General features: G+C 71.2%; 54 protein-coding genes (2 of these 54 only partly in view). 14 read left to right on the top strand and 40 right to left on the bottom strand.

The annotated features are described in order from the left end of the window. The 6 genes from IE145_RS11260 to IE145_RS11235 all read right to left on the bottom strand — a co-directional run. On the bottom strand, positions 1-746 hold the start of the coding sequence (locus IE145_RS11260) for an APC family permease (protein ID WP_189520776.1). The gene continues 841 nt to the left of window position 1, outside the view; only the first 746 of its 1,587 coding nucleotides appear in the window; its start codon is at positions 744-746; its stop codon lies off the left edge, out of view. A gap of 259 nt (positions 747-1,005) precedes the next feature. Then, positions 1,006-2,472, bottom strand: a complete 1,467-nt coding sequence (locus IE145_RS11255) for an aldehyde dehydrogenase family protein (protein ID WP_189520775.1) — start codon at positions 2,470-2,472, stop codon at positions 1,006-1,008. Further along, on the bottom strand, positions 2,469-4,217 hold the full coding sequence (locus tag IE145_RS11250) for an N-acyl-D-amino-acid deacylase family protein (protein WP_189520774.1): 1,749 nt from the start codon (positions 4,215-4,217) through the stop codon (positions 2,469-2,471). The genes IE145_RS11255 and IE145_RS11250 overlap by 4 nt, the downstream gene beginning before the upstream one ends. A 232-nt stretch (positions 4,218-4,449) precedes the next feature. Further along, positions 4,450-5,574: an LLM class flavin-dependent oxidoreductase gene (locus IE145_RS11245; RefSeq protein WP_189520773.1), complete on the bottom strand. Its 1,125-nt coding sequence runs from the start codon at positions 5,572-5,574 to the stop codon at positions 4,450-4,452. Positions 5,575-5,719: 145 nt separating this feature from the next. Then, positions 5,720-6,505, bottom strand: a complete 786-nt coding sequence (locus IE145_RS11240) for an SDR family NAD(P)-dependent oxidoreductase (RefSeq protein ID WP_189520772.1) — start codon at positions 6,503-6,505, stop codon at positions 5,720-5,722. Between the two features lie 11 nt (positions 6,506-6,516). Beyond that, positions 6,517-7,488: a TIGR03619 family F420-dependent LLM class oxidoreductase gene (locus IE145_RS11235; protein WP_373296584.1), complete on the bottom strand. Its 972-nt coding sequence runs from the start codon at positions 7,486-7,488 to the stop codon at positions 6,517-6,519. 409 nt (positions 7,489-7,897) lie between these two features. Between IE145_RS11235 and IE145_RS11230 the strand changes: the two genes are divergently transcribed. Beyond that, the gene (locus IE145_RS11230; RefSeq protein WP_189520771.1) at positions 7,898-9,445 is read left to right on the top strand and encodes a pectate lyase family protein; all 1,548 of its coding nucleotides are present in this window, start codon (positions 7,898-7,900) and stop codon (positions 9,443-9,445) included. Between the two features lie 143 nt (positions 9,446-9,588). On the opposite strand, the gene IE145_RS11225 is transcribed toward IE145_RS11230, so the two are convergent. The 12 genes from IE145_RS11225 to IE145_RS11170 all read right to left on the bottom strand — a co-directional run bounded on the left by IE145_RS11225 (position 9,589) and on the right by IE145_RS11170 (position 23,831). After that, positions 9,589-10,695 (bottom strand): pectinesterase family protein, encoded by a 1,107-nt coding sequence (locus tag IE145_RS11225; protein WP_189520770.1) that lies wholly within the window; start codon positions 10,693-10,695, stop codon positions 9,589-9,591. 147 nt (positions 10,696-10,842) lie between these two features. Continuing rightward, a complete protein-coding gene (locus IE145_RS11220; RefSeq protein WP_189520769.1) occupies positions 10,843-12,186 on the bottom strand; it encodes a pectate lyase family protein in 1,344 nt (447 codons plus the stop codon). A gap of 134 nt (positions 12,187-12,320) precedes the next feature. After that, the gene (locus tag IE145_RS11215; protein ID WP_189520768.1) at positions 12,321-13,223 is read right to left on the bottom strand and encodes a rhamnogalacturonan acetylesterase; all 903 of its coding nucleotides are present in this window, start codon (positions 13,221-13,223) and stop codon (positions 12,321-12,323) included. Positions 13,224-13,352: 129 nt separating this feature from the next. Further along, positions 13,353-14,687 (bottom strand): ABC transporter substrate-binding protein, encoded by a 1,335-nt coding sequence (locus tag IE145_RS11210; protein ID WP_189520767.1) that lies wholly within the window; start codon positions 14,685-14,687, stop codon positions 13,353-13,355. An 80-nt stretch (positions 14,688-14,767) separates the two neighbouring features. Continuing rightward, positions 14,768-16,342 (bottom strand): glycoside hydrolase family 43 protein, encoded by a 1,575-nt coding sequence (locus IE145_RS11205; protein ID WP_189520766.1) that lies wholly within the window; start codon positions 16,340-16,342, stop codon positions 14,768-14,770. Beyond that, positions 16,339-17,238 carry a DUF6807 domain-containing protein gene (locus tag IE145_RS11200; RefSeq protein ID WP_229825500.1) on the bottom strand — a complete coding sequence of 300 codons (900 nt, stop codon included), beginning with the start codon at positions 17,236-17,238 and terminating at the stop codon, positions 16,339-16,341. The genes IE145_RS11205 and IE145_RS11200 overlap by 4 nt, the downstream gene beginning before the upstream one ends. Next, entirely contained in the window at positions 17,235-18,437 is a 1,203-nt protein-coding gene (locus IE145_RS11195) for a Gfo/Idh/MocA family protein (RefSeq protein ID WP_189520765.1), read from the bottom strand. Before IE145_RS11195 ends, IE145_RS11200 begins: the two co-directional genes overlap by 4 nt. Further along, positions 18,434-19,345, bottom strand: a complete 912-nt coding sequence (locus IE145_RS11190) for a carbohydrate ABC transporter permease (protein ID WP_189520764.1) — start codon at positions 19,343-19,345, stop codon at positions 18,434-18,436. Before IE145_RS11190 ends, IE145_RS11195 begins: the two co-directional genes overlap by 4 nt. Continuing rightward, a complete protein-coding gene (locus tag IE145_RS11185; RefSeq protein WP_189520763.1) occupies positions 19,342-20,274 on the bottom strand; it encodes a carbohydrate ABC transporter permease in 933 nt (310 codons plus the stop codon). Before IE145_RS11185 ends, IE145_RS11190 begins: the two co-directional genes overlap by 4 nt. A 178-nt stretch (positions 20,275-20,452) precedes the next feature. Then, positions 20,453-22,222 (bottom strand): L-arabinonate dehydratase, encoded by a 1,770-nt coding sequence (gene araD, locus IE145_RS11180; protein WP_189520875.1) that lies wholly within the window; start codon positions 22,220-22,222, stop codon positions 20,453-20,455. Beyond that, entirely contained in the window at positions 22,219-23,121 is a 903-nt protein-coding gene (locus tag IE145_RS11175) for a dihydrodipicolinate synthase family protein (RefSeq protein WP_189520762.1), read from the bottom strand. Before IE145_RS11175 ends, araD begins: the two co-directional genes overlap by 4 nt. A gap of 53 nt (positions 23,122-23,174) precedes the next feature. Then, positions 23,175-23,831: a GntR family transcriptional regulator gene (locus tag IE145_RS11170; RefSeq protein WP_006125376.1), complete on the bottom strand. Its 657-nt coding sequence runs from the start codon at positions 23,829-23,831 to the stop codon at positions 23,175-23,177. A 323-nt stretch (positions 23,832-24,154) separates the two neighbouring features. Here IE145_RS11170 and IE145_RS11165 point away from each other — a divergent pair, with 323 nt between their 5' ends. The 5 genes from IE145_RS11165 to IE145_RS11145 all read left to right on the top strand — a co-directional run bounded on the left by IE145_RS11165 (position 24,155) and on the right by IE145_RS11145 (position 26,843). After that, complete coding sequence (locus IE145_RS11165; RefSeq protein ID WP_189520761.1) at positions 24,155-24,964, top strand: NAD-dependent epimerase/dehydratase family protein; 810 nt, start codon at positions 24,155-24,157, stop codon at positions 24,962-24,964. A gap of 159 nt (positions 24,965-25,123) precedes the next feature. Continuing rightward, a complete protein-coding gene (locus IE145_RS11160; protein ID WP_189520760.1) occupies positions 25,124-25,513 on the top strand; it encodes a VOC family protein in 390 nt (129 codons plus the stop codon). Positions 25,514-25,581: 68 nt separating this feature from the next. Beyond that, positions 25,582-26,133, top strand: a complete 552-nt coding sequence (locus tag IE145_RS11155; protein ID WP_189520759.1) for an aldo/keto reductase — start codon at positions 25,582-25,584, stop codon at positions 26,131-26,133. A 78-nt stretch (positions 26,134-26,211) separates the two neighbouring features. Further along, positions 26,212-26,439, top strand: a complete 228-nt coding sequence (locus IE145_RS11150; protein ID WP_189520758.1) for a type II toxin-antitoxin system VapB family antitoxin — start codon at positions 26,212-26,214, stop codon at positions 26,437-26,439. Further along, on the top strand, positions 26,436-26,843 hold the full coding sequence (locus IE145_RS11145) for a PIN domain nuclease (RefSeq protein WP_189520757.1): 408 nt from the start codon (positions 26,436-26,438) through the stop codon (positions 26,841-26,843). Before IE145_RS11150 ends, IE145_RS11145 begins: the two co-directional genes overlap by 4 nt. Positions 26,844-26,933: 90 nt before the next feature. On the opposite strand, the gene IE145_RS33365 is transcribed toward IE145_RS11145, so the two are convergent. Then, positions 26,934-27,176 (bottom strand): hypothetical protein, encoded by a 243-nt coding sequence (locus tag IE145_RS33365; protein WP_229825499.1) that lies wholly within the window; start codon positions 27,174-27,176, stop codon positions 26,934-26,936. A 234-nt stretch (positions 27,177-27,410) separates the two neighbouring features. Beyond that, positions 27,411-27,665 carry a DUF6332 family protein gene (locus IE145_RS11135; RefSeq protein WP_189520756.1) on the bottom strand — a complete coding sequence of 85 codons (255 nt, stop codon included), beginning with the start codon at positions 27,663-27,665 and terminating at the stop codon, positions 27,411-27,413. A gap of 155 nt (positions 27,666-27,820) precedes the next feature. On the opposite strand from IE145_RS11135, the gene IE145_RS11130 reads away from it, so the two are divergent. Further along, positions 27,821-28,945, top strand: coding sequence for a glycoside hydrolase family 43 protein (locus IE145_RS11130; protein WP_189520755.1), 1,125 nt, complete (start codon positions 27,821-27,823; stop codon positions 28,943-28,945). Positions 28,946-28,979: 34 nt separating this feature from the next. Here IE145_RS11130 and IE145_RS11125 read toward each other — a convergent pair whose 3' ends face one another. Together IE145_RS11125 and IE145_RS11120 are read right to left on the bottom strand one after the other, a co-directional pair. After that, positions 28,980-29,849 (bottom strand): MOSC domain-containing protein, encoded by an 870-nt coding sequence (locus IE145_RS11125; RefSeq protein WP_189520754.1) that lies wholly within the window; start codon positions 29,847-29,849, stop codon positions 28,980-28,982. A 175-nt stretch (positions 29,850-30,024) separates the two neighbouring features. Next, the gene (locus IE145_RS11120) at positions 30,025-30,861 is read right to left on the bottom strand and encodes a M23 family metallopeptidase (protein WP_189520753.1); all 837 of its coding nucleotides are present in this window, start codon (positions 30,859-30,861) and stop codon (positions 30,025-30,027) included. 334 nt (positions 30,862-31,195) lie between these two features. Here IE145_RS11120 and IE145_RS11115 point away from each other — a divergent pair, with 334 nt between their 5' ends. Further along, positions 31,196-31,804, top strand: coding sequence for a hypothetical protein (locus IE145_RS11115; RefSeq protein ID WP_189520752.1), 609 nt, complete (start codon positions 31,196-31,198; stop codon positions 31,802-31,804). 186 nt (positions 31,805-31,990) lie between these two features. Here the strand turns inward: IE145_RS11115 and IE145_RS11110 are convergent, their stop codons facing one another. Further along, the gene (locus IE145_RS11110) at positions 31,991-33,913 is read right to left on the bottom strand and encodes an AMP-dependent synthetase/ligase (protein WP_189520751.1); all 1,923 of its coding nucleotides are present in this window, start codon (positions 33,911-33,913) and stop codon (positions 31,991-31,993) included. A gap of 80 nt (positions 33,914-33,993) precedes the next feature. After that, positions 33,994-35,289, bottom strand: a complete 1,296-nt coding sequence (locus IE145_RS11105; protein WP_189520750.1) for an acetyl-CoA C-acetyltransferase — start codon at positions 35,287-35,289, stop codon at positions 33,994-33,996. Between the two features lie 100 nt (positions 35,290-35,389). On the opposite strand from IE145_RS11105, the gene IE145_RS11100 reads away from it, so the two are divergent. Then, positions 35,390-36,712, top strand: coding sequence for a 3-oxoacyl-ACP reductase (locus tag IE145_RS11100; RefSeq protein WP_189520874.1), 1,323 nt, complete (start codon positions 35,390-35,392; stop codon positions 36,710-36,712). A gap of 5 nt (positions 36,713-36,717) precedes the next feature. Beyond that, positions 36,718-37,560, top strand: coding sequence for a MaoC family dehydratase (locus tag IE145_RS11095; RefSeq protein ID WP_189520749.1), 843 nt, complete (start codon positions 36,718-36,720; stop codon positions 37,558-37,560). 230 nt (positions 37,561-37,790) lie between these two features. Here IE145_RS11095 and IE145_RS11090 read toward each other — a convergent pair whose 3' ends face one another. The 4 genes from IE145_RS11090 to IE145_RS11075 form a co-directional block, all read right to left on the bottom strand. Next, on the bottom strand, positions 37,791-38,915 hold the full coding sequence (locus IE145_RS11090; RefSeq protein WP_189520748.1) for an HBL/NHE enterotoxin family protein: 1,125 nt from the start codon (positions 38,913-38,915) through the stop codon (positions 37,791-37,793). A 30-nt stretch (positions 38,916-38,945) separates the two neighbouring features. After that, positions 38,946-40,043 carry a hypothetical protein gene (locus IE145_RS11085; RefSeq protein ID WP_189520747.1) on the bottom strand — a complete coding sequence of 366 codons (1,098 nt, stop codon included), beginning with the start codon at positions 40,041-40,043 and terminating at the stop codon, positions 38,946-38,948. 115 nt (positions 40,044-40,158) lie between these two features. Then, the gene (locus IE145_RS11080) at positions 40,159-40,374 is read right to left on the bottom strand and encodes a hypothetical protein (RefSeq protein ID WP_229825498.1); all 216 of its coding nucleotides are present in this window, start codon (positions 40,372-40,374) and stop codon (positions 40,159-40,161) included. A 356-nt stretch (positions 40,375-40,730) separates the two neighbouring features. Further along, complete coding sequence (locus IE145_RS11075; RefSeq protein WP_107412025.1) at positions 40,731-41,375, bottom strand: TetR/AcrR family transcriptional regulator; 645 nt, start codon at positions 41,373-41,375, stop codon at positions 40,731-40,733. 403 nt (positions 41,376-41,778) lie between these two features. Here IE145_RS11075 and IE145_RS11070 point away from each other — a divergent pair, with 403 nt between their 5' ends. Beyond that, entirely contained in the window at positions 41,779-42,936 is a 1,158-nt protein-coding gene (locus IE145_RS11070) for an alpha/beta hydrolase family protein (protein WP_444545676.1), read from the top strand. Positions 42,937-43,019: 83 nt separating this feature from the next. Here IE145_RS11070 and IE145_RS11065 read toward each other — a convergent pair whose 3' ends face one another. From IE145_RS11065 to IE145_RS11045, 5 genes are all read right to left on the bottom strand, one after another. Further along, positions 43,020-44,408 carry a dicarboxylate/amino acid:cation symporter gene (locus IE145_RS11065; RefSeq protein ID WP_189520745.1) on the bottom strand — a complete coding sequence of 463 codons (1,389 nt, stop codon included), beginning with the start codon at positions 44,406-44,408 and terminating at the stop codon, positions 43,020-43,022. Between the two features lie 403 nt (positions 44,409-44,811). Continuing rightward, the gene (locus IE145_RS11060; protein WP_010071144.1) at positions 44,812-45,105 is read right to left on the bottom strand and encodes a DUF4229 domain-containing protein; all 294 of its coding nucleotides are present in this window, start codon (positions 45,103-45,105) and stop codon (positions 44,812-44,814) included. 75 nt (positions 45,106-45,180) lie between these two features. Further along, positions 45,181-45,720 carry a GNAT family N-acetyltransferase gene (locus tag IE145_RS11055; protein WP_189520744.1) on the bottom strand — a complete coding sequence of 180 codons (540 nt, stop codon included), beginning with the start codon at positions 45,718-45,720 and terminating at the stop codon, positions 45,181-45,183. A gap of 131 nt (positions 45,721-45,851) precedes the next feature. After that, entirely contained in the window at positions 45,852-47,015 is a 1,164-nt protein-coding gene (gene mqnE, locus IE145_RS11050; protein ID WP_010063934.1) for an aminofutalosine synthase MqnE, read from the bottom strand. Positions 47,016-47,064: 49 nt separating this feature from the next. Continuing rightward, entirely contained in the window at positions 47,065-47,520 is a 456-nt protein-coding gene (locus tag IE145_RS11045; protein ID WP_030803885.1) for an Lrp/AsnC family transcriptional regulator, read from the bottom strand. Between the two features lie 121 nt (positions 47,521-47,641). On the opposite strand from IE145_RS11045, the gene IE145_RS11040 reads away from it, so the two are divergent. Further along, positions 47,642-47,788, top strand: a complete 147-nt coding sequence (locus tag IE145_RS11040; RefSeq protein WP_164873450.1) for a hypothetical protein — start codon at positions 47,642-47,644, stop codon at positions 47,786-47,788. 10 nt (positions 47,789-47,798) lie between these two features. On the opposite strand, the gene IE145_RS11035 is transcribed toward IE145_RS11040, so the two are convergent. Next, positions 47,799-48,482, bottom strand: coding sequence for a UbiX family flavin prenyltransferase (locus IE145_RS11035; protein ID WP_024263619.1), 684 nt, complete (start codon positions 48,480-48,482; stop codon positions 47,799-47,801). Between the two features lie 121 nt (positions 48,483-48,603). Between IE145_RS11035 and IE145_RS11030 the strand changes: the two genes are divergently transcribed. Then, positions 48,604-49,236: a rhomboid family intramembrane serine protease gene (locus IE145_RS11030; protein ID WP_189520743.1), complete on the top strand. Its 633-nt coding sequence runs from the start codon at positions 48,604-48,606 to the stop codon at positions 49,234-49,236. Positions 49,237-49,261: 25 nt separating this feature from the next. Here the strand turns inward: IE145_RS11030 and mqnP are convergent, their stop codons facing one another. Continuing rightward, entirely contained in the window at positions 49,262-50,182 is a 921-nt protein-coding gene (gene mqnP, locus IE145_RS11025) for a menaquinone biosynthesis prenyltransferase MqnP (protein WP_189520742.1), read from the bottom strand. Next, complete coding sequence (locus tag IE145_RS11020; protein WP_189520741.1) at positions 50,179-51,636, bottom strand: menaquinone biosynthesis decarboxylase; 1,458 nt, start codon at positions 51,634-51,636, stop codon at positions 50,179-50,181. Before IE145_RS11020 ends, mqnP begins: the two co-directional genes overlap by 4 nt. Before the next feature lie 154 nt (positions 51,637-51,790). Between IE145_RS11020 and IE145_RS11015 the strand changes: the two genes are divergently transcribed. After that, entirely contained in the window at positions 51,791-52,159 is a 369-nt protein-coding gene (locus IE145_RS11015) for a PLD nuclease N-terminal domain-containing protein (RefSeq protein WP_189520872.1), read from the top strand. Positions 52,160-52,240: 81 nt separating this feature from the next. Here IE145_RS11015 and ccsB read toward each other — a convergent pair whose 3' ends face one another. The 4 genes in view from ccsB to IE145_RS10995 are tightly spaced (at most 5 nt apart) and all read right to left on the bottom strand, a layout consistent with a single transcriptional unit that may run on beyond the window. After that, positions 52,241-53,320: a c-type cytochrome biogenesis protein CcsB gene (gene ccsB, locus IE145_RS11010; protein ID WP_189520740.1), complete on the bottom strand. Its 1,080-nt coding sequence runs from the start codon at positions 53,318-53,320 to the stop codon at positions 52,241-52,243. After that, the gene (gene resB, locus IE145_RS11005) at positions 53,317-55,086 is read right to left on the bottom strand and encodes a cytochrome c biogenesis protein ResB (protein ID WP_189520739.1); all 1,770 of its coding nucleotides are present in this window, start codon (positions 55,084-55,086) and stop codon (positions 53,317-53,319) included. Before resB ends, ccsB begins: the two co-directional genes overlap by 4 nt. A gap of 5 nt (positions 55,087-55,091) precedes the next feature. Next, positions 55,092-55,874, bottom strand: coding sequence for a cytochrome c biogenesis CcdA family protein (locus IE145_RS11000; protein ID WP_189520738.1), 783 nt, complete (start codon positions 55,872-55,874; stop codon positions 55,092-55,094). A 4-nt stretch (positions 55,875-55,878) separates the two neighbouring features. Further along, positions 55,879-56,105, bottom strand: partial view of a TlpA family protein disulfide reductase gene (locus IE145_RS10995; protein ID WP_189520737.1) — the end only. It continues 376 nt past the right edge of the window; the window shows 227 of its 603 coding nt (coding positions 377-603); its start codon lies off the right edge, out of view; the stop codon is at positions 55,879-55,881.

The following is a 56,105-nucleotide window of genomic DNA, read 5'->3' as shown; positions in this document are numbered from 1 at the left end:
AGGGAGAGGCCCGCCGTGAAGGCGGCGAAGGACTGGACGGCGAAGGGGTTCAGCCAGGACCAGGAGAAGTCGAGCGAGGACGCGAAGTCCGGGCCGCCGCTGCCGGCCTTGCCGAGCGCCATCGTCACGAACAGGGCGAGGACGACCAGTTGGAGCCCGACCAGGGCGTACTGAATGCCCTTGGTGGCGGTCATGCCCCGGTAGCTGATCGCGGTGGCGACGGCGACGAGGGCGAGGCAGGTGATGATGTGGACGGGCTTGCTGTCGTCCAGGGCGGCCACCGAAGCGCTGCCGGTGATCTCGCCCGCCAGCAGCCAGAAGTACGAGGTGGCGACGCCCGCCAGGTTGGACAGCACGATGATCGTCGCGATGACGAGGCCCCAGCCGCACATCCAGCCGACGCGCGGGCCGAACGCCTTCACCGTCCAGGTGAAGGAGGTGCCGCAGTCCGGCATCGCCTTGTTCAGCTCGCGGTAGGCGAAGGCCACGAGCAGCATCGGCAGGAACCCGGCCAGGAAGACGGCGGGCATCTGCACGCCGACCTCTCCGGCGGTGGAGCCGAGGGTGGACGTCAGGCAGTAGACGGGCGCGACGGTGGAGACGCCGATGACCGCGCTGCCCATGAGGCCGACGGAGTTCCCGCCGAGCCCTTTGCCGCGCACGCCGCCGCTGTCACTGCCACCGTCGGCCGGGGCGCTTCCCCGTACCGTGTCTCCGGCCCGTGGCCGCGCGTCCAGCTGAGTCATGAGAAGGACGCTATGCGCTGCGATATCCACATCCGGAGCGTGAGACTCCAACGTCTCACCCTTGGATGCAGCAGCCAACTCCCCCGAAACACCTCCTTAATGCAAGGTTACATGTGCGTGAAACCTTGCAATGCATGCCACTCGGCCGCGAGTGACGACGTACGGTAACCGTAGCCCTGTCCGTTTTGGGTGGGTTCAAAATTTTCCCGCACCCTCTCCGTGCCCTCTCCGCGCCCTCTCCGCGCCCGCGCCTGTGGGCTCAGCCCGGCCAGACGATCGCCTGGGTCTCGCTGTAGGCGTGCAGGGCGTACGAGCCCACGTCCCGCCCCACCCCGCTCTTCTTGAACCCGCCGAACGGGGCCTCCATGTTCCGCCCGACCGTGTTGACGCCGACCCCGCCCGCCCGCAGCCGCCGGGCGACGCGGAAGGCGCGGGCGACATCGCCGGACCAGACGTAGTCGATGAGGCCGTAGTCGCTGTCGTTGGCCAGCGCGATGCCTTCCTCCTCGTCGTCGAAGGGGACGACCACCACGACCGGTCCGAAGATCTCCTCGCGGACGACCCGCATGCCCGGGGTGCAGTCGGTGAGGAGGGTGGGGGCCACGTAGAAGCCCCGGTCCAGGTGGGCGGGCCGGGCACCGCCCGTGACGACCCGCGCGCCCTCCTTCCGGCCCAGCTCCGCGTACGCCTCCACCCGGTCGCGGTGGGCGGCGGAGATGACGGGGCCGACGACCGTGGCCCGGTCGGCGGGGTCGCCGACGGTGAGCGCGTTCGCGTACGCGGCGAGCCGGCCGGTCAGCTCGTCGTGCCGGGACCGGTGGACCAGGACGCGGGTCGGAGCCGTACAGATCTGTCCGCTGTAGAAGGAGAAGGTGGTCCCGATGCCCGCGACCGCCAAGTCCAGATCCGCGTCGTCGAGGACGACCGCCGCCCCCTTCCCGCCCAGCTCCATGAGCTGTCGCTTCATCCCGCGCCCGCACACCTCCGCGATGCGCTGCCCGACGGCGGTGGAGCCGGTGAAGCTGACCATGTCCACGTCCGGGGAGTCGACGGCGGCTTCACCGGCCTGTGCGCCCGAGCCGGTGACCACGTTCACCACGCCCGGCGGAACACCCGCCTCCGCGAGAACCGCGGCCATCCGGAGGACGGAGAGCGGGTCCTGCGGGGCGGGCTTCACGACGACCGTGTTGCCCATCGCGAGGGCCGGTGCGATCTTGCCCGCCGGATTGGCCCACGGGTTGTTGTACGAGGTGACGCAGGTGACCACACCGACCGGCTGACGGACGGCCAGCGCCCCGAAGACCCCGGCCCGCCCCATCGGCCCGGCCTCGTTGATCTGGGGTGCGACGGCCTCCTCGACCGGCTCCAGCGCGCCGCGCGCGTACCGCCGGAAGCGGGCGATGCCCACCCCCACCTGCATCCCCCGGGCGGTGGAGGCGGTGGCTCCGCTCTCCCGCCGGGCGAGCTCGGCATGGGCGGGGAAGTCGCGCTGGATGATGTCCGCCGCCCGGTCCAGGATCGCGGCGCGCTCCTCGGGCCGGGTCCGCGACCAGGCCGGGAAGGCCGCCTTCGCCGCCGCTGCCGCCTCGTACACCTGGGCGCGGCTCGCCTCGGGGGCGAGGCCGACGACCTCCTCGGTGGCGGGGTCGACGATCTCGTAGTGCCCGTCGGCGGGTTCGGCCCACTCCCCGCCGATGAAGAGCTTCCCGGGGCTGTGGTCGCTCACGCCGTACTCACCGTGCTCACCGTCCGGGTGTCGCGGCCCGAGCGCAGCACCGTCCCCGGCACGGCCCCCGTCACCTTGTCCTCGCGCAGGGTCTCGACGCCGTTGACGCGTACGGAGACGATCCCGATCGCCTTGGCGTCCAGGCGCGGGCTGTCCCCCGGCAGGTCGTGGACGAGGGTGGCGGGTCCGGCGTCGATCCGCTCGGGGTCGAAGAGGACCAGGTCGGCGTGGAAGCCCTCCGCGATCCGGCCGCGCTCGCGCAGTCCGAAGAGCCGCGCGGGATCGTCGGTGAGCATGCGGACGGCGGTGGTCAGCGGGAGGAGCTTGCGCCCGCGCAGACAGTCGCCGAGGAAGCGCGTGGTGTACGGGGCGCCGCACATCCGGTCCAGGTGCGCGCCCGCGTCGGAGCCGCCGAGCATGACGTCCTCGTGCTCCCAGGTGCGCTGCCGCAGCGCCCAGGAGCCGGGGTCGTTGTCGGTGGGCATCGGCCACAGGACCGTACGAAGGCCGTCGGCGGCGCAGATCTCGACCAGGCAGTGGAACGGGTCCTGGCCGCGTTCGGCGGCGATGTCCTCGACGACGCGCCCGCTGAGGCCCTCGTTGGCCGCGCTGTACGTGTCCCCGATGACGTACCGGCCGAAGTTCGCGAGCCGCCGGAAGACCCCGGCCTCCTTGCTGTCGGCGCGGCGCAGCATCGCGGCGCGGGTGGCGGGGTCCCGCAGGCGTTCGATGCGCTCGGGAACGGGGAGGGCGAGGATCTCGCCCCAGCCGGGGATGAGGTTGAGGGCGCAGAAGGTGCCCAGCGACATGTTCATGGGCGTGAGGATCGGCATGGTGAGCGCGACGATCCGGCCGCCGGCGCGGCGGGCCCGCTCGCTGGGGACCAGCTGGCGCGGTACGCGTTCGGGGACGGCGGCGTCGATGGTGAGGACGTTCCAGTTGAGCGGGCGTCCGGCGGCGGCGGTCATGTCGACGAGGAGGTCGATCTCCTCGTCGGAGAACTGGTCCAGGCACCCCGCGACGATCGCTTCGAGCTGGGTGCCCTCGTGCTCGCCGACCGCGCGGGAGAGCGCGAGGAGTTCCTCGGGGCGGGCGTGCCGGGAGGCGACGGGTGCACCGTCGCCGTCGGAGTGGGTGGACGACTGCGTGGTGGAGAGCCCCCAGGCCCCGGCGTCCATCGCGTCGTGGAAGAGCGCGAGCATGGCGTCCAGTTGGGCGGGGGTCGGCCGGCCTCCGACGGCGTCGGGGCCCATGACGTGCCGCCGCAGGGCGCAGTGCCCGACCATGAACCCGGCGTTGACGGCGATGCGCCCTTCGAGGGCGTCGAGGTACTCGCGGAAGGTGGACCAGGTCCAGTCGACGCCCTCCTCCAGGGCGGCGAGGGCCATCCCCTCCACCCGCGACATCATCCGCCGGGTGTAGTCGGCGTCCTCGGGCCGGTCGGGGTGCAGGGGCGCGAGGGTGAACCCGCAGTTGCCGCCCGCGACGGTGGTGACGCCGTGGTTCATGGAGGGGGTGGCGTAGGGGTCCCAGAAGAGCTGGGCGTCGTAGTGGGTGTGCGGGTCGACGAACCCGGGGGCGAGGACGAGCCCGGCGGCGTCCTCACTGGTGACGGCCTCCTCGGTGACGGTGCCGGGCCCGGCGATGACGGCGATGCGGCCGCCGCGGATGCCCACGTCGGCGGTGTACGCGGGCCCGCCGGTGCCGTCCACGACGGTCGCGCGGCGGATGAGGTGGTCGAGCATGACGGAGTCCCTTCTCGTGGGCTACTTCTCCGCGTGGGGTGGGACAGCCGGGGTACGCACGCTCTCGGCCGCGGTACGTACCCCGGCTCACAGGGCGACGGTCCGGGAAGACGCCGCCCGGTTCCAGCCCCGCCGGGGTTGGAAGCGAGTCGTTTCAGCCCCGCCGGGGTTCGAGGCGAGTCGTTTCAGCCGCTCCGGCGGCCGAGGAGCGGGTCCGGGGCAGGGCCCCGCATCAGGTCGCGGCCGCCCGGAACCGCGAGGTCCGATGCACGGGATCCGTGTCGATCCGCGGAATCACGTGCTCCCCGATCAACCGGATCGTGTTCATCGTGTCCTCGGGACCGATCCCGATCGGCAGCCCGAAGCTCAGCTGGTCCGCCCCCGCCCGATCCCACCGCCGGCACTGCTTCAGCACCTCGTCCGGGTCGCCGCAGATCATCAGCTCCTCCGCGATGAGCAGCTCCACGATCTCCTCGGTGTACTCCGGAAGCAGCTCCGGCCACTCCGGGATCCCCTCCGGCCGCGGGAACGTGTCGTGGTAGCGGAACAGCAGCGACTGGAGGTAGTTCAGCCCGCCGCCGACCGCGATCTCCACCGCCTTGGCGTGCGTCTCGGCGCAGATCGCCGTGGACGTCACCATCACGTTGTCGTTGACGAACGCCCCCACCGGCTCCGCGTCCTTGACCGCGTTCTTGTAGGACTCGACGACCCACTCCATGTCGGAGACCTTCTGCACGCTGAAGCCCAGCACGCCGAGCCCCTTCCTGCCCGCCATGGCGTACGAGGACGGCGACCCGGCCGCGTACCACATGGCCGGGTGCGCACCCCCGTACGGCTTCGGCAGGATCTTGCGCGGCGGCAGCGACCAGTGCTTGCCCTGGAAGCCCACGTACTCGTCCTGGAGCCACATCCTGGGGAACTCGGCGATCGTCTCCTCCCACAGCTCCTTCGTGTGGTTCATGTCGGTGATGCCCGGCATGAACCCGAGGATCTCGTGGCTGCCCGCACCCCGCCCGGTGCCGAACTCGAAGCGGCCTTCGGAGAGATGGTCGAGCATGGCGACCTTCTCGGCGACCTTCACCGGATGGTTGACGGGCGCCAGCGGGTTGAAGATGCCGGAGCCGAGGTGGATGCGCTCGGTGGCGTGCGCGAGGTAGCCGAGGTACACGTCGTTGGCGGAGAGGTGCGAGTACTCCTCCAGGAAGTGGTGCTCGGAGGCCCAGGCGTACTTGAAGCCGGACTTGTCCGCCTGGATGACGTACTCGGTCTCCTCGATCAGCGCCTTGTGCTCTGCCTCGGGGTCCACCTTGGCACGCGCGGCGGGCACGTACCCCTGAACAAAGAGCCCGAATTCCACGGAGGTTCACCGTCCTCAAGTCTTCCCGACAGCTTCCCGAACAAGTTTTCTGACGGTTCATCAGATTGTGATGCGACCGACTGTTCCACCGGGATCGCGGCCCGTCAATAGCTGACGCCCAGTCAGACGTGGTGCTTCGGAGGGGTCAGAAGGGGCTGACGCCCGCCAGCCACCCCCCGTCCACCACGAACGGCTGACCGGTGATGTACGAGGAGTCGTCGCAGGTCAGGAACAGCACAAGGGCGGCGACCTCCTCCGGCCGCCCGATCCGGCCCATCGGGAGGAGCTTGCGGTAGTACGCCTCCAGGGCCGCGCCCGACGTCGTCGGACCGGCGTCCGGGTCCAGCAGAGCCGGGTTGGTCATCGCGGTGTCGACGGCCCCCGGGCAGACGGCGTTGACCCGGATCCCCTTCCCCGCCAGCTCCATGGCGGCGACCTTGGTGAGCCCCAGCACCGCGTGCTTGGTCGCGGCGTACGCGCCGACCAGCGGCATACCGGTCAGACCGGTGTACGAGGACGTGTTGACGATCGTCCCGCCGCCCGCGGCCTCGATCTGCGGCGCGACGGCGCGGATCCCGAGGAAGGCCCCGGTCATGTTCACCCGCACCACCTGCTCGAACTCCGCGAGCGGGGTGTCCACCAGTTCGTTGAAGCGCAGGATGCCCGCGTTGTTGACCAGCCCGTCGATCTTCCCGAAGGCTTCCCCGGCCTCGGCGACGGCGGCGGCCCAGTCCTCCTCGCTCCCGACGTCCAGCCGCACGAAGCGGGCGACCGACTCACCCAGCTCCCTCGCCAGCGCCTCCCCCTGCTCGACCAGCACATCGGCGACGACGACCCGCGCGCCCTCGGCCGCGAAGAGCCGCGCCTCCTGCTCGCCCTGCCCGCGCGCCGCCCCGGTGACGAGGACGACCCGCCCGTCCAGCTTGCCCATGACCCACTCCCCTACCTGCCGAGGTGCGGAGCCACGTCCGCACCGAACGCCGCCATCTGGTCCGTCAGTTCGTCCACGCTCCGGCTCCGGAAGCGCACCTGGATCTGGTGCACGCCGATCGCCGCGTACTCCCTCAGTGACTCGGCCAGCTCCTCCGGCTTCCCGGCGAGCGTGCGCCGCCCCACGGACCACCCGGGCTCACCCACGTACAGCGGCTCGGTGATCGCGCCGACGACGATCGGCGCTGCGACGCCCGCCTCCTCCCGCAGGGCGTGCAGCCGGGCGATCTGCGCGGGCAGCCGGTCCCGGGGGTCGCCCTGCGGCAGCCACCCGTCGCCGCGTACGGCGGCCCGGCGCACGGCGGCGGGCGACGAGCCGCCCACCCAGACCGGCACCCGTTCCTGGGCGGGCCGGGGCAGCTGCCCGAGCCCGCTGAACGCGAACCGCTCGCCCGCGAACTCCGGGTACTCCTCGGGCCCGAGCGCGGCCCGCAGCGCGTCGATGCTCTCGTCGAGGACACCTCCGCGTCCGTCGAAGTCGGCCCCGACCGCCTCGAACTCCTCCCGTACGTGCCCGGCCCCGACCCCGAGGATCAGCCGGCCACCGCTGAGGTGGTCGAGGGTCGCGTACTGCTTGGCGGTGATCAGCGGATGCCGCAGCCCGACGACGGCGACATGGCTCATGAGCAGCACGCGCCCGGTGACCCCGGCGAGAAAGGAGAGCGTGGCGACGGGGTCGTACCAGACGGTGCTCATGCCCGCCGCGAGCCGCCGCGGGACGGCGACGTGGTCGCAGCCGGCGATGTAGGCGAAACCCCCGCGATCGGCGGCACGGGCGACGCGGACGAGATCGGCGGGGGTCGCCGCCGCCTCCCAGGGTTCCGCGTAGATGGCGCTCTGCGACTGGACCGGCAGCTGTATCCCGTACGACAGCGGCCCGTTGGTCCGTGCGGACGGTGCGGACGGCGTGGGCGGTAGCGGCACGGCGGCCTCCTTCCCCTCCGGCCCGGAACGGTCCCGCCCCGGGCGACGGCCGCCATCGTCATACCTGACGGGCCATCAGACAAGGGGAGGCGCACCCGCGTATGCGCCCGATCCGACATCACCGGATCCTCGGCCTCACCGGCCGAACACTCTCCGGCACCCCCTTTCACCAGGTGTTTTCGCGATCGCCAAGGCGCCGCGCGGCGCGAGAACACAACAGCCGCACGCCTCTTGCCCGAGCCGTCGACCCCCCTCTATGTTCGCCGAACAGGAATGGGGAAAGCGCTTTCTAGTTGACCGTGGAGAACCTCCCGGGAAAGGGGTCGCGAGGGCGGACACGCGAGCACAACTTGACATGCACCTGCCATGAAACGCATCACGGATCACCCGCAGACACAGGGAGACGAACATGAGGCAACCCGTCACACGACGGCTGCAGGCGGCACTGGCCACCCTGGCTCTCGCCGCCGCGGCCGGCGGCATCGTCCTGACGGCGGCCGAGGCCTCGGCCGCGGCCGGCAGCGCCACGGGCTACGCCACCCAGAACGGCGGAACCACCGGCGGCGCCGGCGGACAGACCGTGCGTGCCACCACCGGCACCGCGATCCACGCGGCCCTGTGCGGCCGCGCCGCCGCCGGCACGCCGATCGTCATCGAGGTCGAAGGCACCATCAACCACGGCAACACCAGCAAGGTGTCCGGCGGCAGCTGCAACACGGCCGACGGCGTGATCGAGCTGAAGCAGATCAGCAACGTCACGATCGTGGGCGTCGGCGGCGGCGCCGTCTTCGATCAGATCGGCATCCACATACGCGAGTCCAGCAACATCATCATCCAGAACGTGACCGTCAAGAACGTCAAGAAGTCGGGCTCCCCGACCTCCAACGGCGGTGACGCCATCGGCATGGAGTCCGGCGTCCGCAACGTCTGGGTCGACCACACGACCCTGGAGGCGTCGGGCGGCGAGTCCGAGGGATACGACGGCCTCTTCGACATGAAGGCCGACACCCGGTACGTGACCCTCTCCTACAGCATCCTGCGCAACTCGGGACGCGGCGGTCTGGTGGGATCCAGCGAGAGCGACGTCTCCAACGGGTTCGTCACCTACCACCACAACCTGTACGAGAACATCGACTCCCGCGCCCCCCTGCTGCGGGGCGGCGTCGGCCACATGTTCAACAACCACTACGTGCGGCTCAACTCGTCCGGCATCAACTCCCGGGCCGGCGCCCGCGCCAAGGTGGAGAACAACTACTTCGAGGACTCCAAGGACGTCCTCGGCACCTTCTACACCGACGCCGCCGGCTACTGGCAGACCTCCGGCAACACGCTGGACAACGTGACCTGGTCGAGCCCCGGCAAGGACAACAACCCGGCCGGGCCCGACATGAAGTCGACCACCACCGTCAGCATCCCCTACGCCTACTCCCCCGACGCGGCCGGCTGTGTGCCGGACGTCGTGAGCCGTACGGCGGGCGCCGGCAAGGGCCTGAAGGTCTCGGACGGCACCTGCACGGTCCAGCCCCCGACCGAGCCCACGCCAGGCCCCACCGACCCGACCCCCGGGCCCACCGACCCCACGCCGCCCGGCGGGACCAACCTCAGCATCGGCGCCGGGTCCGACGGGTCGAGCAAGGCCCCCGGGACCAGCTTCGGCCATCTGCGGGACGGTGACCTCACCACCTACTGGTCGCCCGCCGGTTCGACCGGTCACGCCTCCATCAAGTGGGACTCCGCCACCGCCGTGTCCTCGGTCGTCATCCGGGAGGCGGCGGGATCCACCGGCGCCATCGGGGCCTGGCGGCTCCTCGACGCCGACGCCGGAACCGTCCTGGCCTCCGGCGACGGGGCGGGGACCATCTCCTTCCCGCGCACCACCCTGCGCAAGATCACCTTCGAGATCGTCAGCTCGACCGGCTCCCCGAGGATCGCCGAGTACGAGACCTACGCCGGCTGACGGGCGCCGTCGCCCGGCGACCCGCCGTGCGGCGCCCCGCTCCGGCACCCCGTTCCCCGCACACCCGCAAGAGCCCGCGCCCCCCGCTCGACGGGGGGTGCGGGCCCTGCCCGGTGCCGGGCGCACGGCGGCGGCGCGCCGGATCATCCGAGTGGCCGCCAGTCGCCCAGCCACCGGGCCGGGGTGTGCGCACGGGCCTCGGACGCGCTGAGCTGGGGCCGGTTCGCCGGGACGGTGATCCGGGCGCCGGGACCGGTGTTGCGGTGTTCGGCGAAGCGTTGTTCCTGCCACGGGTGGCCGGCCGACATGGTGGCGTACGGCGCGGACGCGTCGACGCCCGCGCCGAGACGGCTCTCGCGGACGGTGAGCATCGGGCGTGCGGTGGGGTCGGAGGACGGCACCCAGGGGCGCGCCAGCTTGTAGTACCCGTCGGGGGCCGTGCTGCTCACGCGGGAGCGCAGCACCAGAAAGCCGTACGGGCCGGCCCCGGCGGTGCTGGGCGCGAAGACGAAGCCGTGGGGCGCCGAGGTCAGGTCGGGGCGGACCAGGGTGCGGAAGTGGCAGCGGTCGTAGACGGCGGAGGCCCGGCCGAAGACGAAGTCCACGTCGCCCTCCACGTAGCAGTCGCGGTAGTACTGCCGGGCGAACACGTCGCGGGAGGGCGAGTCGGCGTACAGCGTGTCCTGGTGGCCCAGGAACCGGCAGCGGTGGAACGCCGACCGGTCGCCCTGGACCTTGACCGCCACCGCCTGGGTGCCGGTGTACTCGGGGTTGTCGGAGCGCAGCCAGTCGTTGGCGAAGGTCAGATCGCGGGCGGTGAAGCCCTCCGCCCTGATCGTGACGGAGGCCGATCCGCTGGTGCCGAGGGTTCCGGTGCCGTCCGGCCGGGGCGTGCCCGCCGCGTTGCCGTACACCAGGACCGTGTCGCGGGCGTCGGCGCTCGCGCCGATCAGCGTGAGGTCGCGGTGGGCGGCGCTGACGACGACCGTGGCCCGGTGGACGCCGGCGGCGATCACGATGGTGCGGCCGGTTCCGGTGGCCGCGTCCACGGCGGACTGGACGTCGGTGTGGTCGCCCCGGCCGTGCGCGTCCACGTACAGCGTGCGGGGGTCGTGGCGGCGGGCCGGTGAGCCGTAGCGGCCGAAGGGGCGGGGTCCGGCGGCGGGCCGGGCGAGGGCGGCCGGTGCGCCGAGGGCGAGTGTGGCGCCCGTGCCGGCGATCAGGGACAGGGCGGTGCGTCGAGTGGTCATGGCGGTGCTCCTCCGGAGGGGCGGCGGCGGGTGACGAGTGCGCGGCGACGGGCCGCGGGTGGACGGCGAAGGGCCGGAGCGGCGCTCTCCGGGGTGCTGGAAAGCATGCGGTGCCGCTCCGGCCGGTTCATCGGGGGTACGCGCCGGTCACCGGAGGCCGGACGCCGGCCTGCCCGCCCCGGCCTTGAGGCCGACCAGCACGGGAACGGCCCAGGGGTGGTGGACCGTCGTACGCAGTTCGGGGGTCCAGCCCGCGCCCTCGGCGAGCTGCTCGCCGGGGACTCCGGCGTTGTGCACGGCGATCAGATCGGTCCTGCGTCCGTTGACGTAGTTGTTCTCCGCGGTGAGCGGGGCCTCCGACCACTTCTTGAGGACTCTGGCCCGGTCCACGTCGCCGGCCAGGGTGAACGCGTTGTACTCGGCGACCAGGCGGGACTCGGCGCCGATGCCGTACGAGTAGCCGTAGGAACTGCCGCGCGTGGCGACGAAGTGGTTGTTGTACGAGTCGACCTGGCCGAAGCGGACGCGCGGAGCACGTTCCTTGACGTCCTTGAACAGGTTGTGGTGGAGCGTCACGCGGAGCTTGCCGCGGTCGGTCGCGCCGGCGCTGTCGCTGTTGCCGATGAGCATCGTCTTGTCGTGGTCCTTGAGCACGTTCCACGAGACGGTGACCAGGTCGGAGCCGCGCACGATGTCGAAGAGTCCGTCGTGCTGCTGGTACAGCTGCCCGAAGTAGCGCGGCTGTTCGGAGTCGGGACGGTCACCGTCGCTGAAGGTGTTGTGGTCGACCCAGACGTGCTGGGAGCCGTACACGACGAGGTTGTCGTACTCCGAGTTCCAGGCGCCCCCGCTGCCGTCCGTGGGGTCCCACTGGGGGAAGCAGTCGTAGGTGTCCTCGAACGAGATGTTGCGGATGATGACGTTGGAGACGCCCCGGACCTGGAGACTGGCGCCGATGATCTCGGGGTTCGCACCGACCCCGATCAGGGTGGTGTTGGACGGGACCCGGACGTTCACGGCGGCCTGCTGGAGCTTCGCCGAGGCCGCGCGGGCGTCCTCCAGCGGGCCCTCGGGGACCCGGTCCCCGCCCCACACCTCCGGGTCGTAGGCGGCGAGGTACTTCTCCAGGGTGTAGCCGTCGGTCTCGTACCGCTCGCAGCCGATCGGGGTGCCGTCGGCGTCGGAGTTGCCGTGGATGGTGCCGGCGACTCTGACGATCTTGGGTGCGTCGCCCGCCTCCTCGAAGGCCGCGACGAGTTCGGCCCGGTCGGTCACGGTGTAGACGTGCTCGGGTGCGGCGTCCGAGCCCCCCGTGGTGGAGCCTTCCGCGGCGGCCCAGCCGTCCCCGGCGGGCAGTACGGCGCGCTCGATCCCCTTGCCGTGGGGGCCCGGCCGGGGTGCGGCCTGGGCGGGGGCGCTCAGCGCGAGGGCCAGCGAGGCGCAGCCCAGGGTGACGGCTACGGCCCGGGTGTGGCGCGTGCGTGCGGGCATGGCGAAACCTTCTCTGTGGTCGGAGGAAGCGGAGAGGAGAGGAGAGGAAGGGGAGGAGAGGAAGGGGAGGAGAGGAAGGGCAGGAAGGGAGGAGGGGCAAGGAAAGGGGGAGGCGCGGTGCGGTGAGGTGCCGGTCAGGCAGGCCCGGCGGGTCCGGCATGCCCGGCGGGTCCGGCATGCCCGGCGGGTCCGGCAGGCCCGGCAGGTGCGGCCGGTCCGTCCCAGGTGATCCACTCGTCCGGGACGTGGTCGCCGAGGCGGCGGAGGTCGCGGGCCGTGAGTACGTCTTCGTCCAGCAGGGCGCGCGCCGTCATCCGGGCCGTTTCGATCGCGCCCGAGGGCCTGAAGTGCGTGTTGTCCTGCGCGCCGTCCGGGTAGTTGGGCGACTCGCCCGGCTTCAGCCACAGGAAGTACGGCAGAGTGCCGTCGGGCCCCAGCTGGTGCCAGCGGGCGAGGGACAGCGCCTGGAGGTCGAGGAGCGGGACGCCCTCCTCGGCCGCCAGGGCGCGCATCGCGGCGGGGTACTCGCCGTGGGTGGGCCGGGCGGCGCCGTCCGGGCCGAACCGGCGCCGCTCGACGGAGGTGAGGAGCACGGGCCGGGCCCGTCGGGCGCGGGCTCCCCGGATGTACTCGCGCAGGTAGGCGCGGTAGGTGGTGGAGGGGTCGGTGCCGCGGGCCGGGTCCTCGGTCTTCTCGTCGTTGTGGCCGAACTGGACGAGGAGCAGATCGCCGGGGCGGACCCCGCCCAGCAGTGCGGCGAGGCGGCCCTCGTCGATGAAGCTCTTGGAACTGTGGCCGTTCACCGCGTGGTTGGCGACCCGGAGGTGGCGGGCGAGGAAGAAGGGGAGGGCCATGCCCCAGCCCGTCTCGGGCGCGGCGTCGGCGGACTTCACGGCGGCCGTGGAGTCACCGGCGATGTGGAGCGTACGGGGGCGGGGGCGGCCGGCTCCACCGCCGTGGGCGAGGGCCGGCGTGGCGGTGAGGGCGAGGGGGAGGGTGAGCAGGGAGGTGGCCGTCTGTCTGCGGGTGAGTGACACGAGGTGCTGCCTCTCTCGAAGGGCGTGCTCGCGTACGGGGGGTGGGAAGCGGGAAGGGAGGGAGCGCGGCGGCCGGGCTCGGCCCGGGCCGCCGCCGGTCCGTCATCGGGGTCCGGAGCGGGCGGGGCCTCAGCCGTTGCCCAGCTCCTTCCACTCCTTGTTGGCGGCGTTCAGCTCCTCGGCCATCTTGTCCAGGAACTGCTTCGCCGTGATCTTGCCGAGGAGCAGCTTCTGGAACTCCGGCTCGTTGTCCGCCTTGCTGATGTTGTTCCAGTCGGGCAGGTAGTACGGCAGGTCGACGACCTTGGTGGAGCCGTCCGTCAGCGCCTTCGCGGCCAGCGCGGTCGGCTCGGTCTTGCTGATCCAGGGGTCCTTCGCCGCTTCGGTGTTGGCCGGGATGGCGCCCGCCGACTCGTTCCACTTGCTGTTGGACGCGTGGGAGGCGGCGAACTCGATGAACTTCCACGCCGCGGTCTTGTTGTCGCTCGACCGGAAGAGGCCGAGTCCGTCGACGGGGTTGGAGACCTGCACGCGGGTTCCGCTGTCCCCGATGGGGGCCGGGATGCCGGCGAACTTGCCTTCGCCCAGGGCCTTCGCGTGGTCCTGGTAGGAGCCGAGGTTGTGGCTCAGCATGCCGATGGTGCCGGTGTCCCACTGGGCGACCATCTTGGTGAAGTCGTTGTTGACGTCGGCGGCGGGCGTGGTCCGCTTGAAGAGGCCGGCGTACTTCTCCAGCGCGGCGACGTTCTCGGGGTCGTTGAGCGTCGTCGTGTCGCCGTCCCAGAACTCCGTGATGCCGGACTGCCCGTAGATGGCGTCCAGCGCCTGGGCGATGGAGCCGGCGCCGCCGCGGATGGTGTAGCCGAACTTGTTGTTCCGGGCGTCGGTGAGCTTCTCGGCCGCGGTGTAGAAGTCGGCCCAGGTGTCGGGGGCCTTCAGCCCGGCCTGCTCGAACAGGTCGGTGCGGTACCAGAGCACGCCGTTGTTGGCGGAGGTCGGTACGGAGTAGATGTCGTCGCCCCGGCCGGCGGCCGCCCTGACGCTCTCGACCATGGAGTCGACGAGCTTGCCCTCCAGGGCGGACCCCTTCAGCCGCTTGTTGACCGGTTCCAGGGCTTCCTGCGAGACCATGTTGGCGAGGTAGGCGGTGCCGACCCCGCCCACGTCGGGCAGTCCGCCGCCGGCGATCGCGGTGTCGTACTTGGACTGGACGTCGGCGATGGGGATCGGGACGTACTTCACCTTGATGTCCGGGTGCTGCTTCTCGAAGTCCTTGATGATCTCGGTCCAGATGGCGGTGCGCGGCCCGCCGTTGTTGTCCCAGAAGGTGATCTCGCCCTTGCCGCTCCCCTCCGTGCCTGCTCCGCTGCCGTCGTCACCGCACGCGGCGGCCGTCAGTGCGAGCGCTGCTACGAGGGAGACGGCGGACGCGGTACGCCCCCGCCGGGTCTTCGAGATGGTCATGGTCGGCTCTTCCCTGTCGGATGTGTCGGGGTGGTACTGCACGTCTGCGCTCCCGTACGTCTGCGCTTCTGCGAGGGGGGTCATCGGGTGGCGCGGAAGGTGGTGAACAGCGCCGTGCCGGCGGGGCCCGTCCCGGCCGGCGCGGTGGCGAAGAGGCCGAGGAGCGCGGCGACCCAGCGCCACGGGGCGGCGGCGAAGACCTGCCCCGAGGGCCGGAAGCCGTCTCCCGTGTCGGCGGAGAAGCGGCAGCGGGCCCCGGCCGTGACCTCGATACGCAGCCGGGCCCTGCCGCCGGGCGAGGCGCGGGCCCCGGCCGCGTCGCGTTCGCTCTCCGCGGCGCCCTCGGCGTACCGGTGCACGAGGCGGGGCGTCCCGTCCGCCCCGGCCTCCAGACCGATCCAGCAGAAGGCGTCCCCGAGCACGGCCAGGCCCGCCTTGGCGCCCGGCTCGTCGCTGTGCAGTTCGAGGTCCACCTCGACGGTGAACTCCTCGGCGGGCATGCGCTGGACCAGGACGTTGGGGAGCAGCCGCAGGTCGTGCGCGTCCGGCGTGCGGAGGCAGGTGAGCCGCAGCCCGTCGGCGGGGCGCCCGAAGTGCCCGGGGCCCTCGGGCTGCCCGGCGTGCCCGGGGCCCTCGGCCCACACGTCGGGGCGGGGGTTGGCCGTCCACTGCCACTGCTTGCCGTAAGCGCCGCCGGGGAAGTCGTCGTCCACGGCGGGCGCTGCCACGGGCTGGTCGGGGGCGGCCGGTTTGCGGTGCGTGGAGACGGGTTCGCCCGCGTCGCCGATGACGGGCCAGCCCTCCGCGTCCCAGCGCATGGGCTGGAGGTGGACGACCCGCCCGTACGCACCGCGTGCCTGGAAGTGCAGGAACCAGTCCTCGCCGGCGGCGGTCCGCACCCAGCCGCCCTGGTGCGGCCCGTTGACGTCGGTGCGCCCCTGGGACAGCACGACGCGTTCCTCGTAGGGGCCGGAGAAGTCCCGCGACCGGAACGCGCCCTGCCAGCCGGTCTCCACCCCGCCGGCCGGGGCGAAGATCCAGAAGTACCCGTCGTGGCGGTAGAGCTTGGGGCCTTCCAGGGTGAACCAGCCGGGTATCCGGTCGGCGTCGATCAGGGTCCGGCCCTCGTCGAGGAGTACGCGTCCGTCGGCGCTCATGCGGTGCCCGGTGAGCCGGTTCTTGATCCCGGAGCGGGACTTGGCCCAGGCGTGGACGAGGTAGGCCTCGCCGGTCTCCTCGTCCCACAGGGGGCAGGCGTCGATGAACCCGCGGCCGGGTTTGAGCAGGTGCGGCGCGCTCCACGGGCCCTCGACGCTCTCGGCGTTGATCTGCTGGACGCCGTGGTCGGGGTCGCCCCAGAAGATCCAGAAGCGGCCCGCGTGGTGGCGCAGCGAGGGCGCCCACACCCCGGCGTCGTGGCGCGGCCGGGCGAAGTCGGCGGCGGGCTCGACGCGGTCCAGGGCGTGCCCGACGAGCGTCCAGTTGACCAGGTCGCGGGAGTGCAGGAGCGGCAGGCCCGGGGCCCGGCCGAAGCTGGACGCGGTGAGGTAGTGGTCCGCGCCGACCCGGACGACGTCCGGGTCGGACCAGTCGGCGTTCAGCACGGGGTTGCGGTACGTGCCGTCCCCGAGGTCGGCGGTCCAGGGACGGTTCACGGGGCCACCGCCCGTCGGACGTACCCGGCGGCGGCCTCACGGTCCAGCCGGCCGTCCGCGACGACGGTGACGATCCGGCGTACGACGGTGGCCCCGGCGGGCACGGGCAGTCGTTCGTGGGCCGCGAGGGAGGAGCCGACGCCCGGGTACTCCGCCGTCCGCACGAACCACGGATCGCGCCGGGTCTCCTCGCCCGCCCCGGCGAAGACGAGGGTCCAGCCGTCCCCGGCGAGCGCGAGCCAGTCGGCGGCCCGGCCGTGCACCGCCTCCTCGCCCGCACAGCCTGCGGTGAACACGTCCGGCGGCGACGCCTCCTTGGGGGCGCGCCAGAAGAACCCGCCGTAACCGGCCCCGGGGCGGCCGTTGGTGGCGGGGCTGCCGACGGAGAGGTCGTCGGCCGAGTGGTTGGTGAGCGCGAAGGAGAGGTCCAACGCCCAGGCGGTGGCGGAGAGTTCGACCGTGTCCACGGTGCGGTGCTCCCGCAGCAGTTCGACGCCGTCCGCCTCCCAGGCGAGCGACTGCGTGAACCCGCCCGGCCCGTGCCGCTCCAGGCCGAGGCAGCGCTGGACGCCGTGGTTGTCGAGCTCGGTGGGCCCCTGCCCCCGGACGTAGGTGCGCCCGCCCCAGAAGTTGCGGCCGGACACGTCGGGCACGGCGATGGAGACGCCCAGGTGGTGCCGGTGGTCGGCGGGCCGGTCCTGGGTGACGGTGCGGCCGGCGAGCGTGGTGACGGGGTGCAGGCGGGGGCGGCCGTCCGCCGCGGCCCCGTAGCCGTAGTGGGCGACCGTGCGTCCGGCGCAGTCGAGGAGTTCGGACGGAGCGGGCTCCACGGGCAGCGCGGGGAGCGCGGGCTGTACGGGCCGGGCGGCGGACGAGGGCGTGGCGGGACGGTTCATGAGGCCGCCGCCTCGCTGCTGCGGGCCCAGGCGGCGCCCAGCTCCGAGAAGAGGGCGAGGGATTCGGCCCCGGCGGCGACCAGGCCGTCGATGCCGTGGACCGTACGGCGCGCGCCTCCGCCGGGGGCGTCGTACCGGGTCTCCCAGGCGTCGGCGGGCAGGGCGACGGGCTCGGGGGCAGTGCGTACGGCCTCGACGACCCGCATGAACGCTCCCGTGCGCTCCGGCGGCACCAGCAGCGGTGTCCCCTGCTCCAGATGGTCGACCAGGTTCTCCAGGAGGTCGGTCCGGCCGTGGACGCTCTCCACGGGGCCGTGGCCGGCGCGTTGGATCAGGACGCGGTCCTGCTTGTACCAGAAGGTGATCCGGCCCCGGTCTCCGTGGACGATCACACAGGGCTCCCCCGCCCGTTCCGCGCAGAGGGTGGCGGCGACGGTGACGGGCAGGCCGCCGGTGGTGGTGATCCGGACGCAGCTGGTGTCGTCCGCCTCGATGTCATGGGCCCGGAACAGCTCCGTCTCCACGGACAGGACGTCCTCGGCCGTACCCCGGTCCGCGAGTTCGAGCGCGGTGGCCACGGCGTGCGCCAGCGGATTGGTCAGGACGCCGTCGACCACGTCGGTGGAGCCGATCCTGCGCCGCCCGGCCCAGGGCGCCCGGCGGAAGTAGGCGTCGTCGCGGACCCAGGCCCCGGCGGCGCCGATCCCCGTGAGCGTCCCGATCGCCCCGGTGCGGACCAGCTCCTGGATCGCGGGCACGGCGTGCGAACCGAACGACTGGAAGCCCACCTGGCAGGCGGTGCCCGCCCGCCGTACGCCGTCGGCCATCCGGGCGTACGCGGCCCAGCTCGCGGCGGGCGGCTTCTCCAGCAGCAGGTGGACGCCCCGGGACGCGGCGGTCAGGGCCAGGTCGGTGTGGGTCGGGATGGGCGTGCAGACGACGGCGGCACGGGCTCCGGTCGCGTCGAGGAGCGCCCCGAAGTCGGCGGACTGTTCCGGTCGGGCGTCGCCCACGAGGTCGAAGGCGGCCAGTTCGTCGGTGGTCAGCGGCTCCAGTTCGCAGATGCCGGCCAGCCGTACCCGGCCCTGGTGCTGGAGCCGGCGGAGGTTGGCCAGGTGCCAGCGGCCGTGGCCCCGGGCGCCGGCCAGCACGACGGGGAGCGGCACGGCCGCGGCTGTGCGGCGGGTGGGGCCGGTCATCCCTTCACCGCCCCCGCGCTGAAGCCCGTGACGAGCCACTTCTGGATGAACGCGAAGACGATCACCACGGGTACGGCGGCGATGACCCCGCCCGCCGCGAGTGCGCCGAGGTCGACGCTGTCCGCTCCGATCAGGGTGTTGAGGCCGACCGGGATCGTCTGCTTGTCCTGTTCGCTGAGGAACATCAGCGCGAACAGGAAGTGGTTCCAGCTGTGGACGAAGGCGAAGGAGCCGACGGCGATCAGTCCGGGGCGCAGCAGCGGCAGGACGACCGCGCGGAAGGCGGTGAAGCGCGAACACCCGTCGACCCAGGCGGCCTCCTCCAGCGAGACCGGGACGTTCTTGATGAACCCGCTGATCAGGATGATCGACAGGGGGAGCTGGAAGACGGTCTCCGCGATGACGACGCTCCACAGGGAGTTGATCATCTGGAGGTTCCGGAAGATCTCGAAGAGCGGCACGAGCATCAGGGCGCCGGGGATGAACTGCGAGCAGAGCAGCGCCAGCATGAACGCGCCCTTGATCCTGAAGTCGAACCGGGCCAGGGCGTATCCGCCGGCCAGGGCGACCAGGGTGGTGGCGATCAGGGTGGCGACGCCGACGATCATGCTGTTCTGGAAGAAGACGGCGAAGCTGCGCTCGTTCCAGACCTTGGAGAAGTGCTCCCCGGTCATCGGCCAGGGCACCAGCGCGGTGGAGCCGGCGGGCCGCAGGGCGAACAGCAGCATCCAGTAGAACGGGATGAGCGTGAACAGCAGGTAGAGGCCGAGCGGCAGGTAGATCTGCCAGCGCGGTACGTCGTCGAAGGCGCGCTCGCGTCCGGAGCGGCGGCGCGAGGGGGGCGGCGGGCCGCCGGGGTGGACGGGCGTCCGGGCGGCGCCGCTCTTCTCGGTGAGTACGGCGGTCACTTGTTGTCGCCTCCGAACTTGCTCAGGCGCAGATAGACGATCGAGCAGAAGAGGAGGATCACGAAGGCGACGGTGGTGAGCGCGGAGGCGTAGCCGAAGTCGTGGCCCTCGATGCCGGTGTTGGCGACGTAGAGCGGCAGCGTGGTGGTCTCGCCGGCCGGTCCGCCGCCGGTGAGGGTGTAGAGGAGGTCGACGTTGTTGAACTCCCAGACCCCGCGCAGCAGGGTGGCGAGGATGATCGCGTCGCGCAGGTGCGGCAGGGTGATGTGGAAGAACTGCCGGAGCCTGCCCGCTCCGTCGACCGACGCCGCCTCGTACAGCTCCTTGGAGACGGACTGGAGGTCGGCGAGGATGAGGATGGCGAAGAAGGGCACGCCGCGCCAGAGTTCGGTGACCGTGGCCGCCCAGAAGACGGTTCCGGTGTCCGAGAGCACCGAGGTGCCGTACTCCCCGATCCCGGCGTCCGCGAGGTAACGGCTGAATCCCGTCGAGGAGTTGTAGAGCAGGATCCAGATGGTGCTGGTCAGCACGCCGGAGACGGCCCAGGGCGAGAAGACCATGGCCCGGGAGATGCCCCGGCCGATGAAGGTCTGGTTGACGATCAGGGCCAGCGCGAGCCCGAGCACGAGTTGCAGGGAGACCTGGGTGAAGACCCACTGGGCGCTGAAGCCGAGCGTCGACCAGAACTGGTCGTCCTCGGTGAAGATCCGCCGGAAGTTGTCGAGTCCGGCGAAGCCGTTCCGCCACGGCTTGGTGACGTTGTAGTTCTGCAGGCTGTAGTAGAAGACGCTGAGCACCGGGTAGGCGATGAAGCCCAGCATCAGCAGACCCGCGGGCGCGATCAGCAGATACGGCAGGCGGCGGGGGGCCGCCGTGCGGCGGCGGGGCGCCTTGGGCGGCGGGGTGGCCACGGCGGCGGGTTGGGCCATGACACGTCTCCGATCTCTGGTACGCGCTCGATGCGCTGGATGTGCGGACCTGCTGTCGCTCTGCCTGTGCCGAGGGGCTGCCGCCCCACACGGCACAGGACACACAAGACAGCAAGCGCTTTCTCATGACCGCTGGGCGGCCCGGGCGCCCCGCCGCGCGGAGCCCTCGTCGCCCGGGTCACCCCACGTACGGGTCGGGCACGTCTCCCTCCCGGGCCAGGAACGCGAAGTCGCATCCGGTGTCGGCCTGGGTGATCTGGTCCTGGTACAGCGCCCCGTAACCGCGCCCGTAGCGGGCGGGCGGCGGGCTCCAGGCGGCACGGCGGCGTTCCAGCTCGTCGTCGTCCACGCCGAGGTGGAGCAGGCGGGCCTCGACGTCCAGGGTGATGAGGTCCCCGGTGCGGACCAGGGCGAGGGGGCCGCCGACGAACGACTCGGGCGCGATGTGAAGGACGCACGCCCCGTAACTGGTCCCGCTCATCCGGGCGTCGGAGATCCGCACCATGTCCCGGACGCCCTGCTTCAGCAGGTAGTCGGGGATCGGCAGCATGCCGTACTCGGGCATGCCGGGCCCGCCCTTGGGTCCGGCGTTGCGCAGCACCAGGACGTGGTCCGCGGTGAGTGCCGGCGCCGGGTCGTTGATCGTGCGCTGCATCTCCCGGTAGTCGTCGAAGACGACGGCGGGACCGGTGTGACGCAGCAGGTGCGGCTCGGCGGCGATGTGCTTGATCACCGCGCCGTCGGGGCAGAGATTGCCGCGCAGGACCGCCACACCGCCCTCCTCCGCCAGCGGTTCGGTGCGCTCGCGGATGACGGCGCTGTTGTGGACGGCCGCCCCGTCGAGCTGCTCGCGCAGGGTGGCGTGCGCGACGGTGGGCCGGTCCAGGTGCAGGACGTCGGCGATCCTGCCCAGGAAGCCGGGCAGCCCACCCGCGAAGTGGAAGTCCTCCATCAGGTACCGTCCGCCGGGCCGGAGATCGGCGAGAACGGGCACCGTACGGGCGATCCGGTCGAAGTCGTCCAGGGTGAGCTTCACCCCGGACCGGCCCGCCATGGCGATCAGGTGGATCACGGCGTTGGTGGAGCCGCCGAGCGCGAGGACGGTCGCGACGGCGTCCTCGTACGCCTCGGCGGTGAGGATCTGCGACAACGTCGTTCGCTGCCGTACGAGTTCGACGATCCGCAGCCCGGATCCCGCCGCCATCCGGTCATGCCCGGAGTCGACGGCCGGGATGGAGGAGGCCCCGGGCAGGGTCACGCCCAGCGCCTCGGCGGCGGCCGTCAGCGTGGAGGCGGTGCCCATCGTCATGCAGTGACCGGCGGAGCGGGCGAGGCCGTTCTCCAGCTCCCCCATCTCGCAGTCGCCGATCAGCCCGGCCCGCCGCTCGTCCCAGTACTTCCACATGTCCGTGCCGGAGCCGAGGACCTCGTTGCGCCAGTGGCCCGGCAGCATCGGCCCGGCCGGCACGAAGACGGTGGGCAGGTCCACGGAGGCCGCGCCCATCAGCAGCGCGGGCGTCGACTTGTCGCAGCCGCCCAGCAGGACGGCCCCGTCGACCGGGTACGAGCGGAGCAGCTCCTCGGTCTCCATGGCGAGGAGGTTGCGGTAGAGCATGGGGGTCGGCTTCTGGAAGGTCTCCGAGAGGGTGGAGACCGGGAACTCCAGCGGGAACCCACCGGCCTGCCAGACGCCCCGCTTCACCGCCTGCGCGCGTTCCCGCAGGTGGGAGTGGCAGGGGTTGATGTCGGACCAGGTGTTGAGGACGGCGATGACCGGCTTGCCGAGGTGCTCCTCGGGGAGGTAGCCGAGCTGGCGGGTGCGGGCCCGGTGGCTGAAGGAGCGCAACCCGTCGGTGCCGTACCACTGGTGACTGCGCAGTTCCTCGGGCGCGAGGGGGGCCGTTTTCCGGTCGTCCGTCGCCGCGACCGCTCTCCGGTGCTCCGTCACAGCGCCCACGCGGCTATCTGCTCGGCGACCTCGGTGCGCCGCTCCTCGGGCAGGACCCGGCTCGGCGCGCGCACCTCGCGGCGGCAGAGGCCGAGCACGGACAGGGCCTCCTTGACGACCGTGACGTTGTTGGCGGACTGCTCCTCGGCGCGGAGCTCCTCGAAGCGGCGGATGCGCTCCCACACCTTCATGGCCGCCACGTAGTCCCCGGCGCGCAGCGCCTCCAGCATGTCGAGGGAGACGGCCGGGGCGACGTTGACGAGGCCGGAGGTAAAGCCGGTGGCGCCGGTGGCGAAGTAGGAGGGGGCGTACAGCTCGGCGAGGCCGGCGACCCAGACGAAGCGCTCCAGTCCGGCGTCCCGGGCGAAGGCCCCGAAGCGCGCCGCGTCGGGCACCGCGTACTTCACGCCGATGACGTTGGGACAGTTGTCGGCGAGTGCGGCGAGCCGGTCGCCGGCGAGCAGCGGGTTGCGGATGTACGGGACGACTCCGAGCTCCGGGACGGCCTCGGCGATGGCCCGGTGGTAGTCGACCCAGCCCTCCTGGGCGACATAGGGGTGCACCGGCTGGTGGACCATCACCATCGCCGCGCCCGCCCGGGCGGCGTGCTCGGCGGCGGCGACGGCGGCCGGTACGTCGTGGCCGACGCCCACCAGGACGGTGGCGCGTCCGGCGGCCTCCTCGACGGCCAGCTCGGTGACGAGGCGCTGCTCGTCCGGGGTGAGCGCGTAGAACTCCCCGGTGTTGCCGTTCGGGGTGACGATGCGGACACCGCCGTCGAGCAGCCTGCGCGTCAGCGCGCGGTGGTTCGCGACGTCGATGGTGCCGTCCTCGGCGAACGGGGTCACCGGGATCGCCACGACGTCTGCGAGGGCCGCCTTCAGCGGAGAGAAGTCCATGCGGACCGGCCTTTCGTCGGATTGCTGGTGGTGGTGCGGTTCCAGCAGACGGTTCACGCGGCACCGCCCCCGTCCTCGTCGTCGGGGAAGGCACGGCGTACGAACGATGCGATGTGATGGTGCAGAGCCCCGGCGGCGGCCTCCGCGTCGTCGGCGAGCGCCAGCCGCAGGATCTCCCGGTGCTCGGCCGCCTCGCGCTCCCAGGAGGGGACGGCCGACCAGGCCACCGTGGAGACGAGGGCCGCCTGGTCGCGGACCTCGTCGAGCATCCGGGCGAGCAGGGGGTTGCCGCAGGGCAGGTACAGGGCGCGGTGGAAATCCCGGTTGGCCAGCGACCTGTCGGCCTTGTCGAGCGCCGAGTCGGCCCGCTCCAGGGCCTCCTGGGCCGCTTCCAGGGAGGCCTTGCGGTTGACGGACCGGCGCAGCGCCTCCGGTTCCAGCAGGAGGCGTACGTCGTACACCTCCCGGGCCATGGTCGCGTCGACGAGCCGCACGGTGACGCCCTTGTACTGGCTCATGACCACGAGCCCCGTGCCCGCGAGGGTCTTGAGCGCTTCGCGGACGGGGGTCTTGGACACTCCGAACTGAGCGGCGAGTTCCGTCTCCACCAGCGCCTGTCCCGGTCTCAGCTGCGCGGTGAGGATGGCGTGCTTGATGGCCTCCAGCACGTACTGGGTCCGGGACGGGATCGGGGCAGGGGCGAAGGTCATGGGTGACGGGCTCTCACATCTCGCGTATCGCGTCTCATATATGACGTACGAAGTACGACGCGATGAAGCTAGAGCCGCCCGGAACGCTTCGTCAACGCTTAGGACAGAACAACTTTCGGAGTGATCCGACCACTTGACGTAACCTCACGGACTTCTTAGCTTGTCCACGTATGCGAACGCGGTCCACGGCCGTGAAGCGGCGGGGCGGGACGACGCCTTGAGGTGTCACGACGCCCGGGGCGGCACAACGCCTCGGGGTGTCACGACGCCCGCCCGGTGCCGGACCGCATCGGATCGCATCGCACCGCCCCGAGGAGACCCCTATGCCCGCTCCCCGTACCGTCCTGCTCACCGGCGCCGCGGGCGGCCTCGGCACCCTGATGCGGGGGCTGCTGCCCGCGTACGGCTACGACCTGCGACTTCTCGACCTGGTCCCGGTGGAGGGCGAGCCCGGGGCGATCACCGCCGACCTGAACGACCGGGAGGCGCTGCGCGAAGCCGTACGCGGCGTGGACGCGGTCATCCACCTGGCCGGCATCTCGCTGGAGTCCACGTTCGACAAGATCCTCCGAGCCAACATCGAAGGCACGTACCACCTCTACGAGGCCGCCCGCGAGGAAGGCGTCCGCCGCATCGTGTCCGCCTCCTCCAACCACGCCGTCGGCCACACGCCGCGGCCGCTCGCCGGGGGCCCGCCGATCCCGTCCGACGCCCCGCACCGCCCCGACACCTTCTACGGCCTGTCGAAATGCTTCGGCGAGGACCTGGCCCAGCTCTACTGGGACAAGCACGGCGTCGAGACCGTCTCGGTACGGATCGGGAGCTGCTTCCCGGAGCCCACCTCGGTACGCATGCTTTCCCTGTGGCTGAGCCCCGCCGACGGCGCCCGCCTCTTCCACGCCGCGCTCACCGCCGGGAATGTCGGCCACACCGTCGTCCACGGCTCCTCCGCCAACACCCGCCTGTGGTGGGACCTGACCTCGGCACGGGCACTGGGCTACGCCCCGCAGGACGACTCGGAGCCGTACGCGGCGAAACTCATCGCCGAACAGGGCGAGCCGGATCCCACCGACCCGGCGCAGACCCGTCTCGGCGGCCACTTCGTCACGGATCCGCCGATCTGGCCGCACTGATCCGGCCGCGCGGAGGGGTGCTGCGGCGGCGAGCACCGATGAGTTCCGGGCCCGGGGCGGGTCATGAAGGGTGGGACGCGTCGAGCGACCGGGACGGCCCGGCTCCCGACGCGACCGGCAGACCGGTCCACCGCCCCACCGACCGAGCGAGGAACCACCATGAATGCCTCCACGACCGAGAACGCCGACGGCATCACCGGGCTGGGGGTCATCCTCGGCAGCACCGACTCCGAGGCTCTGATCACCTGGTACCGCGCGGCGCTGGAGCCCTTGGGCGCCCGCTGGGCGGAGCACCTGCTGATCGTCGGCCCGGGAGCGATCATCGGCTTCGACGAGCGGGACGACGTCGCGGACAAGGCGGCCGAGCCGGGCCGGCAGATGATCAACATCACCGTGCGCGACGTACGGGCTGCCGAGAGGCACCTCAACACCCTCGGGGTCACGTGGGTGCGCCCGGTCGAGGAGGTCGGGGGCGGCTGGTTCTTCTCCACGATCGTGGACCCGGTGGGCAACTACCTCCAGATCCTCCAGGGCCCGGAAACGCCCTGACGCCCCTGGATGCCTCGGACGCCCCCTGGCCTGTCAAGCACGTCCGAGCCAGGGGGAGTTCAGCAGCGATGCCATCGACGACGTTCCGTATCGGCCAAGACCTGACCGTGGGGCGACTGGGCTTGGGCGCGATGCACCTGCCCACCGAGAGGCCCGGGGACCGGCCGTCGGCCGTCGCCGTGGCCCGCCGGGCGGTCGAGCTGGGCATCACGCTGATCGACACGGCCCACCTGTACGGGGCCGGGGCCAACGAGGAGGTCCTGGCCGAGGCCCGGGAGATCGTCGACATCGCGAGCGTCCAGAACCGCTACAACCTGACCGACCGCGAACACGAGCCGGTCCTCGCGGCGTGTGAGGCGGCGGACATCGCGTTCCTGCCCTGGCGCACGGTGCCCTGGGGCAAGGCGGGCGACCGCGCGGAGGTGGCAGCCGTCGCGGCCGAGCTGGACGCCACCCCCACCCAGGTCTGCCTGGCCTGGCCGCTGGCCCGCTCCCCGGTCGTGCTCCCGATCCCGGGCACGTCGAGCATCGCTCACCTGGAGGAGAACACGGCGGCGGCGGACCTGGCCCTCACGCCGGAGCTGCGGGGGCGGCTGGACGGGATCGCGGCGAGCGCGTGAATCTCCTGCCGCCCGAGGCCCGTGGATACATTCGATCATGTATATTTGCACACACGAGTGTATATCGAAGGGTAGGGTATGAGTCGAACAGTCATCGACCTGGACGACGAAGCGCTGGCGGCCGCCGCAATAGAGCTGGGAACCAGGACGAAGCGCGACACGATCAACACCGCGCTGCGCGAGGTCGTCGAGCGCAACCGCCGCTTGCGCGCCCTGAACGAACTGCAGGACATCGCCCAGGAGGGCGGCCTGGACATGGACGTTCTTCTCGACAAGCGCCGCTATCGAGGGGGCCCTGCGGCGTGAGCGTCGCCGACTATCTCATCGACACATCGGCGCTCGCCCGCATCCTCCTGCGCCAGAGCACCGAGGACTGGACCCGCCGCATCAGTGCAGGCCTTGTCGCCCTCTGTGACCTCACCGAACTGGAACTGCTCCATTCCGCCCGCTCCGCCGAGGACCGCGAGAAGGTCCGGGAGCGTCTAGCGCTGTACACCTGGTGCCCCATGCCTGACGGGGTGTTCCGGCGCGCCCGGACCGTACAGGAAGAACTCACCTCCAAGGGAGAGCACCGAAGCGCCGGCCCCGTGGATCTGCTGCTGGCTGCCACTGCGGAACAGTCGGGTCTGACGCTGCTCCACTACGACCGCGACTTCGAGACCATCGCCCGCGCCACCGGACAGCCCACCAGAATGCTGGACCTGAGGTAGCGACCGGACTGCACCAGCCGCCTGGCCCGGGGGGAGCCGCACGGGGTGCTGCCCAGCGCTCTGACCGCGCAGGTCCACCGAGCCCGCAGATCATTCCCGCCCGGAAGCCGCGGCGAGGTGACGGAGGCAGGAGGCGGAGGCCTTGCGGTGGGGCATGTGCGGCTCATCGCTGTAGAGCCGCATCTCCTGCGCTGCTCGATGCATGTGCTGCCAGAAACCGTGGGGCAGACCGAGGTCGTCTGCGAGATGGGCCATGCAGTCGAAGGCAAGCCCCAGTTCGTTGTGTTCCAGGAACTCCCTCGTCGTGGAGAGATCGATGCCCGGCCGGTGCATGAGGTGGGCCCGGGCCGCGTCGAGGTGGCCCCGGGTCCTTTCCAGCTCGCTATCAGAGCCTCACGATCATCGGTCATCGCATCAGTGTCGCCAGCCCCATGACTTTCCACCAGCTGATTGACGACGGCCTCCCCCCCTCGGGCCGAGGCCCCACGGCCGGGCTCGATCGACGCCGGGGCCGCCCGACGCCTGATCCGCGCCCTCCAGTTCTGAACGGCCTTCCGGCCCCGGCCGTCAGTGGCCTTTACGGCGCTCGACGTCGAAGCGGTACAGCACCACCACCAGACGCCATACCCCGACCGCCGCTCCCACCAGGGCTCCCCCGGCCAGAACATTTTTGGATGCCGAACCGGACAGGTCAAAGGCGAAAGTGAGCGGCAGCGCGACGGCGAAGGCCGCCGCAGCGAGGACCGCAGCAGTCACCAGGGCGAAGACGATCTCCACCGTCATCGCGTCCTTCTCCCACCGCGACTCGCGCCCCATGTCCATGCCGGAAGTTTCGCAGCAAGTTCAGTCCCCACCAAGGCCATTGACAGGTCCCGCCCCCGGCGGGATTCTGCGAGAGCGCTCTTCTATCGATGTAAATCGTCACCGCCGCCGTCGCCATCCGCCGTCATCGAATCCCCCCACCCAGGAGCGAGCCCATGAGCGACCCCACGCGCCAGCCCGGAAGAACCGTCCGCCGCTCGTCCGCCCTCGGCGCGCTCGCGCTGGTCGGTGCCCTCGCCGCGACGCTCTTCCTGTCGCCTCCCGGCACCGCCCAGGGCGCACCGCCCGCCCGTGAGGCGGCTCCGCAGGGGCAGACCGGCCTGCGTGCGGCCGACCCCAGCGTGTTGCGGGTGGGCAGTACGTACGTCGGCGTCCAGTCGACCGGCGGCGGCATCGTCGTACGGCAGGCGTCGTCCACGGACGGCCTGGCCACCGCGCCCGCCCGACAGGTCTGGGCCGACAGCCGGGGGCGCGGGGAGGTCTGGGCCCCCGAGATCGTCATGGACGGCGGCCGGTACTACATCTACTTCACGGCGGGCGTCGGGGCCGCCCACCGCATGTTCGTCATCAGCTCCGCCTCGCCGGACAGCGGGTACGGGGCCGAGACCCGACTCGCCCTCCCCGACGACACATGGGCCATCGACGGAACCCTGTTCACCTTCGAGGGGCAGCGCTGGTTCGTCTGGTCCGGCTGGGCGGGCGACACCAACGTCGAGCAGAACCTCTACATCGCCCGGATGGGCAGCCCCACCCGGCCCACCGGCGCACGGTACGTCATCTCACAGCCGCGCGAGAGCTGGGAGCGGGTGGTCGGCAACCCGTTCATCAACGAGAGCCCCGAGGCGATCAAGGACCCGAACGGGCAACTGCACATCGTCTACTCCGCCAACGGCAGTTGGAGCGAGCAGTACTGCCTGGCGGACCTGCGACTCCGCAAGGGCGGCGACCCCACCCACGTATGGGACTGGTACAAGTCGAACGGCTGCCTGTTCGGGTCCAACCGCGCGACGATGATGGCCGGTTGGGATCCGACGCTGTACGTGAACGGGCCCGGACACCACACCTTCGTCCTGCTCCACGGAGACATCGGCACCAGCCCGCCCGCCGGCCCCAGGTTCCCGTCGATGTACCACGCGGTCGCGAAGGGCACCCCGTACTCCTGGGCCAACCGCCACTGGTACACCGGCACGTTCGTCTGGTGGGGCGACACGACGTACTCCCGCGCCAACGTCCCCGGCCCCACGTCCGACAAGGGCTGGAGCCTGAAGTTCTTCGAGTGACGCGCCACCCCGCAGGCGTACGGGGCGCGGTACGTCACGTCTCCGCCTCGCCCCACTCCTCCACCGTCACCTCGTCGCCCACCGACAGCTTGCCCGGCCGCACCACGGCGAACTTCGTGCCGAACACCACCCCGCCCGCCGAGAAGCGCCGGTAGCCCGCGAGCGTCCGCAGCGGCTCCTGCCCGCCCCGGGCCCCGGCCTCCTGGTCGACCAGCGTGACCGCGCAGCGCACGGCGAGCTTGGTGTAGCCCAGCTCGGCCGCGCCGATGGTCGCGCGGCGGATCCGGTCCTCGGCGTGGGGTTCCGCCGCCCAGTCCTCCCCCCGGCACCCCCCGGGGAGACTGTCGACGACGACGTTCGGGCGGAAGCGGTCCATGCCCAGGGGCGGGGCGCCGCACTCGGCCAACCGCGTGTGCAGAAGGGCGAGGGAGGCGCGGGACAGCAGGTGGAGGGCGCTGCTGTCGGCGTAGCCGGAGGTGCCCGGGGTCAGCCCGTCGGTCTTCCGGTCGTGCCCCGGCGGTACGCGGACCAGACGGCTCGGGGCGCCGAGGAAGTCCGTGAGCCAGGCCGCGGCCTCGTCGCCCTGGTCGATGCCCCGGTACGTCGCGCCGAACAGGTCGACGTCGCGCTCGGGCGCGGAGGTGGTGACGTCGAGGTGCACCGCGCCGTGACCGCCCCCCGGCGCGGCGGAGGCGAGGGTGAGCCTGCTGCCGTCGGCGCTGACGGTGGGCCGGACCAGGGCGAGGCGGGGGTCGCGGCGCTGGGTGCGGTAGACCCCGTCGACGCCGACGACCATGAAACTGCGGTCGTGCGCGAGCCCCGCCGGGGTGAGGTGCGTACTGTCCACGGCCGTTCCCGCGCAGCCCTTGACGGGATAGGTGATCAGATCAACGACCGTGGCCATGCGGCCTCTCCTTCGTGACGCCCTGCCCGCGGATCCGCTGCCGCCGGGCCCGTACCGCAAGGGTGCCAGGCCGCGCGGACGGTGATCGACGGGTTTTGCGCCACACCACGGAGGTGTCTCCGCGCCGGGCCGCGTACGTCCCTGCCCCGCGCCGTGTCGGGGCAGGGACCGCGCGTCAGCAGTTCGGGATGACCGCCCCGTTGTTGTCGCGGGCCTCGTCGTTGCCCCAGCGGGAGAGGTAGTACGCGGAGACGTACGCGTTGCGGCCGTTCTTGCCCGCGTACACGACGTCGAGGTCGGTGCGCAGCCACCAGTGGTTGTACTGGGTCGCCGTGCCGACCCGCGCTCCCCACACCTTGCAGTACACGTAGTTGGTCCCGGCGTTGAGGATGCCCTGCGCGTCCGCGGTGTTGGCGGCGGCGTATCCGGTGGCGTTGGCGAAGGTGTCGACCCAGTACTTGCCGCCCCCGCCGCCACCGCAACCGTTGTCGCTGGTCAGGTACTTGCTGTAGTACGAGCCCGGATACGGGGCCAGGGAGCGGCCGTTGATCACGATGGTCTGGCCGACGCCGTTGTAGAGCTGTTCGTAGTGGATGTGGGCGCCTGAGCTGTTGCCGGTGGAACCGGTGGTGCCGATCTGCTGGCCCTGGCCGACCTGAGCACCGTTGGCGACGGAGAACGCGGCGAGGTGGAAGTAGTACGTCTTCCAGCCGCCGCCGTGCTCGATGGCGATGTAGTTGCCCGCGCCGCTCGGCTGGGAGTAGCGGTAAGCGGTCCCGCCGGCCGAGGCGAGGACCGGGGCGCCGGCCGTGCTTCCGCCGTCGGTGCGGACGAAGTCGAGGGCCTGTCTGACCTCGGCGGAGTGGTGGCTGTAGGTCCACTGCTGGCCGCAGGCGTAGGGCGCCTTGAAGTTCGGGGCGGCCGCGGCGGGGGACGCGGTGGCGGTGACGGTGAGCAGCCCTCCGAGGAGCGCGAGCAGGGCCAGGAGGCAGGTGCGGGGCGAGCGTCGCATGGGCGGGGAAGTCCTTCGGGTCGACAACCGGGCGGTGGAGCGCGAGGTGCGATGACGAAGTGCCTGGGTGCGAGTTCCGCGGCGTGAAGCGGCCGCGCGTCTACGCGAGTTGAACGGCACCAGAGTGCCGTAACCCGAGGCGGGACGACAGACCCGCGCGCCGTGCCTTTCCGGTCGGGTGCGGCACCCCCTCCCGCGTGGGGTGCGGGTTCCGGGTCCCGTCCCGGCCCGGAGGAGAGCTTGCTTCACCCGGCGGAGTGGTGTCGGCCGGTGTCTGAGGCGTTCCGGCCCCGCCTTGCTCCGGTCTCGTCGCCGTGTGCAAAACGATGAGCGCATGTCACTGAACAGCCTGCGTTCGCTGGCCCGCCGCGTGGTTCCCGTGCTGCTGGTCGCCCAAGCCGTCTTCCTCCCGTCGCAGTCCGCCTTCGCCGCCCCGCACGCGGTACGCCCGTGCGGTGCGTCCGCCGGGTGCGGCTCGGCCGTCGTCGCCCCTGTCTCCCAGGAGCCGCCGGCCCACGGCGACTGCACCAGTCCGGAACCGGTCGTGTGTCTCATCCGGAGCGAAACCCCGCAGGAACGCGAGATCGCCCGGGGGCAGCGGATGCGGTATCACGCCCTCCTTGAGGACATGGAGCGCACGAAGTGCGCCATGCGTTCCGAGGGGCGCTCGGAGGAGGACATCGCCCGCACTCTGGTCCAGATGCGCAATGACGCCAAGGACGTCGTCCGCGCCGGCATGACCCCGGACCAGATCGCGGAGCTGGAGGCCCGCAACCAGAAGAAGTACGGCAACCCGCTCGGCCCGACCGCCGACCAGCTCCACCTGAAGTACGGATCCTGGGAGAAGGTGTCGGAGGCCGCCACGCGATCGAGTGCGGCCGTGGACCGGGAGCTCGGTCTCGCCTTCCGCCACTGCTCCTGCGACGTGCTCCAGGCGGCCTGACCCGGCCTTTGCGCCGCTGAAGCGCGCCGGCCGGCCTGCTCCCGTCCTCAGGATGCGGACAGGTCGAGCACCTCTCTCCTCAAGCGGGTGTCGCGAGCGGCGACGCCCCGGGGGGCGGGCCCCCGGGGCGTCGCCCCCCGGGGGCCCCGCCCTCGCCGAATGCCCTGCTCCCCCGGTACACCCGCCCTACCTCCGGTACAACCCCTCGATCTCCCCCGAGAAGTCCCGCGCGATCGCGTCCCGTTTCAGCTTCAGCGACGGCGTCAAGTGGCCGTTCTCCTCCGTGAAGTCCACCGGCAGGACCGTGAACCTGCGGATCGACTCGGCGCGGGAGACCAGGCGGTTCGCCTCGTCCACCGCCTTCTGCAAGGACGTGCGCAGGTCCTCGTCGTGGACCAGGTCGCGCAGCGGGACGTCCTGCTTCTTGGTCATCTGGCGCCAGTGGTGGAGGCCGTCCGGTTCCAGGGTGATCAGGGCGGTGACGTACGAGCGGTTGTCGCCGACCACCATGCACTGGCTGACCAGGGGGTGGGCGCGCAGCCAGTCCTCCAGTGGGGCCGGGGTGACGTTCTTGCCGCCCGACGTGATGATGATGTCTTTCTTGCGGCCCGTGATCGTCAGGTAGCCGTCCTCGTCCAGCGCGCCCAGGTCGCCCGTCGGGAACCAGTCGTCCGCCAGCAGCGCCGGGGTCACCTCCGCCCGCTCCCCGTCCCAGTACCCCCGGAACACCTGGCCGCCCCTCAGCAGCACCTCGCCGTCCTCCGCGATGCGCACCGACGTCCCGGGCAGCGGCCAGCCCACCGTGCCCAGGCGGGGCTTGAGGGGTGGCGTCACCGTGTGGGCTGCTGTCGTCTCCGTCAGGCCGTAGCCCTCGAAGATGCCGATGCCCGCGCCCTCGTAGAAGGCGGCCAGGCGCCGGCCCAGCGGGGAGCCGCCGCAGATCACGTACCGGACCTTGCCGCCCAGCGCCGCCCGGATGCGGCGGTAGACCAGGGGGTCGTAGAGGGCTCGGGCCGCGCGCAGACCGAGGCCCGGGCCCGGGCCCGTACCGTGTTCGGCGGCCTCCACCGCCTTGCCGTAGCGCTGGGCGATCCTCGCCGCGCGGTCGAACGACGAGGCGCGGCCCATCTTCTCCGCCGTCGCCCGGCCCGTGTTGTAGACCTTCTCCAGGACGTACGGGATGGCCAGCAGGAACGTGGGGCGAAAGCCCGCCAGGTCGGCCAGGAGGTCCTCCGTCTGGATGGAGGGGGCGTGGCCCAGGCGGACCCTCGCCCGCATGCAGCCGATCGCCACCATCCGGCCGAACACGTGCGAGAGGGGGAGGAAGAGGAGTGTCGAAGCCGGTTCCTTCGAGACCGACTTGAAGACCGGGTGGAGCAGCTCGATCGCGTTGTCGACCTCGGCGAAGAAGTTGCCGTGGGTCAGGACACAGCCCTTCGGGCGGCCCGTCGTGCCCGAGGTGTAGATGAGGGTGGCCGGGCTGTGCGGTTCCAGGGTGGCCCGGCGGGCCGCGACCGCCGCGTCCGGGATGTCCTTGCCGAGGGACTTCAGGTGCCCGATCGCCCCGGTGTCGAACTGCCACAGGTGCGCCAGGTCGCCGAGCTGCTTGCGCTCCTGGCTGATCAGGCGGCCCTGCTCCTTCGTCTCCACCGCGCACGCCACCGCGCCCGAGTTCTGGAGGATCCAGCGGGCCTGGAACGCGGACGAGGTCGGGTAGATCGGCACCGTCACCAGGCCCGCCGCCCACGCCGCGAAGTCCAGCAGCGTCCACTCGTACGTCGTCCGGGCCATGATCGCGACCCGGTCCCCCGCCCGCAGCCCCTCAGCCATCAGGCCCTTCGCCACCGCGAGGACCTCGGAGGCGAACTCGGCGGCGCTCACGTCCTGCCACGCCCCCTCGGCGTCCTTCCGGCTGAGGACCGGGTCCCCCGGGGCCTCCCGGGCGTTGTCGAACGGGATCTCGGCCAGCGAGCCGCGTTCCACGACCGGCGCGAACTTCGGTACGGAGACCTCCTGGACCCGGCCGTCCGGGCCGCGCTTCTTCGTCGGCTCGATCAGGAGGGGCTGCGAAACAGCGGATGCGGGTACGGCGGAAGGTGGCGTTGACACGTGCGGCTCCTCGGTTCGGGGGTCGGGCGGGTCGGTTCGCCGGGTCGTCCGTCCGGCAGGGGGAGAAGGCAACAACTGCGTCACGCGCGCTCCAGAATCGCCGTCACCCCCTGCCCGCCCGCCGCGCAGATCGAGATCAGGCCCCGGCCCGGGCCCTCCCGCTCCGCCAGCAGCTTCGCCAGCGTCGCCACGATCCGGGCGCCCGTCGCGGCGAACGGATGGCCGGTGGCGAGGGAGGAACCGGCCACGTTCAGGCGGGTGCGGTCCACCGGGGCCAGCCCCTGCTTCTCCCAGGCGGCGAGGGTCGCCAGCACCTGGGAGGCGAACGCCTCGTGGATCTCGTACAGGTCGAAGTCCTCGATGCCGAGCCCGGCCCGTTCCAGCAGGCGCGGCACCGCGTGGGCCGGGGCCATGAGGAGGCCCTCGTCGCCGTCCACGTAGTCGACCGCGCCGGTCTCGTACAGGGAGAGGTACGCCAGCGGTTCCAGGCCCCGCTCCTCGGCCCACTCCTCGCTCGCCAGCAGGACCGTCGCCGCCCCGTCCGTCAGTGGCGTCGAATTGCCCGCCGTCATGGTGGGGTCGGGGTCGCTCGTGCCGAACACCGGCTTCAGGCGGGCCAGTTTCTCCGCAGTCGAGTCCGGGCGCAGGTTCTGGTCACGGTCCAGGCCCCGGTAGGGGACCACCAGGTCGTCCAGGAAGCCCCGTTCGTACGCGGCGGCCAGGCGCTGGTGGCTCGTCGCGGCCAGCAGGTCCTGATCCTCGCGGGTGACCGCCCAGCGGCGGGCGGTGACGGCGGCGTGGTCGCCCATCGACAGGCCGGTGCGGGGTTCGGCGTTGCGCGGGATGTCCGGGACGAGGTGGCGGGGGCGTACGGCGGCCAGGGCCGCGAGGCGGGCGCCCGTGGTCTTCGCGCGGCGGGCGGCGAGCAGGATGTGGCGCAGGTCGTCGTTGACGCCGAGCGGGGCGTCGCTCGTGGTGTCGGAGCCGCCCGCGATCGCCGAGTCGACGGACCCGAGCGCGATCTGGTCGGCGGCGGCGATGACCGCCTGGAGGCCCGTGCCGCAGGCCTGCTGGATGTCGTAGGCGGGGGTGCGCGGGTCGAGGGAGGAGCCGAGGACCGTCTCCCTCGCCAGGTTGAAGTCGCGGCTGTGCTTGAGGACCGCGCCCGCGACGAACGCCCCGACCCGTTCCCCGGCCAGTCCGTACCGCTCGACCAGGCCGTTCAGCGCGGCCGTCAGCAGGTCCTGGTTGGACGCGGTCGCGTACGGGCCGTCGGAGCGGGCGAAGGGGGTGCGGCTGCCGCCGAGCACCGCGACGCGGCGCGGCTGGGGCACGGGGAGCGGCACGAACGGGTCCTGGCGCGTCATCGTGACCATCTCGTCTCGGTCGGTCCGGGATTGTTCATCTCGACCAGCTCCTGACTCTTCAGTAACCTTACTTCAGAGTAAATCTATGACCGAGCAGGGAGTCAGGACAATGGCCGATCGCTATCTGCACCTCACCGGCACAGCACCCGGTCGCTTCCTCGCCCGCCGACTCGGCCTGCCGCAGCCCGCCCCGCTGCGCCGCTGGACCCTGGAGACCCCGCGCCTGGACGGGCCGCTGCTGCACCTGACGGCCGGCAACTCCGCGATCACCGACGAGCTGGCGAAGGCCCTGGCCGCGACCGGGCTGACGGTCGACCCGCAGGCGGCGCACCCCGCCGGGATCGTGCTGGACGCCACGGGGGTCACCTCCGCCCGGGGGCTCGCCGAGGTGCACGCGGCCCTTCACCCCGTCGTACGGTCGCAGGCTCCCGGTGGCCGGATCGTCGTCATCGGCACGCCCCCGTCCTCCGAGGACCACCATCAGGCCGCTGCCCAGCAGGCGCTGGAGGGTTTCGTCCGGTCGCTGGCCAAGGAGACCGGGCGCGGCTCCACCGCTCAGCTCGTGCGGATTCCGGCCGGGGCCGCGCCGGGAGCCGCCGAGTCCACCCTCCGCTTCCTCCTCTCCCCCCGGTCCGCCTACGTCAGCGGCCAGGTCATCGAGCTGACCACCGCCGCCCCGGACCCCGTGGCGGACCAGGACGCCCCGCTCTCCGGCCGCACCGCCCTGGTCACCGGCGCGGCGCGGGGCATCGGCGCGTCCGTCGCCTCGGTGCTGGCCCGCGACGGGGCCCACGTCATCGTGCTGGACGTCCCCCAGGCACAGGACGACCTGGTGCGCACCGCCGACCGGCTCGGGGCGACCGCGCTGCCGCTGGACATCACCGCACCCGACGCCGCCGCCCGCATCGCCGCCGCCGCACCGGACGGGCTCGACGTCCTCGTCCACAACGCGGGCATCACCCGCGACCGGCGCCTGGCCAACATGCCGGCCGACCGCTGGGCCCAGGTCATCGACGTCAACCTCGACAGCGTGCTCCGCACCACCGACGAACTGCTCACCTCGGGCACGCTGAACCGGGGCGGCCGGGTCGTCGCCACCGCGTCCATCGCGGGCATCGCGGGCAACAACGGCCAGACCAACTACGCGGCCAGCAAGGCCGGTGTCATCGGCCTCGTCCGCTCGCTCGGCCCGCGCGCCGCCGCCGGACACGGCGTCACGGTCAACGCGGTGGCCCCCGGCTTCATCGAGACGAAGATGACCGCCGCCGTTCCGCTGTTCATCCGCGAGGCGGGCCGCCGCATGAACTCCCTCTCCCAGGGCGGACTTCCGGTGGACGTCGCCGAGGCCGTCGCCTGGTTCGCGCAGCCCGGCTCCGCCGCCGTCAACGGCCAGGTGCTGCGCGTCTGCGGCCAGAGCCTGCTGGGGGCGTGAGACCGATGACCTCACTCAGCGCCTCGCTCGTGCGCGGGGCCCTCACCTCACCGTTCAAGCGTGCGGGCCGGCCGGACGCCACCGTGCCCCCGGGCCGCCTGACCCGCCCGGCCGCGCCCGTCGCACCCGGACCGCTCGCGGCCTACGGGAGGATCTGCGGGTTCGCGGAGTCCGGCCCGCTGCCGCTGACGTATCCGCATGTGCTGGCCTTTCCGCTCACCATGCGGCTGATGACCGGGCGCGCCTTCCCGCTGCCGGTCCTCGGGCTCGTCCACACCTGGATCGAGATCACCCCGCACCGGGCGGTGCAGCCCGCCGAGCCGCTCGAACTGGCCGTGTCCGCGCAGGGGTTGACCTCGCACCGGCGCGGAACCGAGGTCACGATGGCGACCGAGGCGCGGGTGGACGGGGAGCTGGTGTGGGAGTCCCGCAGCGGCTATCTGTCCCGGCATGCGACAACGGACGCGGCCGGAACCCCGCCCCGCACGGCTTCGGTCCCGGACGCCCCCGGCGACCTGCCCGCCGTCGCCGAGTGGCGGCTGCCCGGTGACCTCGGCCGGCGCTACGGGGCCGTCTCCGGGGACCGCAACCCGATCCACCTCCACCCGCTGACCGCCCGGCTGTTCGGCTTCCCCCGGGCCATCGCGCACGGCATGTGGACGGCCGCCCGCTGCCTGGCCGAGATCGGGGATGCCGCCGAAATCCGTTTCGCACGCGCCGAGTTCAGGGCTCCCGTCCTGCTGCCCGCCACCGTCACGTACGCCGCCGACACCACCGGGAACGCCTTCGCGCTGCGCGGGTCGGAGGGGCGCGTCCACCTCGTGGGAGCGGTGACGCGAGCTTCCTGAAACGGGCCCATCCGCTCCCACCGGCAGGACATCAGGAGTAGGTGCGACAGGACGAGAACGTCCTGTCGCACCGATCCTCAAGCTGTCTCATAGGACCTTGAGCACGTCCCGCACGCCAGGTCCCCGCGGTACGCGGCCATCGGCAGATGGATCGTGGTGCCGTCCCACGGCGGGCCGGGGCCGCTCACGGCACAGCCCCGAGCGGCGCGGCGCGGATGTCCGGAGCGCTGTCATCGCGCCATTCGTGGGGGCTTCTGCATCTGGAACCGGATGAGGTCCCCGGTGTGGATGTTCGGCTGGGACACCGTCTCCATTCCGATGAGGGCCTTCCGCGTGTTCCTGAGCTGTTCAAGATTTCGCGGCAGGGACCTGTCGATGGTCCTCAAGAAGGTCTTTCGGAGGAAGTCCGACTGGGCCCTTCCAGCCTTTTCGATGTTGTCGGCGGCGGAGTTCAGCGATTCCTTGAGGATCGTCCAGCTGTTGGTGGTGTTCTGCAGCGCAGTGGCCACTCCGCCCGCCTGGGCGCCGAGGTCTTCCAGTCCGGCACCGCACGCCGTCAGCAGCTTCACCCCGCTTTCGATCCGCTGCTGCTTGGCGAGGAGGTTCCTCTTCTCGTCGTAGAGATTCGCCAGCGCGATCCCGCTGCCGATGCCCCCTGCGGTGCCACCGAGAAGCAGGACACCACCACCGATGGCCACCGCAAGGCTCAGCCCGCCGGTGAGGAGGGAAGTGCAGCATCCGATGACAATGCATGCCGCACCCGCGAGAATGGCAGCCCCACTCACCCCCGCCCCGACGGTCGCGAGGGTGATCTTCGAGTTCACAGTCTCCAGTTCTCTCGCCAAGTCTCCCAGAATCCCACTCTCGCCGCCCACCATGGAGTTGATCTCCACGGCGCATTCAGTAAATTCCCGCTTGTCGTCACTGAAGGCGCTGACCATATTGTCCGTGCTGAACGCGACCCCTCGCGTCCGATCCGTGAATTCGCCCGCCTGCTCCCGCAGGTACCTCAGCGTATCCACCATGGCCTGCGGATCATGCTCATCCTTGAGAGACTCCGAGAAGGCGCCCAGGGTGACAAAGTAGTTCTCGACCTTGGACAGGAGCTCGATGGACTCGGGCTGTACCGTCCAGAGGTACTTTTTTGCATTTTCTGCCGATTTATCCAGTGCACCCTGAACCGTACCCTGAAATTTCCGGATCTTTTCGTTGTCGATGGCGCTGAAGTCCGGCTTCGGCTGCTGCATGATGCTGAGAGCATGCGTCTGCACGAGGGCGGTCAGGGACCCCTGCGCGGCCACCTCCCCTCCGATTTCCTCCTGCTTTTCCAGGGCGGCGACAAGTGCGTCACTCATAGTCTTCTCCCAGTCGTCCAGTAGCGGGTTTCAGTTTCCGGTGATCATGGCGCGCAGTCGCTCCACCTGGCTCTGGACGGTTTTCCACTTGATGACGCTCCAGCTGATCTCCGTGGCCAGCCAGGCGCCTCCGTCCTTCTTCTTCGCCTGCTCTTCCAGCGTCGCCGCGAACGAGGCGACCACCTGGGTCCAGGCGTCTGCGATCTCCTGGGCCGGACGCATCACGTCACGCACGCTGCGGCCGTAGGCACCGCATTCCGAATCGATCCTCTTCACGGTCACCAGGCCCGACTTCAAACCGGCGATCTCCCGGTAGAGCGCTTCGACCTTCGCGCGATCCCTGCGGAGCTTCTGAAGGGCGGCACCAACGGCACCGGACGTGATGTCCTCGATCCCCCCGTGCACATCCTCCGAGGATTCCGGAGCGGATTCGCCGGAGGACGGCTTGTCCGCCTTCTTGCTCTTGCCGTCGTCCTCTCCCTTCTTCTTCGCGGCGTCCTTGAAGATGTCGAGGATGGTGTCGAGGATCTTCCGTGCACCCGCGCCCACCTTGTGCGAGGCGGAGATGACGGCATCCAGGTCCTTCCGCACCTCTTCCTGCATCGCCTCCAACTCCTTGGTCTTGGCGGCGATCCTGCCGTCGTCCCCGGAGATCTTCTTGATCTCGGCATGCGTCCGGCCGGCCAGGACTTCCAGCCGGGCCTCCGTCTCCCTGGAGAACTCCCCGTACTTGTCCGCGAGATCACGGGCGTGCTGCTCGTGCTCCTCGAAAATCGGCATCAGCTCGCCCAGAAAGGAGGCCACGCTCTCCGGGGACTCCACAGACCCCTCATGCAAGCTCTGGAGCAGGTCGGCCGCCCCCGCCATCAGGACGAGCTGGTGGATCACCGAGGGGAGCTGGACACTCCGGTAGGTCCGGGCGTTGCCCCTGACCTCCTCCTGCGCCGTGTTCATGGCGTGCTCATCGCTCGGGTCCGCCGTGCCGACGGACACCTGCGCTTCGAGAACCAGGGCCCACACCTGCGCGACCTGAGCAGCGGTCACCAACTGCTCCAGGGGCTCTTCGAGTCCGACCGGGTCAAGCGAGATTCTGGCCGGAATGCTGGGGGCGAGTTGCGATGACGTCATCGTGTCTCCGTTGGATACTCAAGGAGGGGCAGGGCAGCGCAGAGCCGCCCGGTCGAGAAGGCTTCTCGACCCGGCGCTCGGATGCGCCGAACGGACGGGCCGGGAAGAGGAACGGTCAGGAGGCCGGAGGGTGGCGGACGATCGTGTCCTCGCACGGTCCCCCGGTGCGGACCACCTCGGCGCGGGTGTTCCACCCGACGCCCGGATCGTCGCCGGAACTGCCGTGCGTGACCGATGAGCGGGCGCGACCGGTTCGGTCCTCCTCCGTGACCGGCACCAGGCCAACCGCGTCGGCCGGCGCCGTCAACTCCGCCGCGGGGGCCGTCTCCACGGAAGGAGGCGAGAGGAGGGGAACGGGGGTGAGGGAGGGTGCGCCGAGGCCACAGCGTTCTTGATCACTATGGCGTTCTATCGGCCGCGCGCCATTCCGCGAAGCCTTTTGCCCCGTGCTCCCCCACCCGGGGGAGGGGGTTCACCGCAGAAACGGTCCGCCGCGCTCCGCCGCTCCGAGGCGGAGCGGGATCACTCAGCCTTCGGTGCGTCAGTGGCAACGGCACGGAGGCGGATGCGGAGGCGGATGCGGATGGCGAAGCCGACGGCAGCGAAGTCCTCGTCCTCCGGCGGCTTCCGACAGCCGTGGCCCCGCAGGGGGCGCGTCCGTCTCGTGCGCGCGGGGACGCGGAAGGATCAGGCGGCCGGGGGCGTCCACGGCCGGGCGTGCATCAGGTTCTCCAGGCCCGCCCAGGCGAAGTTCATCAGGGTCGCCGCGGCCTCCCGCGCCGAGACGTCCGGGGTGTCGTTGGCCCAGCCCGCCAGCGACTCCGCGGCCCCCACCAGGGCCTGGGCGAGGCCCGCCACATCGCGGTCCGCGAGGGCGGGGTCGCTGTGGGCCTCGCGGGCGGCGGCCCCGATCAGGCCCGTCACGAACGCGACGATCTCGTCCCGCATGGAGCCGACCTCGCTGACGAACGGCTCCCCGTGCGAGCGGGCCTGCCGGTGCAGGACCGACCAGGCGTCCGGGTTCTCGGCGGTGTGGACGAAGAACGCCCGCAGCCCCGCCCACAGTTGGGCGTCGGCGGGCAGCCCCGGGTCCACCCCGGCCCGCACCGCCTCCAGCAGGGACTGCGCCTCACGGCGGATGCAGGCGGAGAACAGGTCCTCCTTGGAATTCAGGTACAGGTAGACCAACGGCTTGGAGACGCCCGCCAGCTCCGCGATCTCGTCCATCGAGGCGGCCCGGTAGCCGCGCTGCCCGAAGGTCCGCACGGCGGCGTCCATCATCTGCTGCTCGCGCACGGCGCGCGGCATCCGCTTGCTCTTCACTGCACCCACGTCCGGCTTCCTCCCCCGCCCCCACTGCCCTGCTCCGCTTCCCACCCTACGGCGGCGGGCGGCCGGGCGTCGCAGGGAGCGATCAGGGGGACGGCCGGATGATCCGGCCCCGAGCGGCGTCATACCCCGGTCCTACACGGTTCCGACCGCCGTCCGACGCGGGCCGCCCGGGCCGCTGCCTAGCGTTGCGAGCATGACGATCTCCCTTCGCAACCGACGGGCCGGGGCCGCCGCGACCGCCACGGCACTGGCGCTGGCCTCCCTGGCCGCACTCGCCGGAACGGCCGCCTCGGCCTCGGCGTCCGACCGGCCGACGGCGACAGCGACAGCGCCAAAGCCGCTTCCGGCGCCGGCGCCTGCAACTGCGCCTGCGACTGCGACTGCGACGGAAGCGGAAACGGCTTTGGCGCCTGCGTCGGCCGCCGCCCCCAAGGCCGCCTCCCCGGCCGCGCCCGCCTCGCCCGCCTCCGGCAACCCCGCCTCGGTCTCCGCGCTCACGCTCCCGCGCCCCACCGGCCCGTACGCCGCCGGCCGCGACACCCTCTTCCTCACCGATCACGGGCGCGCCGACCCCTGGGTGCCGGCCGCCGGGCCGCGCCGGTTGCTGGTGTCTCTGCACTACCCGGCCCGGCCCGGCAGCGGCGGTGAGCCCGCCCCGTACATGCCGGAGGCGGAGGCGCGGCCGATGCTCGCGCAGCGCGGACTCGACGACCCCGAGTGGCCCGGCCTGGTCGCCGCCACCCGCACCCATTCCCGTACGGCCGCCCGGCCGGCCCCGGGACGCTTCCCGCTGGTTCTGCTCTCCCCCGGCTTCGGTACGCCCCGGGCCACGCTGACCGGGCTCGCGGAGGAACTGGCGAGCCGGGGGTACGTCGTGGCGACGGCGGACCACGCGTACGAGTCGACCGGTACGGAGCTGCCCGACGGGCGGGTCCTCCCCTGTGCCGCCTGTGACGAGGTGGACGCGCAACCGGACGAGGCCGGGCGGCGCAGGGTGCTGGCCGCCGTCGCCGGCGGGCGGGCCGCCGACTTCTCGTTCCTGCTGGACCGGTTGACGGGGCCGCGCCCGGCCTGGCGGCACGCCGGGACGATCGACCCGCGGCGGGTGGGCATGGCGGGCCACTCCATCGGGGGCAACGCGGCCGCCTCCACGATGGCCGCCGACCGGCGGGTGGACGCGGGCGTCACCATGGACGGGACGTTCTTCGACCCGCTCCCGGCCCGGGGGCTGGACCGGCGGCCGTTCCTGATGCTGGGGACCGAGGCGGGGCACGCTCCCGGCGCCGACACGTCCTGGGACGAGGGCTGGGACCGGCTGGACGGCTTCAAGCGCTGGCTGACGGTCCGGGACTCCGGGCACTTCACCTTCACGGACACCCCGGTGATCGGGGAGCAGCTGGGCATCGTGGATCCGGCCGTCCCGCTCTCCGCGGCCCGTTCGACCACGATCACCCGCGCCTATGTGACCGCGTTCTTCGACCGGAGCCTGCGCGGCCGGCCCGCCCGGCTGCTGGACGGCCCGGCCCCGGCCCATCCCGAGGTGCTCTTCCGGCACCCCTGACGGGGGAGGCCACGACAGCGCCCCCGGGCCGTCCACGTACGGATACGTGGTGGCCCGGGGGCGTTGTCGTGTCCGCCGGTGCGCTACGCGGTGGCGGGCACCGCGGTCTTCGGCTCCGCGTCGCGGATCTCTTCGCGGTCGGCGTCGTCGCCGAAGGAGTCGATCGGGGAGGGCGAGGCGGAGTTGTACGCGTCGTGGTCGAGGATCTTCTCGCGGGCCGCGACGATCACCGGGACCAGCGCCTGGCCGGCCACGTTGGTGGCGGTGCGCATCATGTCCAGGATCGGGTCGATGGCCATGAGCAGGCCGACGCCCTCCAGCGGGAGGCCCAGCGTGGACAGGGTGAGGGTCAGCATGACCGTCGCGCCGGTGAGTCCGGCGGTGGCCGCCGAGCCGATCACCGAGACGAAGGCGATCAGGAGGTAGTCGCCGATGCCCAGCTGCACGTCGAAGATCTGCGCGATGAAGATCGCCGCCAGCGCGGGGTAGATCGCGGCGCAGCCGTCCATCTTCGTGGTCGCGCCGAACGGCACGGCGAACGAGGCGTACTCCTTCGGGACGCCGAGGCGCTCGGTGACCCGCTGGGTGACCGGCATGGTGCCGACCGAGGAGCGGGAGACGAAGGCCAGCTGGATCGCGGGCCAGGCGCCCTTGAAGAACTGGAGCGGGCTGATCTTGGCGACGGTGGCCAGGAGCAGCGGGTAGACGCCGAACATCACCAGGGCGCAGCCGATGTAGACGTCGGCGGTGAACGTCGCGTACTTGCCGATGAGGTCCCAGCCGTAGTCGGCGATGGCGTAGCCGATGAGGCCGACGGTGCCGATCGGGGCGAGGCGGATGACCCACCACAGGGCCTTCTGGAGCAGCTCCAGGATCGCCTGGCTGAGGGTGAGGATCGGCTTGGCCCTGTCGCCGAGCTTGAGGGCGGCGATACCGGCGACGGCGGCCATGAAGACGATCTGGAGCACGTTCAGCTCGGTGAACGGCGTGATCACGTCACCGGGGACGATGCCGGTCAGGAAGTCGATCCAGCTGCCCTTGGTCTCGGAGAGCGCGCCGTCCTTCGGCGTCAGGCCGGTGCCCGAGCCCGGGTTGGTGACCAGACCGATCGTGAGGCCGATGGCGACCGCGATCAGCGAGGTGATCATGAACCAGAGCAGGGTGCGGGTGGCCAGCCGGGCGGCGTTGTTGACCTGCCGCAGGTTGGTGATCGACACGAGGATCGCGAAGAAGACCAGCGGGGCGACGGCCAGCTTCAGCAGTTGGACGAAGAGCGAGCCGATCTCGTCGAGGGTGGTGACGAGCCAGCCGAGGTCCTGGCTGCGGGCCAGCCAGCCGAGCAGCACACCGAGGACCAGACCGGTGACGATCTGGGCCCAGAACGGGACCTTGGGTATACGGGGACGGGACCCGGAGCCGGAGCCTGTGGGCTGCTCGGCCTCGGGGGCGGTGGACGCGGGGTTCGCGGACACGGACACACTCCAGTGAGGACGCATCGGGACACACGGAAGCCATCCGTGCGGTCGTGCGATGGAACGGGGACGGGGTCGCGGCGCCCGCGTCGAGGGGCGGCGCCGCTGCATGATGCCGTATCAGACCTGGCGGCAACAGACCGCGGACATACAGCGGCAGAGGTCGACATGCAGGCGCGCCACGAGCGGGGGGCTCGCGGCATGACGGAGGCGCACAGCTGTCTTCACATTGAATACGTTAACACTTGAACTTTGAGAACCTCAAAGTCCTTCTTTGGCTCAGGGGCGCCGTTCCCGCCCCGCACCTGTCCGGAAAACGCCGCGGACCCCGTGCTGGAGCGGTTCGCTCCGGTACGGGGTCCGGCAGAGAGGAAGGGGTCGCGCGGCGCGCGTGTGAGGAACCTTACTGAACGGCGTCCTCGCGGGTGCGGTTGGCGTCCAGGCGGGCCTTGGTGCGGTCGACGCCGGCGACGATCTGCTGGGACATCTCGTCGCGCTGCTTGCGCAGCAGTACATAGCTGAGCGGGGCGGAGAGGACGAGGCCGAGGAGGATCACCCAGATCATGTTGGAGCCGCCGAGGCCCGAGGGGATCAGCCCGAAGTGGACGGCGACACCGGCGACGAAGAAGCAGCCGACGAAGATCAGCAGACGCAACGCCGTGTAACGGATCATCGCGCTCGGCTTGGCAGCGGACACGGCTGGCCCTCTCTTCCCATGGACTGTCGGCACACTTCTGCCCGTCCAGTGAAGCATGGCCCGAATTCTCTCGGTTCAGGGGGTTGCCGCGGCTCCCAGTGGCAGCAGCATGATGATGTCCTCCCGGTCGTCGCCGGGGGCGAGGCGGATGGCGTCCGGGACCCGGCCGACCTCCTTGTAGCCGCAGCCGGTGTAGAAGCGGTCGTTGCCGGTGCCGCCCCGGCAGGTGAGCCGGATGGCCTCGATGCCCTCGATGGAGCGCGCGGCGTCGGCTGCGGCCGCCATGAGATCGCGGCCGCAGCCCTGGCCCTGGAGGCGGGGGTGGACCATGACCGTGTAGAGCCACAGCCAGTGCTTCATCAGCCGGTGCTCGTTGAGCGTGAGGAAGGCCGTGGCGACGACCGCGCCGTCCTCGTCCCGGCCGACCAGGAGCCTGACCGTGCCCCTCTCCATGGCGGCGAGGTGCTTGAGCAGATCGGGCCGGACCTCCTCGGGGGTGACGGGCGGTACGAAGCCGACGGCTCCGCCCGCGTTGGTCACATCGGCCCACAGGGCGGTGATGCCGTCACGGAGATCGGGGGTGAAGGAGGGATCGAACTCAAAGGTAAGGGCCATAGTGCAACAGTAAGCATTACTCCGAGGGTGGCTCAACCTCGTCCGGACCATGCGAAAGCCCCGGCCGGGGACGGCGGCCGGGGCTTCGTGCATCACGGGACGCACCTCAGACGTACGTCACGGGACACACCTCAGACGCGCATCGGCTGCGGCGACTCGCGCAGGTCCGCGTCCGGGCCCGGGTACTCGCGCAGGATCTCGTACCGGGTGTTCCGCTCGACCGGCCGGAAACCGGCGTCGCGGATCAGGTCGAGCAGGTCGTCGCGGCCGAGCTTGTTCGGCGTACCGAAGTCGTCGGCGTCGTGCGTGATCTTGTACTCGACGACCGAGCCGTCCATGTCGTCCGCGCCGTGCTGGAGCGCGAGCTGGGCGGTCTGCACGCCATGCATCACCCAGAACACCTTCACGTGCGGGACGTTGTCGAAGAGGAGACGGGAGACCGCGAAGGTCTTCAGCGCCTCCGCGCCGGTCGCCATCGTCGTGCGCGCCTGGAGCTTGTTGCGGACCTTGCCGTCCTTCATGTCCACGAAGTCGTGCTGGTAGCGCAGCGGGATGAAGACCTGGAAGCCGCCGGTCTCGTCCTGCATCTCCCGCAGCCGCAGCACGTGGTCGACGCGGTGACGGTGCTCCTCGATGTGCCCGTACAGCATCGTCGCGGGGGTCTTGAGCCCCTTCTCGTGCGCGAGGCGGTGGATGCGCGACCAGTCCTCCCAGTGGGTGCGGTGGTCGACGATGTGCTGGCGGACCTCCCAGTCGAAGATCTCCGCGCCGCCGCCGGTCAGCGATTCGAGACCGGCCTCGATCAGCTCGTCGAGGATCTCGGAGGCCGAGAGCCCGGAGATCGTCTCGAAGTGGTGGATCTCCGTCGCCGTGAACGCCTTCAGCGCCACGTCCGGCAGGGCTTCCTTCAGCGCGCTGAGCGAGCGCGGGTAGTAGCGCCACGGGAGGGTCGGGTGGAGGCCGTTGACGATGTGGAGCTCGGTGAGGTTCTCGTTCTCCATCGCCTTGGCGAGGCGGACGGCCTCCTCGATGCGCATCGTGTACGCGTCCTTCTCGCCCGGCTTGCGCTGGAACGAGCAGTACGCGCACGAGGCGGTGCACACGTTCGTCATGTTGAGGTGACGGTTGACGTTGAAGTGCACCACGTCGCCGTTCTTGCGCGTGCGCACCTCGTGCGCCAGGCCGCCCAGCCACGCCAGGTCGTCGGACGCGTACAGGGCGATCCCGTCCTCGCGGGTCAGCCGCTCGCCGGCCCGGACCTTCTCCTCCAGCTCGCGCTTGAGTCCCGCGTCCACTAGGCCGCCTCCCATATCTCCGTGTATCAGACTCCGACCAACCGTACGCCTACGACTCTTCCGGGAGTTCCCCGACCCGGTTCTCCCACTTGGTGGAGAGCACGATCGTCGTGCGCGTCCGCGAGACGCCCTTCGTGCCGCTGAGGCGGCGGATCGTCTTCTCCAGGCCGTCCACGTCGCCGACGCGCACCTTGAGCATGTACGAGTCGTCGCCCGCGATGAACCAGCAGTCCTCGATCTCCGCGAGGTCCTTGAGGCGGTGCGCCACGTCCTCGTGGTCGGCGGCGTCCGAGAGCGAGATCCCGATCAGCGCGGTGACGCCGAGGCCCAGCGACGCGGAGTCGACGGTGGCGCGGTAGCCGGTGATGACACCGGCGGTTTCCAGCCGGTTGATGCGGTCGGTGACGCTGGGCCCGGAGAGCCCCACGAGCCGTCCCAGCTCGGCGTACGAGGCCCTGCCGTTCTCCCTGAGGGCCTGGATGAGCTGCCTGTCCACCGCGTCCATATGACTGAAACCTTCCATTGTTCAGCAGTACCGCGAGTTTACGTGTAGAATCTAAGGCATGCAGGGCCGACACCCTGCAAATCTTCTAGAACATCCAAGAAACGCTTTCGAATCTTCAGGAGTGAACTTCACCGTGTACACGATCGAGATGGCCTACGCCCGGATGCGCGAGCTGCAGGACCTGGCCAACCGCTCGCGTGCCCACCAGCCCGCCGCCGCGCACCGCGTCGACAAGACCCGCTCCCCGCGCTCGCACAAGAAGCGCTGACCCGGGCCTCTCACCCCTCGGGGCTGCGGGAGCCGCCACCGAGCTCTCCCTCCCAGCGGCGGTACAGCCGGTGTTCCACCCCGGCCGCGTCCAGCACCCGCCCCGCGACGAAATCCACCAGGTCCTGGATGTGCGTCGCGCCCGCGTAGAACGCCGGAGAGGCGGGCAGCACGACCGCGCCCGCCTCGTCCAGGGCCACCATCTGCTTCAGCGTCTGGCCGCTCAGCGGGGTCTCGCGCACCGCGACGACGAGCGGGCGGCGCTCCTTGAGCGTCACGCTCGCGGCCCGCTGGAGCAGATCCTTCGACAGACCGAGCGCCACTCCGGCCACACAGGCCGTCGAGGCCGGCACGATGAGCATCCCCTTCGCCGGGTACGACCCGGAGGACGGCCCGGCGGCCAGATCCCCGGCCGGCCAGTGGCGTACGCGCTCCAGCTCCGCGTCCCCCACCGCGAAGGCGTCCGGCTTCCCGTCGGCGCCGCGATCCAGCCAGACCCGCAGGTCCTCGCGCCAGTGCCCGTCCCGGAAGGCGATGCCCGTCTCGTCCAGCAACGTGAGGCGCGAGGCCCGGCTCACCACCAGGTCGACGCTCTCGCCGGCCGCCAGGAGCCCGCGCAGGACGGCGGCCGCGAACGGGGTACCCGAAGCACCGGAGACCCCGACAATCCAAGGCCGTCGCCGCTGTTGAGTCATTGAAGTCCTGGATTCCACACCCGCGAGCCTATCCGGCGCGCCTTCGCGCACGGCACCCGGAACCGGGCGGGCGCCACAGACGTTCTCCGGGTGACGGGCAACCCGGGGGCAGGGGCAGACCATGGGCGACTACTGGACCACCGACCGCACCACGGACCACGGCACCACCGGCAGCGCGCGGGCCCTGACCGCCGGACTTCTGGTGGGGGGCTGGGTGGCCCTGCTGTGGGTCCTCGAAGGGATCGACGTGGCCACCGGCCACGCCCTGGACACCTACGGCATCAGCCCGCGCGAGATGTCCGAGCTGCGGGACGTGGTGCCCGCCGCGTTCCTGCACAGCGGCTGGGAGCACGTGGCCTCCAACAGCGTCCCGCTGCTGGTCCTCGGCTTCATAGCCGCCCTCGCCGGGCTCCGCCGGTTCGCCGCCGTCGTGGCCACGGTCATCGTGGCCAGCGGCCTCGGCGTCTGGCTGACCGCCCCGGAGAACACGATCACGCTCGGCGCGTCCGGTGTGGTCTTCGGGCTGCTGGGCTATCTGCTGGTCCGCGGCTTCGTGGACCGCCGCCCCTGGGACATCCTCATCGGCGTCGGTGTCGCCGTGGTCTACGGCTCGCTGCTCTGGGGCGTCCTGCCGACCCAGTCGGGCGTCAGCTGGCAGGGGCACCTGTTCGGGCTGATCGGCGGAGTGGCGGCGGCGTTCCTCTTCCGCCGCCCGTCCACGCGCCGCGGCCCGGACAACCTGGTCACGGTCTGAGCCGTCCCGCGCGACCGGGACGCGCTTACGGGGTCAGGCCCCGCGCCAGCAGGTCCAGCAGCGCGCAGGCGAACAGCGCGATGCCGATGAAGCCGTTCACCGAGAAGAACGCCCGGTTCAGCCGGGACAGATCGTGCGGCCGCACGACCCGGTGCTCGTAGACGAACGCCACGGCGACGATCGCCATGCCGATCCAGTAGAAGACCTCGGCGTCCGTGGCCAGCCCGAACCACACCAGCAGCCCGGTCGTGATCACGTGGCAGACCCGCGCGCCCCACAGCGCGGCCGGGATCCCGAAGCGCGCCGGGAAGGAGAGCACCCCGTGCGCCCGGTCGGCCCGGACGTCCTGGCAGGCGAAGATCAGGTCGAAGCCGCCGATCCAGATCCCCACCGCGAGCCCGAGGATCACCGCGTCCCACGACCAGCTGCCGGTCACCGCGAGCCAGGCGCCGACCGGGCCGATGGCCTGCGCGAGCCCCAGGATGGCGTGCGGGAAGTTCGTGAACCGCTTGCCGTACGGGTAGACCACCATCGGCACGACCGCGACCGGCGCGAGCACCAGGCAGAGCGGGTTGAGCAGGGCGGCGGCGCCCAGGAAGACGGCCAGCGCGACGATCGCGCCGGTCCACGCGGACTTCACCGACACCGCGCCGGTCACCAGCTCACGGCCCGCGGTGCGCGGGTTCCGGGCGTCGATCTCCCGGTCGATGATCCGGTTGGCGGCCATCGCGAACGTCCGCAGCCCCACCATCGCCAGGGTGACCAGCAGCAGGACACCCCAGTGGATCGTGCCGTCCAGCCGGAACATCGCGGTCAGCGCGGCGATGTAGGCGAAGGGCAGCGCGAAGACCGAGTGCTCGATCATCACGAGCCGCAGGAACGACCTGACCTTGCCGCTGGAGGGCGCGGGGCCCTGGACGGACGCCGCTTCTGCCGCACTGCTCACAGCCCGTATTCCTTCCAGCGGCGGTCGACCTTCGCCGCCGTCTCCGGGTCGGAGACGACCATCTCCGGCCACCCGCCGTCCCGGGTGTAGCCCTCGGTGGGCAGCTTCTTCGTGGCGTCGATGCCCGCCTTGCCGCCCCAGAACTGCTGGTAGGAGGCGTGGTCGAGGTGGTCGACCGGGCCTTCGGTGACCGTGAGGTCGCGGGCGTAGTCGGTGTTGCCGAGCGCCCGCCAGGCCACCTCGTGCAGATCGTGGACGTCGCAGTCGGAGTCGACGACCACGATCAGCTTGGTCAGCGACATCATGTGCGCGCCCCAGATCGCGCTCATCACCTTCTGGGCGTGCTTCGGGTACTTCTTGTCGATCGAGACGATCGCGCAGTTGTGGAAGCCGCCCGCCTCGGGCAGGTGGTAGTCCACGATGTCCGGCACGATGATCTTCAGCAGCGGCAGGAAGAACCGCTCCGTGGCCCGTCCCAGCGGCCCGTCCTCGGTCGGCGGGCGGCCCACCACGATGGACTGGAGCAGCGGCCGCTTGCGCATGGTGACGCAGTCGATGGTCAGTGCGGGGAACGGTTCCTGCGGGGTGTAGAAGCCGGTGTGGTCCCCGAACGGGCCCTCGGGCAGCATCTCGCCCGGCTCCAACCAGCCCTCGATGACGACCTCCGCCTGCGCGGGGACCTGGAGCGGCACGGTCTTGCAGTCGACCATCTCGATCCGCTTGCCCTGGACGAACCCGGCGAAGAGGTACTCGTCGATGTCCCCGGGCAGCGGCGCGGTGGAGGCATACGTGACGGCGGGCGGGCAGCCGAAGGCGATGGCGACGGGCAGCCGCTCACCGCGCCGGGCGGCGACCTGGTAGTGGTTGGCGCTGTCCTTGTGGATCTGCCAGTGCATCCCGATGGTGCGCTTGTCGTGCCGCTGGAGCCGGTAGAGGCCCAGGTTCCGGACGCCGTTCTCGGGGTGCTTGGTGTGGGTGAGGCCCAGGTTGAAGAACGAGCCGCCGTCCTCGGGCCAGGTGAACAGCGCGGGCAGCTTGTCCAGGTCGACGTCGTCGCCGGTCAGCACCACTTCCTGGACGGGCGCGTCGCCGGACTTCACCTTCTTCGGCGGCACGTGCACCATCGAGCCGAGCTTCCCGAAGGCCTCCCGTACCCCGACGAAGCCCTGCGGCAGCTCCGGCTTGAGGAGCCCGCCGATCCTGTCGCTGATGTCGTTGTACGACTTCAGCCCGAGCGCCTTGAGCAGGCGCCGGTCGGTACCGAAGACGTTCATGGCCAGGGGCATCAAGGACCCCTTGACGTTCTCGAACAGCAGGGCCGGGCCGCCCGCCTTGTTGACCCGGTCGACGATCTCGCCGACCTCCAGGTGGGGGTCGACCTCGACCTTGACGCGCTTGAGATCGCCATCGCGCTCAAGGGCCCGGAGCAGGGAGCGAAGATCGTCGTAAGCCATGCGGTCCAGTTTGTCATCCCCGCCCCCGCCGGCCCGCCGGGGCTCCCCCGTCCCACGCCCCGGATCCTTCATGACGAGCCGGTACCCTGGCCGCGATACGGGGCAATCGTCCCGCCCGCCGCCGCTTCCTGGGGGACGCACCATGAGAGCCCTGATGTTCATCGTCCCGCTGGCTCTGACGATCTACGCGTTCATCGACTGCCTGAACACCTCGGAGGAGGACACCAAGCATCTGCCGAAGATCGCCTGGGTCTTCATCATCCTGCTGTTCTGGATCGTCGGCCCGGTCGTCTGGCTCGCCGCCGGCAAGAACCGCCACAACCGGGCCGGGGGCGCGGGGCCCGCCTCGTGGCAGCCGGGCAGGCGGCAGCAGTGGGTGGCCCCGGACGACAACCCTGACTTCCTGAAGTCCCTCAAGGACGACCGCAAGCCCGAGGCGGAGGCCGAGGCCGACGCCGAGGAGGAGCCGGGCCGTCGCGACGGCGGTACGGGCCCCGACGACAAGGCCCCGCCGGCGTCCTGACGGCGCACCACCGGCACACAGCGAAAAGGCTCCCCGGACGGGATTCCGTCCGGGGAGCCTTTCGCGTCGTGCGCGGGTCGCTCAGACGCCCGCGTAGGAGTGCAGGCCGGAGACGAAGATGTTCACGCCGTAGTAGTTGAACAGCCAGCAGGCGAAGGCGACGAGCGCCAGGCAGGCGGCCTTGCGGCCCTTCCAGCCCGCGGTGGCGCGCGCGTGCAGATAGGCGGCGTAGGCGACCCAGGTGATGAAGGACCAGACCTCCTTGGGGTCCCAGCCCCAGTACCGGCCCCAGGCGTCGCCCGCCCAGATCGCCCCGGCGATGATCGTGAACGTCCACAGCGGGAAGACGGCCGCGTTGATCCGGTACGAGAACTTGTCCAGCGAGGCGGCCGAAGGCAGCCGCTCCATGACCGAGGAGGCGAACTTCCCGGGCGTGCCGCCGGAGGCGAGCTTGTTCTCGTAGCTGTCGCGGAAGAGGTAGAGGATCGTGCCGACCGCGCCGAGGTAGAACACGGCGCCGCAGAGGATCGCGGTCGAGACGTGGATCCACAGCCAGTACGAGTGCAGGGCGGGCACCAGCTGGTCGCTGTCGGTGTACAGCGTGGTGACCGCGATGCCGAGGTCCAGCAGGACGGTGGTGACCAGCGGGAGGCCGATCCAGCGGACGTTCTTCTTCAGCGCGAGCAGCACCAGGTAGGAGCCGACCGCCACCGTGGAGAAGGTGATGGAGAACTCGTACATGTTGGCCCAGGGGGCCCGCTGCACGGACAGGGCGCGGGTGATGACCCCGCCCGCCTCGACGAGGAAGGCCACCACGGTCAGCGAGACCGCGATCCGGCCGTACAGGTCGCCCTTGAACGTGCCGCCCGCCGCACCCGGGCCGTCGGGCACGTCCCGCGTACCGGTGGCGGAGCGGGTGATGACCTCGGGCCGCTCCAGCACGGCCGTGCCACCGGCCTGCGCCTTGACCGCGGGGGCGGCGGAGGCCCGGGCGGAGGAGGCGGACAGCGCGGCGGCCGTGCGGCCGACCTTGCTGCGGCTGCCGAAGACCCACTCCGCGATGTGCGCGAAGAACGCCAGGGTGTAGACGGCCATCGACGAATAGATCAGCACGTTGCTGGCTTCGGCCAGGCTCTCGTTGGTTGCGGCGGCGAGATTCACTTCTCAGCCCCTTCGGCAGGTGCTTCGGCAGGGTGTACGGGCCGGCTCCCGGCCTCGTTGGTGGCATCGGTCGCGGCGGACGCGTCCGGTTTCTCCGGGGCGACGGGCGCCGTCGTGACGAGGGCGGCCGACAGGTCGCCCAGTTCCTCGGGGAGCTTCGCGGACTCGCTGCGGCCGAGGCCCGCCATCTCCACGACCGTGACGCCGTCGGCACCCCGGACCGCCCGCACCCACACCCGGCGGCGCTGGATGAACAGCGATCCGGCGAGTCCGGCGATGGCGGCGACGGCACCGCCGAGCGCCCAGCCGTTGCCCGGCTGCTGCGAGATCTGGAAGCTGGCCCACTCCTCCACGCCGTCGAAGGTGATGGACCCCGCGCCGTCGGGCAGGTCGAGCTTCTCGCCGGGCATCAGCAGCTTCTTGAGCAGCTCGCCGTCCTTGTCCTTGAACTCCTTCATCTTGGACGTGTCGAGCTGGTAGACGTTCTGCGCGAGCCCGGAGTCGACGCCGAGGGAGCCCTGGTAGGCGCTGAGTGCCAGGACGGGGAAGTCCAGCGCCGGGAACTGCGAGAACATCTGGCCCTTGCCGTGACCGGCGAAGGTCGGCACGAAGAACGCCTTGAAGCCCAGCTGGGTCTTCTTCCCGTTCTTGTCCCTGTAGCCGTCCATCACCTTGATCGCGCCGGACGAGGTGATGTTGTTGTCGATCGGCAGGAGCGGCACGGCGGACTTCGAGACGACCTTGCCCGTGCCGTCCCGGACGGTGACGACGGGCGCGTAGCCGTGGGCGATCAGATAGACCTTGGTGCCGTCCACGACGAGCGGTTCGTTGACCTTGATGACGCCCTTGCGCTCCGCGCCGTCGGCCCCCTCGGCGTACGTCACCCGGGCCTCGAAGGTCCGCGGGGTGCCGCGCTGCGGGCCGCTCTTCTCGTACGTACCGACGAAGTCGTCCAGGACGAAGCTGAACGGGGCCAGCGAGTCGGAGTCGTAAAGCGAGCCCGACTTGAAGTCGTCGTACTGGGTGAGCGTGTTGGAGAAGCCGTCGCCCTCGACGACCAGCTTGCCGCCCTCGGACTTGAAGAGCTGCCCGGAGGCGAAGGCGATCAGCATCACGATCAGGGCGATGTGGAAGACCAGGTTCCCGGCCTCGCGGAGGTAGCCCTTCTCGGCGGCGACCGCGTCGCCCACCTCGTGGCCGCGGAAGCGCCGCCCGCGCAGCATCGCGAGGGCCGCCGCGCGGACCTCCTCGGGCTCGGCCTCCGTGCGCCAGGTGGTGTACGCGGGCAGCCGGGTCAGCCGCTTCGGCGCGCCCGGCGGGCGGCTGCGGAGCTGGCCGACGAACTGGCCGGTGCGCGGCACGATGCAGCCGATGAGCGAGACGAACAGCAGGATGTAGATCGCGGAGAACCACACCGAGCTGTAGACGTCGAAGAGCTGGAGCGCCTCGTAGACCGGGGTGAGCGTGGTGTGCTGCTCCTTGAAGGCCTGCACCTTCATGTCGTCGACGCTGGTCTGCGGGATCAGCGACCCAGGGATCGCCCCGAGGGAGAGCAGGAAGAGCAGGATCAGCGCCACCCGCATCGAGGTGAGCTGCCGCCAGAACCAGCGCACCCAGCCGATCACGCTCATCGCGGGCACGCCCGCCCCGGTATCGGGGCGCTCCTCGCGGGGCGCGGTGGAGAGCTGTTCCCCGGCGGCGCCGTGGGAGCCCTGCTCGTCCTCCTCCTCGCGCTGCCGCGTCTCTGTGCTGTTCGCCTTGCTCATTGGACTCAGATCCCTACAACGAAGCCGCTGGACCAGCTCTGCATCTGCTGCATGAGCGTGGCCCACACGCCGGTCAGCAGCAGGATTCCGGTCACGATCATCATGCCGCCGCCGATCCGCATCACCCATGCGTAGTGGCGCTTGACCCAGCCGAACGCGCCGAGCGCCCTGCGGAAGGCGACGGCGGCCAGGACGAACGGGACACCGAGTCCGAGACAGTACGCGACGGTCAGTATCGCGCCGCGTCCGGCGGTGGCGCTCTGGGTCGAGAGCGCCAGCACGGAGGAGAGCGTCGGGCCGATGCACGGGGTCCAGCCGATCCCGAACAGGGCGCCGAGCAGGGGTGCGCCGGCCAGACCGGTGACTGGCCGTTTGTGGAGGCGGAACTCGCGCTGCGTCACGCCCGGCAGGAGCCCCATGAAGAAGACGCCCATCAGGATCATCAGGACGCCGAGGACCTTGTTGAGCACCTCGGAGTAGGCCTGGAGCTCTTGGCCGAAATAGCCGAAGAGCGCGCCGGTGGAGGCGAACACCGCGGTGAAGCCGAGGACGAACAGCGAGGCGCCGGCCACCACCCGGCCCCGGCGTGCGTCGGCCAGGTCGGTGCCGCTGACCCCGGTGACGTAACTCAGATAGCCGGGCACCAGCGGGAGGACGCACGGCGAGAAGAAGGAGATGAGACCGGCCAGCAGGGCGAGCGGCAGAGCGACCAGCAGCGCCCCGGACAGGACGGTGTCGTTGTACGCGGCCAGCGTGACGGTCTCGTGGTGGGCGGCGAGCGGGATCACCGGATCACTTCTCCGCGATGATCGGGTCGATCATCTCGCGCAGCTCGTCCGCGTTCAGCGCCTGGAGCGTGCGGGCCGCGATCTTGCCGTCCCGGTCGATGACCACGGTGGACGGGATGGCCTGCGGGTTCAGGGTGCCCTTGGGGAAGCGGAGGATGAGCTTGCCGATCGGGTCGTAGAAGCTGGGGTACTTCACCCCGTAGTCCTTCTCGAAGTTGATCGCCTTGTCCC

The organism is Streptomyces sindenensis (assembly GCF_014649035.1).
In the GTDB taxonomy this organism is placed as follows: domain Bacteria; phylum Actinomycetota; class Actinomycetes; order Streptomycetales; family Streptomycetaceae; genus Streptomyces; species Streptomyces sindenensis.
Note: the sequence above shows the minus strand (reverse complement) of the source record. Positions and strands in the feature narration are given on the sequence as shown.

Excerpts from the sequence above, each read along its gene's own strand:
- IE145_RS11250 (WP_189520774.1), bottom strand. The coding sequence starts at position 4,217 with ATGCTCGACCACCTCATCCGCCGCGCGACCGTCGTGGACGGCACCGGC.
- IE145_RS11240 (WP_189520772.1), bottom strand. The coding sequence starts at position 6,505 with ATGGGCAAGCTGGACGGGCGGGTCGTCCTCGTCACCGGGGCGGCGCGC.
- IE145_RS11230 (WP_189520771.1), top strand. The coding sequence starts at position 7,898 with ATGAGGCAACCCGTCACACGACGGCTGCAGGCGGCACTGGCCACCCTG.
- IE145_RS11225 (WP_189520770.1), bottom strand. The coding sequence starts at position 10,695 with ATGACCACTCGACGCACCGCCCTGTCCCTGATCGCCGGCACGGGCGCC.
- IE145_RS11220 (WP_189520769.1), bottom strand. The coding sequence starts at position 12,186 with ATGCCCGCACGCACGCGCCACACCCGGGCCGTAGCCGTCACCCTGGGC.
- IE145_RS11210 (WP_189520767.1), bottom strand. The coding sequence starts at position 14,687 with ATGACCATCTCGAAGACCCGGCGGGGGCGTACCGCGTCCGCCGTCTCC.
- IE145_RS11200 (WP_229825500.1), bottom strand. The coding sequence starts at position 17,238 with ATGAACCGTCCCGCCACGCCCTCGTCCGCCGCCCGGCCCGTACAGCCC.
- IE145_RS11195 (WP_189520765.1), bottom strand. The coding sequence starts at position 18,437 with ATGACCGGCCCCACCCGCCGCACAGCCGCGGCCGTGCCGCTCCCCGTC.
- IE145_RS11185 (WP_189520763.1), bottom strand. The coding sequence starts at position 20,274 with ATGGCCCAACCCGCCGCCGTGGCCACCCCGCCGCCCAAGGCGCCCCGC.
- IE145_RS11175 (WP_189520762.1), bottom strand. The coding sequence starts at position 23,121 with ATGGACTTCTCTCCGCTGAAGGCGGCCCTCGCAGACGTCGTGGCGATC.
- IE145_RS11170 (WP_006125376.1), bottom strand. The coding sequence starts at position 23,831 with ATGACCTTCGCCCCTGCCCCGATCCCGTCCCGGACCCAGTACGTGCTG.
- IE145_RS11165 (WP_189520761.1), top strand. The coding sequence starts at position 24,155 with ATGCCCGCTCCCCGTACCGTCCTGCTCACCGGCGCCGCGGGCGGCCTC.
- IE145_RS11160 (WP_189520760.1), top strand. The coding sequence starts at position 25,124 with ATGAATGCCTCCACGACCGAGAACGCCGACGGCATCACCGGGCTGGGG.
- IE145_RS11155 (WP_189520759.1), top strand. The coding sequence starts at position 25,582 with ATGCCATCGACGACGTTCCGTATCGGCCAAGACCTGACCGTGGGGCGA.
- IE145_RS11150 (WP_189520758.1), top strand. The coding sequence starts at position 26,212 with ATGAGTCGAACAGTCATCGACCTGGACGACGAAGCGCTGGCGGCCGCC.
- IE145_RS33365 (WP_229825499.1), bottom strand. The coding sequence starts at position 27,176 with ATGCACCGGCCGGGCATCGATCTCTCCACGACGAGGGAGTTCCTGGAA.
- IE145_RS11135 (WP_189520756.1), bottom strand. The coding sequence starts at position 27,665 with ATGGACATGGGGCGCGAGTCGCGGTGGGAGAAGGACGCGATGACGGTG.
- IE145_RS11130 (WP_189520755.1), top strand. The coding sequence starts at position 27,821 with ATGAGCGACCCCACGCGCCAGCCCGGAAGAACCGTCCGCCGCTCGTCC.
- IE145_RS11125 (WP_189520754.1), bottom strand. The coding sequence starts at position 29,849 with ATGGCCACGGTCGTTGATCTGATCACCTATCCCGTCAAGGGCTGCGCG.
- IE145_RS11120 (WP_189520753.1), bottom strand. The coding sequence starts at position 30,861 with ATGCGACGCTCGCCCCGCACCTGCCTCCTGGCCCTGCTCGCGCTCCTC.
- IE145_RS11115 (WP_189520752.1), top strand. The coding sequence starts at position 31,196 with ATGTCACTGAACAGCCTGCGTTCGCTGGCCCGCCGCGTGGTTCCCGTG.
- IE145_RS11105 (WP_189520750.1), bottom strand. The coding sequence starts at position 35,289 with ATGGTCACGATGACGCGCCAGGACCCGTTCGTGCCGCTCCCCGTGCCC.
- IE145_RS11100 (WP_189520874.1), top strand. The coding sequence starts at position 35,390 with ATGGCCGATCGCTATCTGCACCTCACCGGCACAGCACCCGGTCGCTTC.
- IE145_RS11095 (WP_189520749.1), top strand. The coding sequence starts at position 36,718 with ATGACCTCACTCAGCGCCTCGCTCGTGCGCGGGGCCCTCACCTCACCG.
- IE145_RS11090 (WP_189520748.1), bottom strand. The coding sequence starts at position 38,915 with ATGAGTGACGCACTTGTCGCCGCCCTGGAAAAGCAGGAGGAAATCGGA.
- IE145_RS11085 (WP_189520747.1), bottom strand. The coding sequence starts at position 40,043 with ATGACGTCATCGCAACTCGCCCCCAGCATTCCGGCCAGAATCTCGCTT.
- IE145_RS11055 (WP_189520744.1), bottom strand. The coding sequence starts at position 45,720 with ATGGCCCTTACCTTTGAGTTCGATCCCTCCTTCACCCCCGATCTCCGT.
- IE145_RS11045 (WP_030803885.1), bottom strand. The coding sequence starts at position 47,520 with ATGGACGCGGTGGACAGGCAGCTCATCCAGGCCCTCAGGGAGAACGGC.
- IE145_RS11035 (WP_024263619.1), bottom strand. The coding sequence starts at position 48,482 with ATGACTCAACAGCGGCGACGGCCTTGGATTGTCGGGGTCTCCGGTGCT.
- IE145_RS11030 (WP_189520743.1), top strand. The coding sequence starts at position 48,604 with ATGGGCGACTACTGGACCACCGACCGCACCACGGACCACGGCACCACC.
- IE145_RS11020 (WP_189520741.1), bottom strand. The coding sequence starts at position 51,636 with ATGGCTTACGACGATCTTCGCTCCCTGCTCCGGGCCCTTGAGCGCGAT.
- IE145_RS11015 (WP_189520872.1), top strand. The coding sequence starts at position 51,791 with ATGTTCATCGTCCCGCTGGCTCTGACGATCTACGCGTTCATCGACTGC.
- resB (WP_189520739.1), bottom strand. The coding sequence starts at position 55,086 with ATGAGCAAGGCGAACAGCACAGAGACGCGGCAGCGCGAGGAGGAGGAC.